At 45.8% G+C, this 57671-nt stretch carries 63 protein-coding genes and 1 pseudogene (1 of these 64 only partly in view); 52 read left to right on the forward strand and 12 right to left on the reverse strand.

Annotated elements, in window-relative coordinates:
- The 14 genes and pseudogenes from QE417_RS01455 to QE417_RS01520 all read left to right on the forward strand — a co-directional run.
- Positions 1–129, forward strand: the end of a protein-coding gene (locus tag QE417_RS01455) for a tyrosine-type recombinase/integrase (protein WP_311947087.1). Its footprint begins 858 nt before the window's first position; 129 of the gene's 987 nt are visible here — the last part of the coding sequence; its start codon lies off the left edge, out of view; it ends in the stop codon at positions 127–129.
- Positions 113–1129, forward strand: coding sequence for a site-specific integrase (locus tag QE417_RS01460; protein ID WP_311954565.1), 1017 nt, complete (start codon positions 113–115; stop codon positions 1127–1129). The genes QE417_RS01455 and QE417_RS01460 overlap by 17 nt, the downstream gene beginning before the upstream one ends.
- Before the next feature lie 68 nt (positions 1130–1197).
- Complete coding sequence (locus QE417_RS01465) at positions 1198–1605, forward strand: nuclear transport factor 2 family protein (protein ID WP_311947088.1); 408 nt, start codon at positions 1198–1200, stop codon at positions 1603–1605.
- 75 nt (positions 1606–1680) lie between these two features.
- On the forward strand, positions 1681–2244 hold the full coding sequence (locus QE417_RS01470) for a TetR/AcrR family transcriptional regulator (RefSeq protein ID WP_311947089.1): 564 nt from the start codon (positions 1681–1683) through the stop codon (positions 2242–2244).
- A 5-nt stretch (positions 2245–2249) separates the two neighbouring features.
- Complete coding sequence (locus QE417_RS01475; RefSeq protein WP_311947090.1) at positions 2250–2936, forward strand: NAD-dependent epimerase/dehydratase family protein; 687 nt, start codon at positions 2250–2252, stop codon at positions 2934–2936.
- A 346-nt stretch (positions 2937–3282) separates the two neighbouring features.
- A pseudogene (locus tag QE417_RS01480) lies at positions 3283–3948 on the forward strand (DUF932 domain-containing protein); the annotation flags it as partial.
- Positions 3949–4037: 89 nt separating this feature from the next.
- Positions 4038–4619 carry a PRTRC system protein E gene (locus QE417_RS01485; protein WP_311947091.1) on the forward strand — a complete coding sequence of 194 codons (582 nt, stop codon included), beginning with the start codon at positions 4038–4040 and terminating at the stop codon, positions 4617–4619.
- A 10-nt stretch (positions 4620–4629) separates the two neighbouring features.
- Positions 4630–4848 (forward strand): PRTRC system protein C, encoded by a 219-nt coding sequence (locus tag QE417_RS01490; protein WP_311947092.1) that lies wholly within the window; start codon positions 4630–4632, stop codon positions 4846–4848.
- Between the two features lie 4 nt (positions 4849–4852).
- Positions 4853–5026 (forward strand): hypothetical protein, encoded by a 174-nt coding sequence (locus QE417_RS01495; protein ID WP_311947093.1) that lies wholly within the window; start codon positions 4853–4855, stop codon positions 5024–5026.
- Positions 5027–5049: 23 nt separating this feature from the next.
- Entirely contained in the window at positions 5050–6030 is a 981-nt protein-coding gene (locus QE417_RS01500) for a hypothetical protein (protein ID WP_311947094.1), read from the forward strand.
- Positions 6027–6746 (forward strand): PRTRC system protein B, encoded by a 720-nt coding sequence (locus QE417_RS01505; RefSeq protein ID WP_311947095.1) that lies wholly within the window; start codon positions 6027–6029, stop codon positions 6744–6746. The genes QE417_RS01500 and QE417_RS01505 overlap by 4 nt, the downstream gene beginning before the upstream one ends.
- Before the next feature lie 4 nt (positions 6747–6750).
- Positions 6751–7548 (forward strand): PRTRC system ThiF family protein, encoded by a 798-nt coding sequence (locus QE417_RS01510; RefSeq protein WP_311947096.1) that lies wholly within the window; start codon positions 6751–6753, stop codon positions 7546–7548.
- 1 nt (position 7549) lies between these two features.
- The gene (locus QE417_RS01515) at positions 7550–7750 is read left to right on the forward strand and encodes a hypothetical protein (RefSeq protein ID WP_311947097.1); all 201 of its coding nucleotides are present in this window, start codon (positions 7550–7552) and stop codon (positions 7748–7750) included.
- A gap of 153 nt (positions 7751–7903) precedes the next feature.
- Complete coding sequence (locus QE417_RS01520) at positions 7904–8896, forward strand: hypothetical protein (RefSeq protein ID WP_311947098.1); 993 nt, start codon at positions 7904–7906, stop codon at positions 8894–8896.
- 467 nt (positions 8897–9363) lie between these two features.
- Here the strand turns inward: QE417_RS01520 and QE417_RS01525 are convergent, their stop codons facing one another.
- Both QE417_RS01525 and QE417_RS01530 read right to left on the reverse strand, forming a co-directional pair.
- The gene (locus tag QE417_RS01525) at positions 9364–11850 is read right to left on the reverse strand and encodes a S8 family peptidase (RefSeq protein ID WP_311947099.1); all 2487 of its coding nucleotides are present in this window, start codon (positions 11848–11850) and stop codon (positions 9364–9366) included.
- Positions 11851–11856: 6 nt separating this feature from the next.
- Positions 11857–13032, reverse strand: coding sequence for an ATP-binding protein (locus QE417_RS01530; protein ID WP_311947100.1), 1176 nt, complete (start codon positions 13030–13032; stop codon positions 11857–11859).
- 450 nt (positions 13033–13482) lie between these two features.
- On the opposite strand from QE417_RS01530, the gene QE417_RS01535 reads away from it, so the two are divergent.
- From QE417_RS01535 to QE417_RS01555, 5 genes are all read left to right on the forward strand, one after another.
- A complete protein-coding gene (locus QE417_RS01535) occupies positions 13483–13851 on the forward strand; it encodes an ApeA N-terminal domain 1-containing protein (RefSeq protein WP_311947101.1) in 369 nt (122 codons plus the stop codon).
- Positions 13782–14906, forward strand: a complete 1125-nt coding sequence (locus tag QE417_RS01540) for a hypothetical protein (RefSeq protein ID WP_311947102.1) — start codon at positions 13782–13784, stop codon at positions 14904–14906. Before QE417_RS01535 ends, QE417_RS01540 begins: the two co-directional genes overlap by 70 nt.
- A 6-nt stretch (positions 14907–14912) precedes the next feature.
- Positions 14913–16097 (forward strand): hypothetical protein, encoded by a 1185-nt coding sequence (locus QE417_RS01545; protein ID WP_311947103.1) that lies wholly within the window; start codon positions 14913–14915, stop codon positions 16095–16097.
- Between the two features lie 99 nt (positions 16098–16196).
- Positions 16197–17174 (forward strand): hypothetical protein, encoded by a 978-nt coding sequence (locus tag QE417_RS01550; RefSeq protein WP_311947104.1) that lies wholly within the window; start codon positions 16197–16199, stop codon positions 17172–17174.
- A gap of 30 nt (positions 17175–17204) precedes the next feature.
- Positions 17205–18236, forward strand: a complete 1032-nt coding sequence (locus QE417_RS01555) for an HNH endonuclease domain-containing protein (protein ID WP_311947105.1) — start codon at positions 17205–17207, stop codon at positions 18234–18236.
- Here QE417_RS01555 and QE417_RS01560 read toward each other — a convergent pair.
- The 3 genes from QE417_RS01560 to QE417_RS01570 form a co-directional block, all read right to left on the reverse strand.
- Positions 18228–19151, reverse strand: a complete 924-nt coding sequence (locus tag QE417_RS01560; RefSeq protein WP_311947106.1) for an SIR2 family protein — start codon at positions 19149–19151, stop codon at positions 18228–18230. The genes QE417_RS01555 and QE417_RS01560 overlap by 9 nt on opposite strands.
- Positions 19148–20188: a DUF3883 domain-containing protein gene (locus tag QE417_RS01565; protein WP_311947107.1), complete on the reverse strand. Its 1041-nt coding sequence runs from the start codon at positions 20186–20188 to the stop codon at positions 19148–19150. Before QE417_RS01565 ends, QE417_RS01560 begins: the two co-directional genes overlap by 4 nt.
- 72 nt (positions 20189–20260) lie before the next feature.
- The gene (locus QE417_RS01570; RefSeq protein WP_311947108.1) at positions 20261–20584 is read right to left on the reverse strand and encodes a hypothetical protein; all 324 of its coding nucleotides are present in this window, start codon (positions 20582–20584) and stop codon (positions 20261–20263) included.
- Between the two features lie 247 nt (positions 20585–20831).
- Between QE417_RS01570 and QE417_RS01575 the strand changes: the two genes are divergently transcribed.
- Positions 20832–23012: an AAA family ATPase gene (locus QE417_RS01575; protein WP_311947109.1), complete on the forward strand. Its 2181-nt coding sequence runs from the start codon at positions 20832–20834 to the stop codon at positions 23010–23012.
- Positions 23013–23014: 2 nt separating this feature from the next.
- Positions 23015–24238 (forward strand): hypothetical protein, encoded by a 1224-nt coding sequence (locus QE417_RS01580; RefSeq protein WP_311947110.1) that lies wholly within the window; start codon positions 23015–23017, stop codon positions 24236–24238.
- A 624-nt stretch (positions 24239–24862) separates the two neighbouring features.
- On the opposite strand, the gene QE417_RS23610 is transcribed toward QE417_RS01580, so the two are convergent.
- Positions 24863–25087 carry a helix-turn-helix domain-containing protein gene (locus QE417_RS23610; protein ID WP_376717519.1) on the reverse strand — a complete coding sequence of 75 codons (225 nt, stop codon included), beginning with the start codon at positions 25085–25087 and terminating at the stop codon, positions 24863–24865.
- Between the two features lie 302 nt (positions 25088–25389).
- On the opposite strand from QE417_RS23610, the gene QE417_RS01585 reads away from it, so the two are divergent.
- The 4 genes from QE417_RS01585 to QE417_RS01600 all read left to right on the forward strand — a co-directional run bounded on the left by QE417_RS01585 (position 25390) and on the right by QE417_RS01600 (position 31840).
- Positions 25390–25674 carry a hypothetical protein gene (locus tag QE417_RS01585; protein ID WP_311947111.1) on the forward strand — a complete coding sequence of 95 codons (285 nt, stop codon included), beginning with the start codon at positions 25390–25392 and terminating at the stop codon, positions 25672–25674.
- 257 nt (positions 25675–25931) lie between these two features.
- On the forward strand, positions 25932–27275 hold the full coding sequence (locus tag QE417_RS01590; RefSeq protein ID WP_311947112.1) for a TlpA family protein disulfide reductase: 1344 nt from the start codon (positions 25932–25934) through the stop codon (positions 27273–27275).
- A 35-nt stretch (positions 27276–27310) separates the two neighbouring features.
- Entirely contained in the window at positions 27311–30472 is a 3162-nt protein-coding gene (locus QE417_RS01595) for a SusC/RagA family TonB-linked outer membrane protein (RefSeq protein WP_311947113.1), read from the forward strand.
- A 9-nt stretch (positions 30473–30481) separates the two neighbouring features.
- Positions 30482–31840 carry a RagB/SusD family nutrient uptake outer membrane protein gene (locus tag QE417_RS01600; protein WP_311947114.1) on the forward strand — a complete coding sequence of 453 codons (1359 nt, stop codon included), beginning with the start codon at positions 30482–30484 and terminating at the stop codon, positions 31838–31840.
- A gap of 45 nt (positions 31841–31885) precedes the next feature.
- On the opposite strand, the gene QE417_RS01605 is transcribed toward QE417_RS01600, so the two are convergent.
- From QE417_RS01605 to QE417_RS01615, 4 genes are all read right to left on the reverse strand, one after another.
- On the reverse strand, positions 31886–32209 hold the full coding sequence (locus tag QE417_RS01605; protein WP_311947115.1) for a hypothetical protein: 324 nt from the start codon (positions 32207–32209) through the stop codon (positions 31886–31888).
- Positions 32210–32336: 127 nt separating this feature from the next.
- Complete coding sequence (locus QE417_RS01610) at positions 32337–32798, reverse strand: MauE/DoxX family redox-associated membrane protein (RefSeq protein WP_311947116.1); 462 nt, start codon at positions 32796–32798, stop codon at positions 32337–32339.
- Between the two features lie 36 nt (positions 32799–32834).
- Positions 32835–33041: an HTH domain-containing protein gene (locus QE417_RS23615; RefSeq protein ID WP_376717520.1), complete on the reverse strand. Its 207-nt coding sequence runs from the start codon at positions 33039–33041 to the stop codon at positions 32835–32837.
- Between the two features lie 79 nt (positions 33042–33120).
- Complete coding sequence (locus QE417_RS01615; protein ID WP_311947117.1) at positions 33121–33468, reverse strand: helix-turn-helix domain-containing protein; 348 nt, start codon at positions 33466–33468, stop codon at positions 33121–33123.
- A 128-nt stretch (positions 33469–33596) separates the two neighbouring features.
- Here QE417_RS01615 and QE417_RS01620 point away from each other — a divergent pair, with 128 nt between their 5' ends.
- On the forward strand, positions 33597–33767 hold the full coding sequence (locus tag QE417_RS01620) for a hypothetical protein (protein WP_311947118.1): 171 nt from the start codon (positions 33597–33599) through the stop codon (positions 33765–33767).
- A 33-nt stretch (positions 33768–33800) separates the two neighbouring features.
- Here the strand turns inward: QE417_RS01620 and QE417_RS23620 are convergent, their stop codons facing one another.
- Together QE417_RS23620 and QE417_RS01625 are read right to left on the reverse strand one after the other, a co-directional pair.
- Complete coding sequence (locus QE417_RS23620) at positions 33801–34082, reverse strand: hypothetical protein (RefSeq protein WP_376717540.1); 282 nt, start codon at positions 34080–34082, stop codon at positions 33801–33803.
- Entirely contained in the window at positions 33982–34410 is a 429-nt protein-coding gene (locus QE417_RS01625) for a rhomboid family intramembrane serine protease (RefSeq protein WP_311947119.1), read from the reverse strand. The genes QE417_RS23620 and QE417_RS01625 overlap by 101 nt, the downstream gene beginning before the upstream one ends.
- Positions 34411–34515: 105 nt before the next feature.
- On the opposite strand from QE417_RS01625, the gene QE417_RS01630 reads away from it, so the two are divergent.
- The 26 genes from QE417_RS01630 to QE417_RS01755 all read left to right on the forward strand — a co-directional run bounded on the left by QE417_RS01630 (position 34516) and on the right by QE417_RS01755 (position 56518).
- On the forward strand, positions 34516–35157 hold the full coding sequence (locus tag QE417_RS01630; protein WP_311947120.1) for a hypothetical protein: 642 nt from the start codon (positions 34516–34518) through the stop codon (positions 35155–35157).
- 34 nt (positions 35158–35191) lie between these two features.
- Positions 35192–36607 (forward strand): cysteine peptidase family C39 domain-containing protein, encoded by a 1416-nt coding sequence (locus QE417_RS01635; protein ID WP_311947121.1) that lies wholly within the window; start codon positions 35192–35194, stop codon positions 36605–36607.
- A gap of 88 nt (positions 36608–36695) precedes the next feature.
- A complete protein-coding gene (locus QE417_RS01640) occupies positions 36696–37532 on the forward strand; it encodes an RteC domain-containing protein (protein WP_311947122.1) in 837 nt (278 codons plus the stop codon).
- A gap of 843 nt (positions 37533–38375) precedes the next feature.
- On the forward strand, positions 38376–38663 hold the full coding sequence (locus QE417_RS01645; RefSeq protein ID WP_311947123.1) for a hypothetical protein: 288 nt from the start codon (positions 38376–38378) through the stop codon (positions 38661–38663).
- A gap of 50 nt (positions 38664–38713) precedes the next feature.
- Entirely contained in the window at positions 38714–39670 is a 957-nt protein-coding gene (locus tag QE417_RS01650; protein ID WP_311947124.1) for a toprim domain-containing protein, read from the forward strand.
- Positions 39671–39723: 53 nt separating this feature from the next.
- A complete protein-coding gene (locus QE417_RS01655) occupies positions 39724–40317 on the forward strand; it encodes a plasmid mobilization protein (RefSeq protein ID WP_311947125.1) in 594 nt (197 codons plus the stop codon).
- Positions 40318–40673: 356 nt separating this feature from the next.
- A complete protein-coding gene (locus QE417_RS01660; RefSeq protein ID WP_311947126.1) occupies positions 40674–41432 on the forward strand; it encodes a hypothetical protein in 759 nt (252 codons plus the stop codon).
- A gap of 95 nt (positions 41433–41527) precedes the next feature.
- Positions 41528–42382 (forward strand): relaxase/mobilization nuclease domain-containing protein, encoded by an 855-nt coding sequence (locus QE417_RS01665; protein WP_311947127.1) that lies wholly within the window; start codon positions 41528–41530, stop codon positions 42380–42382.
- 16 nt (positions 42383–42398) lie between these two features.
- Positions 42399–43025 (forward strand): ParA family protein, encoded by a 627-nt coding sequence (locus QE417_RS01670; protein WP_311947128.1) that lies wholly within the window; start codon positions 42399–42401, stop codon positions 43023–43025.
- On the forward strand, positions 43013–43372 hold the full coding sequence (locus QE417_RS01675; RefSeq protein ID WP_311947129.1) for a hypothetical protein: 360 nt from the start codon (positions 43013–43015) through the stop codon (positions 43370–43372). The genes QE417_RS01670 and QE417_RS01675 overlap by 13 nt, the downstream gene beginning before the upstream one ends.
- Positions 43369–43653, forward strand: coding sequence for a hypothetical protein (locus QE417_RS01680; RefSeq protein WP_311947130.1), 285 nt, complete (start codon positions 43369–43371; stop codon positions 43651–43653). Before QE417_RS01675 ends, QE417_RS01680 begins: the two co-directional genes overlap by 4 nt.
- A gap of 2 nt (positions 43654–43655) precedes the next feature.
- Complete coding sequence (locus QE417_RS01685) at positions 43656–43946, forward strand: DUF4134 family protein (protein WP_311947131.1); 291 nt, start codon at positions 43656–43658, stop codon at positions 43944–43946.
- 249 nt (positions 43947–44195) lie between these two features.
- Positions 44196–44501, forward strand: a complete 306-nt coding sequence (locus QE417_RS01690; protein WP_311947132.1) for a DUF4134 domain-containing protein — start codon at positions 44196–44198, stop codon at positions 44499–44501.
- Positions 44501–44788, forward strand: coding sequence for a plasmid transfer protein (locus QE417_RS01695; RefSeq protein ID WP_311947133.1), 288 nt, complete (start codon positions 44501–44503; stop codon positions 44786–44788). The genes QE417_RS01690 and QE417_RS01695 overlap by 1 nt, the downstream gene beginning before the upstream one ends.
- On the forward strand, positions 44766–47189 hold the full coding sequence (locus tag QE417_RS01700; RefSeq protein ID WP_311947134.1) for a TraG family conjugative transposon ATPase: 2424 nt from the start codon (positions 44766–44768) through the stop codon (positions 47187–47189). The genes QE417_RS01695 and QE417_RS01700 overlap by 23 nt, the downstream gene beginning before the upstream one ends.
- Complete coding sequence (locus QE417_RS01705) at positions 47186–47848, forward strand: hypothetical protein (RefSeq protein WP_311947135.1); 663 nt, start codon at positions 47186–47188, stop codon at positions 47846–47848. The genes QE417_RS01700 and QE417_RS01705 overlap by 4 nt, the downstream gene beginning before the upstream one ends.
- Before the next feature lie 47 nt (positions 47849–47895).
- Positions 47896–48519: a hypothetical protein gene (locus tag QE417_RS01710; RefSeq protein WP_311947136.1), complete on the forward strand. Its 624-nt coding sequence runs from the start codon at positions 47896–47898 to the stop codon at positions 48517–48519.
- Positions 48516–49178 carry a hypothetical protein gene (locus QE417_RS01715; RefSeq protein ID WP_311947137.1) on the forward strand — a complete coding sequence of 221 codons (663 nt, stop codon included), beginning with the start codon at positions 48516–48518 and terminating at the stop codon, positions 49176–49178. The genes QE417_RS01710 and QE417_RS01715 overlap by 4 nt, the downstream gene beginning before the upstream one ends.
- On the forward strand, positions 49175–49954 hold the full coding sequence (locus QE417_RS01720) for a hypothetical protein (protein ID WP_311947138.1): 780 nt from the start codon (positions 49175–49177) through the stop codon (positions 49952–49954). Before QE417_RS01715 ends, QE417_RS01720 begins: the two co-directional genes overlap by 4 nt.
- On the forward strand, positions 49951–51114 hold the full coding sequence (locus QE417_RS01725) for a plasmid transfer protein (protein WP_311947139.1): 1164 nt from the start codon (positions 49951–49953) through the stop codon (positions 51112–51114). Before QE417_RS01720 ends, QE417_RS01725 begins: the two co-directional genes overlap by 4 nt.
- A gap of 105 nt (positions 51115–51219) precedes the next feature.
- Entirely contained in the window at positions 51220–51834 is a 615-nt protein-coding gene (gene traK / locus QE417_RS01730) for a conjugative transposon protein TraK (RefSeq protein ID WP_311947140.1), read from the forward strand.
- Complete coding sequence (locus QE417_RS01735; protein ID WP_311947141.1) at positions 51812–52219, forward strand: hypothetical protein; 408 nt, start codon at positions 51812–51814, stop codon at positions 52217–52219. The genes traK and QE417_RS01735 overlap by 23 nt, the downstream gene beginning before the upstream one ends.
- A gap of 10 nt (positions 52220–52229) precedes the next feature.
- Positions 52230–53426 (forward strand): conjugative transposon protein TraM, encoded by a 1197-nt coding sequence (gene traM / locus QE417_RS01740; protein ID WP_311947142.1) that lies wholly within the window; start codon positions 52230–52232, stop codon positions 53424–53426.
- 1 nt (position 53427) lies between these two features.
- On the forward strand, positions 53428–54243 hold the full coding sequence (locus tag QE417_RS01745; RefSeq protein WP_311947143.1) for a DUF4138 domain-containing protein: 816 nt from the start codon (positions 53428–53430) through the stop codon (positions 54241–54243).
- 18 nt (positions 54244–54261) lie between these two features.
- Entirely contained in the window at positions 54262–54477 is a 216-nt protein-coding gene (locus QE417_RS01750) for a hypothetical protein (protein ID WP_311947144.1), read from the forward strand.
- 1 nt (position 54478) lies between these two features.
- Positions 54479–56518: an N-6 DNA methylase gene (locus QE417_RS01755; RefSeq protein ID WP_311947145.1), complete on the forward strand. Its 2040-nt coding sequence runs from the start codon at positions 54479–54481 to the stop codon at positions 56516–56518.
- Positions 56519–57671 lie beyond the last annotated feature (1153 nt).

Genomic DNA, 57671 nt, shown 5'->3' on the forward strand with positions numbered 1-57671 from the left:
CATAAATCCATCGCCAGCACGGACGGATATGTGCGACTTACCGCCGACATGTACCCATCCATCGTAACCAAGGTTAATAATGTTTGTCCTTTCTTATTCCCCGAGATCCATGATGAAGCAAGCCATTAAAACAGTAGACTTTCCCAAGAGTCTTGCGGACTTCCTGACCAAATATCTCCCTGCCGAAAGAGGGATGAGCAACAACACGATAGCATCATACAGGATGACATTCATCCTGCTTATCACTTTTATGGAAGAATATAAAGGTATAAAGCCTCAAAAGTTGGTGTTCAGTGATTTGACCAAAGCTTGTATTGTCGACTTCCTTAACCATCTGGAGCAGGTACGAAAATGCAGCGTCTCCACCCGCAACGTCAGGCTGGCAGCGTTGCATACCTTTTTCAAGTTTGTGCAATATGAGTGGCCAGAGCAATTGGAGGAATGCCGTAGCATACTTTCTATAAAAGTAAAAAAAGCCCAGCGTAGCACCATCAACTATCTTAGCGTTGATGGCATTCGGCTTTTACTGAACCAGCCCGACCTTGCTACAAGGCAGGGAATACGGGATCTGGCCTTACTTGCACTTATGTACGATACGGGCGCACGGGTACAGGAAATCATAGACCTGACCCCTGAAAACATCAGGTTAAACAAGCCCTGTACCATCAAGCTCATAGGGAAAGGTAACAAAGCCCGTATTGTTCCGCTCATGGATGCAGAGGTAGGCCACCTAAAAAACTACATGGCAAAAAATCGATTACTCGAAGCCCATGCAGGGACTTATCCATTGTTCTACAATACCCGAAGGGAAAAACTGACACGGGCGGGCGTTACCCATATCTTGCATAAATATGCAACAATAGCTCGAAATAGCAATAAGTTGCTGATACCCGAAAAGATCAGTTGCCATTCGCTTCGCCATTCAAAAGCAATGCACCTTTTACAAGCTGGTGTCAACCTTGTCTACATACGTGATATTCTTGGGCATACATCGGTTACAACAACCGAAGTGTATGCGAGAGTCGATTCCAAACAGAAACGGGAAGCAATAGAAAGCGCATATGTTAACGTTGTTGAGAAAGAAGTTCCCATATGGGTAGACAATGAAAGCCTGTTAAAGAACTTTTAGGCTTTTGAAGTCAAATAAATTATTTGTACATTTGGATGACTGACCAAACAGTCACTAATTTTTTAAATATGGAAACAAGAGAAATTGCAAAACAGTATTTCGACGCAATGGTAGTGGGAAAATTTGACGAAATGAACAAATTAAAAACGGCAGATTGTGTTTATTGGTTGAGTGGTGAGGGATCTTGGCCGTTTGGCGGGTACCAATCATCAGAAAATCAGGCAAAACTATGGGAAACAGTGGCGGAACGGTTTCCGGAAGGGATGAAAATGACGCTGCAATCTATTACGGCGGATCAAGAACGGGCAGCACTTTATGTTCATATTCGTGGAACGCGAAAGGACGGTCGTATTTACGAAAACAATGTGATATTGCTTCTAACATTCAAGGATAGCTTGATTAGTGGGCTTTACGAATATCTGGATACCATTATGGTTAATGAATTATTTTGTGGTAAAATGCATGGGGTAAAGTGATGGCAATAATTTAGAAATGCGATCGAAGTATAGGTTTTTTTATGCTTCGATTGTGTTTCCAAAAAAATATAACAGATGGATAAAAAGGAAATACTGCTTCAAACTGCCCTGAAATTATTCGTATCTCAAGGATTTAATGATACACCGACAAGTAAAATTGCAAAAGAAGCTGGCATAGCAACGGGAACTTTGTTTTATTTTTTCCCCACCAAGGATGACCTGATTGTCTCACTCTATTTAAGGTTAAAGGAGTTGGCTGCAGAAAATATAAATCCTGTCCTAGCAGAAGTAAAATCAACAAAGGAGATTATCAAAACCTATTATGAGGAGTCTCTTAAATGGTCACTCCGTAATCCAAACGAGTTCTTGTTTTTGGCTCAATTCTCCAATTCACCTTATCTTAAAAAGATTGGTAATAATGAGATTTCCACTCAAATAGCACCCGTATTACAGATTTTTAGTTCGGCTATCGAGGAGAAGCAGATTATCGATACTGATGTAAATTTACTCTACGCTTTGATCAGTAATCAGGTATTTGGTGTAAATCAATATCTTTTATCGAAAAAGTTCACCAAGAAAGCTCAACACAAGATAATCGACGATACATTCTCTATGTTTTGGAAAATGATTGAATGCTGATGAGCATGAAAAATAAGAGAATGAAGATAATAATTACAGGAGCAACAGGAATGATCGGGGAAGGCGTTCTATTGACCACTCTCTGTCATCCCGATATTACAGAGGTATTAATGGTAAATAGAAGAACATCTCCATTACGGCACCCCAAACTTTCGGAACTGATTGTAAAAGATTTTACAGATTTAGACGCTCATAGCGGCCAGTTGACCGGCTACGATGGCTGTTTCTATTGTGCTGGGATAAGTTCCTTTGGTATGAACGAGGAGAAATACAACCACATCACTTATTATACCACAATGATGTTTGCAAAGGCCCTTGCCTATTTGAATCCTGATATGGTTTTCTTTTACTTATCGGGCGTTTACGCCGATAGTTCTGAAAATGGAAAAATAATGTGGGCAAGGATAAAAGGAAAAACAGAGAACGCATTAAACACACTCCGTTTTAGGGCTGTCTACAGTTTCCGACCAGGTTTTATTATTCCATTAAAAGCACAGGACAATGTGAGGTTGATTTATAAAGGGCTTAATCTTATCTATCCTTTCATTTTTCCAAATCAAACCTTGACATATGATGACATTGTAACTGCACTAAATCGGATACTGGCACTCGGGTACAAGGAAAAAATTTTAGAAATAAAAGATTTAAAATTAATTGCCAAACAACATGGTAGCACTAAACAGAAACTATAAAAGGTTCTTTTAAGAAAAATCTGCTGATTACCTTTTCTTTCGGGCTATAAATGGTATAGCACAAGTGGATGTTACGTCACTGATGGCGCAGTACAACGACATAAACAGATTACCAGCCGGCAGAAATTAAGCAGTCATACTACCTTTACACATGGTTGATACAGTATGTCGATTCAGTAATTCGATACCACTATTTCCTAAGGGTACTACAACGCCTACATTTTCTATAAGCACAAATAATGTAAAGTTGGATTGCACTATTATGCCCTAATCGGCATAATAGTGCAATCCACTTTGCATAATCTTTTACTTTCCATAACCATTGTTATGTAAAGCTTTACATAACAAGGGGGAACGTATTTTCATTACCGCCAAACTGCCCGGCTATATCCGCGTGGGCAAGGACGATTTTATTGAAAAATATCTGTTGCTCACGACTTCCCATGATGGTTTGGGCAGCATCACCGCCGCCTTTACGCCGATTCGCGTTGTTTGTAACAATACCCTCAATGCCGCTTTGCGCAACCTGTCAGGTGCCATCAAGATACGCCATACGGTTTCCGCCAGCGACCGCCTTAAACAGGCGCACACCCTGATGGGCATTACGTCATGTTTAGGGAATGAACTGGAGCAGGTGTTCAACCAGTGGGCGAAAGTCCGTATCACCGACAGCGAGGTCAAAAAGCTGATACAGGTAGCCATGGCACCGAACAAGGAAACGCTCCAAAACCTCACCACAGGGAAGACCGACGAACTATCCAGCTATTATCTCAACACCGTAGACAAGGTGTACGAGTACGCCATGAGCAGCCCCACGCAGCAAATGGACACCACTGCAGGAACCGTTTTCGGTGCCTACAATGCCATCACGGGCTACTTCCAAAACGTCCGCAACTATAAGGACGGTGATGCGAGGTTCAAGTCTATCACCGAAGGCACAGCGAAACAACGCGCGCAGAAAGCCTTTGACCTGTGCCTCGATTTCTCCAAACATTTAGGGATAACCTGCTGATGTTCAATTGAAGCAATGGCGGCATGCAGGCCAAGCCCTCAAACCTGCACCACGGATAATTCAATTTATAACCGCAAAACAGCCCACCAATGACTACCGATTTTTTTAAGCACCTCACTCAGATAGCAGCCCCCGGCATTTGGAAATTCACCATGCAATCCGACGATAACATCCTTTTTACCGTTTCCGCGCTGTTCAGCACCGCCCACGGCGGGGACGCCGCCGCGCAACTCATCCCGCCCATGCTGCTGAAGGGTACTGCCGAGGAACTGGACGCAGGCTTTTTTAAGGCCATTACTGCACCCGTGCAGCAGACCTCAGCCCTGTTTGCCAACATGGAGCAGTATCAGAAACAGCAGGAGGCCGCACAGGCCGCCTCCAAAGAGGAAAGGGACAAGAAGCAGAAAGCCAAAGCAGAGGCGAATGCCCAAAAGAACTCATCCAGCAAAAGCACGGACATCGAACTCCCTGATAAGGCCGAAAAGAAAAAGGCCTATGATACCGCTATGAAAACCATCGGCGAACTCATCAGCGCCATGAAATACGAGGAAGCCTTAGCCATCCTGCCTGCTGTCAGCGATTATCCTGAAAAGGAAACCGAACTCAAAAACAAGCAGGCCGACCTGCTGCGCATGAAAGAACTGAAAGCACAACATTCCTTAAATCTTTAAAAATAACGTTATGCAACTGACCAAGCTATTACCCCGCGTATTCCTGCACACCGAGAAGGGGCATGAGATACCCCTTGCCGACCCGAACCCCGACTGGAGCGTCGAAACCGTCCTGAATTTTTATTCCGGTACCTATCCCATACTGGCCACAGCCAAAGTAGGGGAGATGGTCATCCGCAACGACCAGCTCACCTATGCTTTTGTCTCCACCATCGGCACCAAAGGATAAACCCATGAAAAAACGAACCAATCCCCAACAAATCATCAAACCCCACCACTGGCAATGGAAACTTCACTATCAACTCGCAAAATTCGCAAACGAACTCGACCGACTGCCCGATGCAGCGCAGGCCATCCGCGCACGGCCGCGCTCAGTCCCGGCAGACCTCCTGCCGATGGTTTTTTAAGACAGCGTTTTGCACCCATGTACATGGAAGCCCAAAAGCTGATGCCCGACAACGGCGTATCGGCATCGTTCTTCGACTCCCTCGGCATGCTCGTGGAAAAGTACGGTTTGCATTTGCCCATGCTAGCTGGCAAGCCCTATCCCTATAATATCCTGCTGGCCTACGAAAACGCAGAGAAGCAACTGGCAGCGATGAACCCCGACCTCGAACTGTTCATCGTGGAGGAGAACGGATGCGTGTTAATGGCGGTTAAGGAGACCGCATATCTCCAAACCGACCTGTGCTATATCCCCGTCATGCCCCTGTGCCGGATGATACGGAAGAACAACAGGAGGCAGTCCTGCGAACTACTGCTATCCGTATTCAGCTACCTGTACCACGTGGTGGGTATTCCTTATTACCGCGAGGAAGGCTCTTTCATGGCCTGCCATTACGAAATGATTAAGGATTGGCTCGAGGACGAAATTGGCGACATGGAGGAGAACGATGCCTGCTTTAGCCAAAGCGACCTCCATGCGCAGGAACACTATGGCGATAGCCTGTTTCGCAAAATGAACCATCCCGTCCACCTGAAGTGGTTCGAAAAACGCTTGGAGCAGGCGAACCCCACCGATACATGGGACAGAAAATGTCTTGAAATCTCACGCGAGGCTTATACGCTTTGGCAGGCCTTTCCCCACAGCACCCTGTACAGCCATGTGCCACATTGGAAAACGTTTGCTGAAACACAAATGGAGGGTTACCCGTGTGGCGAGGATGACGACGATAACCTCATTCGCCTGAACGAATACATCCATTTTGTAGCCGACCTCAATGGATATGCATGGAGAAGCATCTCCTCTAATATCAATGTTGAGTTCAACGAGCGTCCTTACTGGCAATACCCGACCCTGATGCGGGTATTTAATGAAATTGAATACCGAAATCAAGACACACTGGCGTATGAACACCGCTTGTTCCTGATGCTCAATGACCTGTGTGTCTTATTAACCACCATCCCATGAAAGACCTCACCCAATCCTTTGGAACCCTTTATCACCCGCAGAAAGCCCTCGTGCTGTTCGAAGCAGGTATCGGCCATAACCGCCAATATTATATCGAAGCGTATGACATGAACGAGCAGGGGCAAGCCTGTAATGCGCACCCGCTTTCCGTTACGGAGGCCAACGCCTTGGTCAAAGCCTTGCAAACGGCAGAAAAGGAAAAGAGCGGCTTGCTTGCCCTTTCCGGGCTGATGCCCTCAAACGTGCTGTACCTGAAGACCGACCGTAACCCCTTCGCTGTTTGGTATACACCCGCCCGCACCATGAGGCTGTTTTTCAAGGAAGACCTCGGCATTCCCTCAGGGGAATGCGCCATGCCTGCGCTCATCTGGAAAGCAGGAAAAAAGGAAATGGCCATTTACGCCTGCGCCGATGCTACGGAACTAACACCCGATACGCCGCTACTTCATGCACCCTTCTTTAATGTTTACAGTGATGGCAGGGTGTGCATGGGCAATACACAGGTCGATATTTCCAAAGACTGCCCCCTCGAAAAATTCATGGAAATATGGCAGGATGCATTTTACAACAGCTACTTCAGCCACCTGCTGAAAGGCCACCTGCCCGTTAACGGCAATATCGTCCAGCTTTGGAAAAGTCTGTCAGGCACCGGCAGGCCGTTTCCGAACGAAGTGCTGATTCCGCACAAAGCCGCCCTTAAACACCTTTTTAAATAGTCTTATGAAAGCCATCCATATCGCCGACGAATCCCTCATCAATCCTACCAACCCCATTTCGCTGAACCTTATTGGTGCAGGGGGCACCGGTAGCCACATGCTCATGGCCTTAGGCAAGATACATGCCTCCCTGTTAGCCCTCGGCCATCCCGGCCTGCACGTGCATCTTTACGACGACGACCTCGTGACGGAGTTAAATAAAGGCCGCCAGCTGTTTGCTGATGCAGAAGTCGGACTGCACAAGTCCGTCGCCCTCATCAACCGTGTCAACCGTTTTTGGGGGACAAACTGGAAAGCCGTCACCCGCAAGTTCAGGTCGGCAGAAGTTGCCGAGCTTCCCGGTGGCGGCAGGGCATGCATCTTCGTTACCTGCGTGGACAATGTTCCCGCGAGGTTCGATGTGGCCGAAGTCCTCAGACGAATGAGTGTAAAGAACAGGCATGACCGTGACAGGCCGTTGTACTGGCTTGATTGCGGGAACACCCAAATGACCGGGCAGGCACTATTGGGTACGGTTACGCCGATAGAACAACCACCACTGGAAGCTTACCGTACCGTTGCCTACATGCCCATGGTGACCGAAGAGTTTGGGCACATGCTCCGGGAGGCAGACACGGGCGACGACACACCAAGCTGTTCGGCTGCTGAAGCCCTCGAAAAGCAGGATTTGTTCATCAACCCCTCCGTTGCCAATGAAGCGGCGGACATCCTATGGAAATTGCTGAAAGACCATAACCTGTTCTACAAAGGCTTTTTCAAGAATTTGGAGACGTACCGTACCGAGGGCATCAAGGTAGGCTGATATGGAAGACCAAATCATCATTACCGACCTGAACGGCGAGGCCGTCACCGTCGAAAATTTGCAGCTGGCTTTGATGCAGGCAGATGATTACCGCCATTACCGCCAGCGGGGCAAGCAGCACCTTGCCTTGCAGGCGCAGCGGCAGGCCTACTGGGAAGACCTCTACCAAAAATTACTGAAACTGGCCGAAGGCCGGGCTTAATTAAATAATGCTATGGTTCAAATCAAGGAAGGCTATGTAATGACGCCGCGCGAGCAGGCTGAGTTCGACCGCATGAACGCGCTGCCGCGCCGCACCAGCGGGCGGGTGGATTATTATTTCAAGCCGCAGACCAAGTACCCGCCGCGCATTTACGTGTTTATGCATGCCGAAATATGGTGCGACCGCAACCGAAGGCCGATGGGTTTGTTCCACGCCCTGCCGTTCCTTTCCCGCTTCATGAACCGCGAGGAACTTGAATACCATCATTTCAATACCCGACTGTGTTACCACCAGTACGAGGATTGGGATAAACTCCTGTTCGCCGAACAACAGGAGGCTGACGAACTGGACAGGGAAAAGCCCGGCACGGGAACGGAATTTCTGAAGGCGTTGGCGGGGTTCAGGAGTAAATACCCTTTGGGGCAAAAGCCGGTATCGGAGGAAATGGACGTGCCCGTTTCCGAAGACAGTGGTTTAGGGTCGTTTTTAGATGGCCTGATGACCGGCGATAACCTCTCGGCTGCCGAAATATCGGCGTTAATGGAAAAGGAACGGGCAGGGGAGCAGCGGCCTGCCGTACTTGTCCTGTTACGCGAATTGTACAAGAATACGGTGTTGCCGCCCGACGAGCAGAAAGCGATTACCGGGGAGGTTATCGACCGTAAGGTATGGCTGTCGGAGGAGCGTTCCCGGAAAAACTTCGTCAGGCGCGTTTATACACGGAACAAGCTTTTTGCTTTAGCCGAGATTCGGGAGAAATACCCCGATTATTCCGAGGTTATGTTAATGGCTGACCTGAAAGTGAAGAAGGGTAAATTGAAGGCTAAAAAGCATAAACCTGTACTGGATTTGCGGCGGTGCCAGCTGGAAAAACTGGCGCAGCGGCTTCGCTCGGGCGTATTGGATGATGCCGCTTATCATGCCACCTGCTGCAAAATAGTGATGCTCCAGCAGGCACATGACCTGCGCTTGCCCATTCCGCTGACCGTTACCTTTTCAAAGCAATCACTGGTTTATTATTTCAACTGGCGGACACGCGAAAGCGTGGTTAAGGCATTTGTGGAGCTGGCCAACACGAAGGGGATGACGCATGAGGTTTTGAAAATTAAATACCAGGAGATGGTGGATTCTAACTATAGTTATTAGAGCATGGGCAAAATTGCGGGTGGCCCCGGCAAAGCCGGGGCGGGTGAGGGGCATAATTTTTGCTCGTTTGGAGGATTTGAAGCCATGTGGCGTTAATAAGTTTAAAGACCAATTTTTAAAAATCCTTTAGAGTAATTTCTACTATTAGCATACTGATCAAAAATCTGTTTCATCACAATACATTCAAGTTTTCTTAATTTTATTAAATAGAATTTAGAGTAATATTTCACGGTTTACCGATAGAAAACTTTCCTGCAAAAAAAAAAACTTCTTCATTAAGATAAGCAAACTTACCAAAGATTACTTTATTGAATTTAATTATGTGAATCATAGGCTTTCGTATATCAATCACCATATTTCGTATCGATTTTGCTTGTTTGATAATGATGAAATTGATTTAACGTAATTGTGTTAAACTTATCATATCTCAGCAATTTATAGTTTGACATATGATTGATTATTTGTTATTAAATTCTTTGTGTTACCCTCGCAGCAGTTTTTATATCCACGGTTTGAACGCCGATAGATTGTAATAACTGCCTCATATCGTTAAAAACAGGCCTCTCTTTGCTTGGATCAGAGATAGTTAATATAGCGGTGAAGGGCACACCATCTTTTGGAATAATCGCACCATCTCGTGCTAAATATTCAACGTCAAGCGTCCAGTTTGTTGTAGGCCCCACACCTTTTGGAAAATGCTTCTCGTAAACTTTTACGGGACTCCACTTAAAAGCATGTTCAATCTGATCTTTTTCATAAAGGCTGCCGTCTTTTTCATCAGGAGTATAAATTGCATTTAGCCTACCCTTATACTTACCATCATCCTGTTGCTGTCTTAATGCAGCATCAATATTTACTCTTACAAATTCAGCCCCGTAACGATAATCAAAGGCAGGTGTGCTTACAATTGTCAGTCTTGCATAACCAAAGCATTTTCCGTCTCGTACCAAACTTATCGGCCAAGAGAATTTGAAGCTCATTTTATGGCCATTTATGGCTCGGTTGGCGAAGACAAGTGTTATGGCAGATGGGGCCCCCTCCAAAATCTCCTCCGATCCTTTAGGTATGCCAAAACCAATCAAATGCTTTGTGATGTTTTGTAATTTCTTATCACTCAGTGAATCTGGGAGACTAGCATGATGGACACTTAGCCCGATCAATGTTTCTCTGGAAACAATCCCTTCAATCGCGTGATCAATGCTAGCAAGCGTTTTTGCCACGTTTGGCGCTGCATAGCTTGTGCCACATCCATCCACCACACGCCCACGTGGGTCGATAGACAATAAGCCATGGCCTTTAGTAGCATGTTTACTGCCCGAACCGCCGATGTGTGCTAGGTCGGGTTTTAGACCTACGCGTAGGCCAGGGCCGCGACAGCTGTAATTACTTAACGCATAAGGTACGATACCAGTCATGTCAGGTGGATTCAAAGCCGAAACGCTGATGTTGCGACAGCTTTCACCAGGTCTTTTAATCGTATCGTTACGGGATGCAGCCAGAATCTTTAACGCTTCGAAATGGTCAGATGGCCATTCTTTCCTTACATCTAGCGGTTTTGTATTACCCGCTGAAATCACAAAAACTATATCGTTGTCTTCCGCGATCTTATCCAAAATCTGCGCTGGTAAACTATAGCCACTGGTGGTAGCATGTTCTTCAATATTTAAACTGAAATTAAAGATTCGGACACCAGTCCTTGCTTTTAATTCCTGAACGGCTATCTCTAATTCGTTAAAAAACTCCAGCGGCTTTTGGAAATAGTTAAGATACTTATCTTCAGTAGGTAAGATGTCAAGGTCAATGATTCGGCAACCATCCGTTTCTTTACAGATAGCGTGACCGTTAAGCGATTGGCCGATAATGGCCAATCCGGCTATAAATGTCCCGTGATCCTCATTTTTATCCCCCGGCGCCACCAGCCCCCAGCGATCTTCTATCCAGTTGTCGTAAACAGACGAAACCCCACCATCAACTACGCATATCTTTGGGTAAGAACCACCATCAGCTGCTTTAGGTATTGTAAATACATCATCCTTTTTATAAGTAGTTGAAGTCGCACTTTGACTTACAATTGGTGGTAAAGTGATTTTTTTTACCAATGGATGCTGATCCAAAAATGCAATCAGTTGCTCATGTAATTGCGGGTTTAAATTAAGTTTGTTTTGATTTTCGCGTTTTGATGCGGATGTTGATGACTGGCTCAGTTGAATCCTGGCGGGGTTATCCGAATACTCTAGTTTAACGCCAAACAAGATAGCACTACCGCGTCCACTAGTCACTCTTGAAGCAACCAATCCCTGGCCTAAGCGTTGTAATCCGGTAATAAAACTATTAAACAAGTTAAGCCGTGGCTCATCTAATACATCCCAGTCTTTACGCGGCGGTGGAGCAGTAAATAGTTCAATTAAATAAGCGCCTCCTGTTTTCGGATTGGTGAACCATTCCAAAGCCTGTGCAATGGAAAACTTGCGCTTGTCGCTCGGCTTTACTGCCGAAATATTGGTAACTGCACCCAACTCACTACGAATCCTCGACGGATTGGGCACATTTTTTCCGTTTTTGTCCTCCTTATATTTGACCTTAGCTTCAGCTTGTGCTACCTTGGCAGTCACCTCATCAATGCTATTAGGCGTAAGCTCCACGTATAATTCGCCCAAGTCGCCGCCGCCAACGATAGGTGCCACATCTTTTTTAAACATCTGATTGGTTGGTCTGTGGGTCTTTGCTAACGCAGCCTGATTTAATGTTACTTTTGCGAATGATACGCTGGCATAGCTATTAGCAAGCTGCATACTCTTAATATCTTGAAGTTGCTTTTGTATGCTTTGTTGATGTTCAACAAACATTTCATCATTGCCAGCAAAAAAATCCTTTGCTGGGCCACCACCGCTACGATCCCATACCTCAATGAAATCGTTTGTGTTAAGAATGATTTGTATGGGACTGTTAGCCATGATTGATTAATTTTCTTTTGTACGTGATAATAATTTACTAATTGAAGAGGGTGCCATATTTAGTAGCGGCGCAATATCTTTCTGTTTGAAACCAAAAGTTTTGTCAGCAAGCAGTGCTTGAATTAGGGTTTCATCGCCACGAACCATAGCGTCTCGCCTTTCACCTGAAATCCTGCCAGCGTTAAGTAATACAAACTGCCTCATTACTGGGACTAATTCCGAATCAGGATTAATTACCTGCACCCTTTTAAGCCATTGAACAAGCATTTTCGCATCAGCGCCCGAGCTGTCTTCTAATGACCAAGCCAGAAACTTTAATTCTGTCTCGCTAAAATTCAGTGGTGCGGCCAACTTAGTTATTAGATGAAGGAGCACATCTGTTGACGGCTTGGGTACTTGCATTTGAATATCGAAACGCCGCCAGATAGCAGGATCTAACAAAGTTTCATGATTGGTAACACCGATGGTGAAACCACGTTCATGACGAGAATCCAAACTTTGCAATAACGTGTTTACAACACGCTTTACTTCCCCAACCTCTTGGGGGTCATTTCTAAGTTTGGCAATCGCATCAAATTCGTCCAGTAGCAGTACGCAATTGTAACGATTGGCAAATGCAAATAAGTTTCCAATATTTCTGGAGGTCGTACCTAAGAAGGACGACATTAACCCTTCTAATCTGGCTAAGACCACTGGTAAACCTATTTGCTTTGCAATCCATTTTGCAAGGTGGGTCTTCCCGGTACCAGGTGAGCCATATATCAAGCACGAGCTTGCGGGAATTGCCTGAAGCTGAATCAACTGCTCAAATTTCACCCATTCATTAATAATAGCTTCAATAGCAATTTGAATCTCATGTGAGAAAATCGGCGGCTCAGCAGGTAAATCATCGTCAAAAAACACTTCTACCAAAGCTGTTGAAGTCTCTTTATCAACAGGCAAAACGGTTTTGCGCGTTAGTGTTTCACCAGCTGATAAAACAAAAGATTTCTGGATTTTACTTGGTGCCATTTCCAAATTAGCCTGTGAGCTATTCAAGATTCCATTAAGGGAATTTACCTCTTTCGTTTGTCCATCTTTTTCGAGAGCCTCCTTTAGACGTTTAATTTGATGCACAATTGCATCGGTGGGATTGGCCAGTGCTGACCTACATAAAGCTTGTATAATATTAAAATGCTGCATTGAATTGTATGTGAATGCAATTGTATAAATTAAATTCCATATTTTAATATTAAAAGTGAATAATTAGAATATAAATTCCATTTGTTGTATAAAAAATTCCAAAAATTGTTTTTTTCTGATTTTTAATTAATTAAAAATCCATCAAAGTAGGTCACGATAGTTCAAGTTTTGTGATAAGCATATCTTCTTCATTTGAATAGCGCTAAAAACGAGATAATTGTTAAGGGGATTAGAGATTATCAGCTTACATTGGTAATCATTGCGCTAAAACAAGGTTTTTTTTGAACGATACTGAAAATCGGGCGCCAGTTAGGGATTGCTGCGGCATCCTGCACAGCTTTTATCGCATAAAGTCTGGCCGGAGGCAACTGCCTAAAGAGTGAATTCAAGCTTCATTGTTTATACATCTCGCAATCCTTACATTTACTTCTAAATCATATTTCTAGACTAATGGATACAACTACCGGGTATTTCTGGGACCCGAACGATACAGATAATCAAGTATTCGGAGAATTAACAGTCAGCGAAACAGGGGATCAATTTGATATAAAGTTATTTGGCATGATCCGCTGCGTGGAAGAACCCATGTGGCGCATCAATTACCACCCTGCCATACCGGTCATTCAAGGTTATACTTCCTCGAAAGATTGTTTATCATTATTTAGTTTGCGGGTTGAACACTATGAGAACATCAGTCATGATACCGATCCAAAATCGCTTAATAGAAAAAGCACTATCATCCGGTTACGATGCGAGAGTTATATCGTTTCAGACAATTATTTCTTCTTAGGCAACGAACATTTTCATGTTCTCATTTAAAATTCTTACCACAGTTTTCAGAAGAATTAGACGAGGGTGATAATTTCACCTCCAATTTTTGGGAAGTCACCCATAGTGATGATGATTACTTGGAAAAAAAAGGCGATATGCTCACTTACACGCTTCATGGTAAAGATTCTGTTCAAATCCCTTTTTCTGGCGGCAAGCTGGAATACACCGGCTCTTTTGGCAATCTGCCGCTCATGCCCAGAAATCAACTGCATATCGAAAAGACTTATTGTTTCAAATTCGCCTTTCAAACACCGCTAGCGTTGGTAGAAATGTATTCCTTTTTGAAAAAAAGCCGTGCATTTTTTACGTTGATGACAGGAACATATTTGGCCTTGGAACAAATCCGAATCAATGCTGGCCAGCGTAAGTGGCATACCTTTAACGCAAACTTTAATAAGCGGAATATTTATTACCCAGGCGGCTTTCCTCCCAGGCACCGTATGCTATATCTAAATGACCTGGTAACGCATGATTATTTCAATATCTTTTTATCAGTTCACGCTGATATTGAATTGCCCTTGCGCCACTATCTCAATTTTATTGAAAACGATAAGGATGACCCGGAACAGGACCTTTTGTCGCTTGTTGCCGCTATTGAGATCATGTTCAATAAAACTCACCAGGCCGTAAACTCACAGATCGGCGAATTATCAAAAGTGGCGGCAGAGATCATGGTTCTACCTGGGATAAAACAGCATCAAATAGATTTTTTAATGACATTCAGAAAGGGGACAAAACTAAAGGCATTCCGAATAAAGGACAAGCTGATCAAGCTAATTGATGATAGTGAAATCCTTACCAAACTTGTAAAAAACAGCGACAGTTTTACTGAACAAGTCCTAAGTGCGCGGCACTACCTTGTTCATGAAGCCGACATGGCCAGCAACGCGCTTATCAGTAATACTTTACTTTTAAGAAAAGCCAACATGAAACTAAAAATCATTTTAGAGTATTATCTGCTACTATATTTAAAAATACCAAAAGACATTATAGAAAAGAGAATCTATCTAATACTTCCTAACCATGTTCAATTTTCCGGTTAATTTATCATGGGCGTCATTAAACTTACTTTTGTTACACTCGGGAAAAGTTCGCATATCGCATTTCCCAATAAAGAAGTACCATACCATGTTTTCTTGTCATTATTCCAGAAAAACTATCGGGAGAAAGAAAGCATGTGGGTATTGGAGGCGATACAGCAGAACACGCCGGATTTTTTGAGCAGTTTGAGGGATTTCGTTCAGGCAAACGAGCGTGATCATCCACAATTCCACGAAGTACTGCGATTCTTTTCCGCTTTAACAGCCAATCATTATTTCATTATTCATAAAGGTATACTGACCGATACTGCGCTTATCCATCAATATTGGGATATTTTAGCCAAGCGGCATCAGTCAGAAGGCCTTGCTTATCAAAATTACGCCGGCGGATTATTACCCCCGGCAATTTTCTTAACCTATGATCTGAACATATACGGGAAGCAACCTTTGAAAATAGGTCAGCCCATTAAAGCCTTACGTGTATGCCGGTTTTGCCAGGGAAAGCAGGGCGACACAAATCATTTTGGCAAGATCGTGGCTTTTAAAAATAAAGCGCATGCAATCTCTGAAGCTTTGGGGAATAAAAGCACCATCCTTTTAGAAGAATGCGATGCTTGTAATGAGCGCTTTAGCGTAGGCATCGAACTATCGGTCATTCAGTTGTTGATTCCATACCGGTCATTTTTCGGTCTTGATGGCAAAGGAGGCAAGAAAAAATTAAAAGGTACCGACTTCAGCATACAGTCTACGGACGAAATGATCAGTATTCAATTGGAAAAAGACATACCAGAACTTTCTTCTATTTCATTTCCCCAACCTTTTAAAGTTGATCTTAATTTAAGAGAAGGATTTATTCCCCAGGACGTTTACAAATCGCTTTGTAAATTCGTTCTCAGTGTAATTCCGACCCACCTTTGTTCCACCTTTTCCGAAACCATTAACTGGATCAACGGTACCAGGATAGAAAAGAAGTTACCTAAGATCGCTATGTTAGAGGACAACCGTTTTTTTACGCAAATTCCTATGTTATTCACATATACCCGTAAAAATGATACTGACTTGATCCCTTACATGATTAGGAGAATTTCACTATGCGCAAAATATTTTCGTGTTTATCATACCATTCAGCGCAAAAGACAGTCGGACTTTTCTAAAAGCCAGCGATTACAAACACTATTGGTCGAACTTCAATAGCATGAGAAAACACAAGCGTTGGAAGTTTAGGGATTTCAGCCTCGCGGAAACTATTAGGTTACAGATAAATTTTGAGATCAAGCTCCCTAAAAAATAACAATGGCAAAACTACGCAAGAAAGACATCGAACATTTCTACCGGAATTACAAATTGATCGGTAAAGCCGAAAAACGCATCCATGCTTTTACCGGCACTCTTTCTTGTCGTTTCTGCGGAAAAAGCTCGCCGGAAGTAATATTTAAAAACGATGCACACCTGGTACCGGAATTGATGGGCAAGAATGATTTTTTATATTCAGAAGAATGTGATAGCTGTAACAGTTTGTTTAGCAAGTATGAATCCCATCTTGCCATTTATTTGCGTCCATACTTAACCATGCTCGGCGTCAAGGGAAAGAAAAAAGTCCCTTTTTTTCAGTCAAGATCGGCAGCAGATCACACCAACGGCAGAACGATCATCACAACCGGAGCCAATAATCAGAAAAACATCGTCTTAGGTTCGCTGGATGACTATAAAATCGACCATGAAAAAAAGGTCGCGACCTTCACCTTCAGAAACCCGCCTTATATCCCCTTAAATGTTTACAAAGCGTTTGTAAAAATAGGCTTGTCGCTTTTACCTAATGAAAAGGTCGCAAAATATCAAAACCTATGTCATTGGATCAGTGATCGGCCACACGGGCGGCTCGATTATTTTCCGATCACTATTAAAACCATGATGACGGAAAGCCAGTTTGTGGAACCGCGTGTAGAGCTTTCAGAAAGCAGCCGAACGATCAAAGAGAATGGCTTTATACCTAACCTGACCCTACATCTGTGCTTTGGCAATCTCATTTTTCAGGTCTATTTACCATTGGCAAAACGTTTCAATTATCATCGGTTAATAGTTAAAAAGCCGATATACATACTTAGCCACCATATTTTTCAAGGTATTGGAGATAAAGAAACGTCGAGGGTGGTTAAAGCCGTCCAACTAGGAAAAAGTGAACCCGTCCAACGGGATGAGCAAATTAATTTCAGCTTTACAAGCGGAGATTTTAATATCGGCGAATCTCAAACTTCAAACCCGGCCAAATGAAATTGGAGTTTTATATTTTATCTTAGCGTAGTGAACCTACCACATCAATCCGATTTACCGATAAATTTGCTGGCCGCCTGTTTCAACAATACGGTAGCTACTTATAAGTTCTATTGGTTTTTGGCTATTATCGGACGGGTAGAAAACGGAGAAATGACTATTGCAAAGCATAGTCTTTTTGCTGAAATGGTTGCACACTCCTGGTACACGGTCAATTATTTTCATCTTTCATTTGGCAAACAGGATAAATTACAACGCGCAATTGAGGAAATCAAAGTGATCGAACACCTAACAATTGATGCCAAAAGAGATCTGATCTTTAAACACCTCACCCAATCCTCAGAAAAGAACACGACAAAAATACTTCAACATTTTGATGCGGAAGTTCCGCACCGATTTCTAAGCCCTTGGTTCAAGGCAGGCGACAAGGTTCTGGCTTATCAGTATTCGCAGAATCTCACTAATAATTGTTTGTACAGTGTTTACAAGGATTACATTGAAATTAATCCCAACTGGCTGAACTACCTGAAACAGAATGCCGGTATCTTAAAGGACTTCTGCTATTGGAACTTAGCTGTTTATTTACAAACTAAAAACCCTAATGTACCAGACATTCCAAATAAGCTCAATAAAGTCCCTATGAGAAAAGCACTTGGCGAGCAACGCAAATTCTGGGACATCGTTATCAATGAATTGGGAAGTGTAGACTGTATTTATACCAACTCGAAGTTAACGGTAGGTCATTATGCTGTAGAGCACTTTTTACCCTATGCTTTTGTTTCACACGATCTCATGTGGAACTTAATTCCTGCCGACCCCTCATTCAACAGTTCCAAAAGCGACAAGTTAGTCCCACTGGAAAAATACTTTCGCCCTTACTTTGAGCTTCAGCAGACGGCTTTGCAAATCATACAGGATAAAGCACCTAAGCATAAATTCCTCGAAGATTATCTGACCATCGTGCCTGATATATCATTGTTTGAATATGACCGGGTATTTGACCAGCTACAACCAATGGCGACCATAGCCAAAAACAATGGATTTGAGTTCTTATTAACGTAAAGTATTGATAAAATTACGATAGAACTCCTCATAATCCTTTGCTTGTGTTGTAACATATAATACTTCAACTTCTAATGCCATAAGCAGATCTATCCTGTCTGTTTCTTTAACTCTGGAGAACGTTGGTATGATCCAACGAATCGTATTGGGTACATCTACACCCGCACGTTTGAGCCTTGCCCGAAAGTTTAGGATAAACCACAAATGCGCTTCTGTGTAGTCCAGACCAAAGCCTATGATGTCAATATCACGAATGAAAAACAAATGTATCCAGTTCAATTGACCCCGCTCGATCTCTTTTTGAATCAGATCATGCAATCCTTTTCCATCATTACTTTTTATAAAGTGATGAATTTTTTCGAGGTAATCAGAATAATGCTCAAAGCCGATCATAATGGAAGACTCCGGGTAATCTCTGACCTTTCCATTAAAACCGTTCTGACATTCACCATGTATGTGCCAGACCTGGCGCCCCCTAATCTGATTAAAGCGATACAGACTGTACTTGGGCCATTTTTCTTTCCTATCATTTAACGGGTCGAAATCGGGAGCCAGTGCCTTTTCAATACAGTAATCATAATTGGTAGTCAGGTAGTGTTTATAATAATTTCTTTCAGTTAGCTCCCGCAATAAGTGATGCGGCTGTAATTTCAACGCCTCCTGTCCGATATAGCTCTTTAGCGTTTTGATGTTCTCTTCAACCGGTTGATTACGATTCAGGCTATAAGAAATTTCTTCAAAAAATAATGGGAATGCTTTTTGGTTCCGTTGAATGACCAATCCCGTGGTACGGCACAGGTTTGCCAGTAAGTCATCCCAGGAAAACCGCGCGTTAAGCTGATTTGGGCCATTGCCGACGAATAAATATTTTTCATCAGCAAGAAAAAACCGCCTGATGTCACCTGCTTTTTTCATTTAGAATAATAGACTTTATAAACGATAGGTTGTAAGAGCAGCTTACTTAATGGATCAGCTAAAATGTAAAAATCAGCGGTATTTGACTCATCATCAAAATTATAAAGCCGATAAATAAAATAGCTGCCGGGATGTCTCTCACCAAAAATATATTCGTTGATGGTGTAGTAAAAAGGTGTTAAAGCCACACTGCTAGTAGTTTTTACTTCTATGTATAAATAATTGCCCTGTGTATCAAAAGAACGAACATCATAACCCAGTCCATCAGGAACGATGTTTACTTGTTCAGCAAGATCTGCCCGACCGGCCGCAGTCAATCTTTGTTTTTCATACTGTTTAACCAACTCTTCACCTGCATCGCCAATTTCTTTATGTTCGATGGCTTCCGCTATATAATCTGTATCCCTGGCGTTAAACGATGGATTCACAACGGGAAGCGAGGGTATGCCTTTAGCCGGAGGCGCTTGCTTTCGCAGGCTATTGCTAAAAACCTCTTCCGGCGTTGTTTCGCCCCAGGCCAAACGTATCAGCTTATCATATAATGCCGTATTCTCAGCAATAAAATCCCTTGTGAGGGTTATCAACCGCTGCCAATCATACTTGTCCAGATCACTGATAGGAATGGATCGCCAACGAAGGATTTTAGGAATATTTTTGTCGACAATGTCCTTTTGAGCCGCCGACAGGTGGGAGTTTTTCTCAAAATAATAATCCATCTTATAAACGAGCTCACGGCCATGACCATCTAACCCGACTGTAAAAAAGATGTCTTTATTCTCATCCCCAACCTTGTAAATCCGCGCCCAGGTATAGGTTTTAAAACGCGCAACGTGTTTTTTGCCCTCTCTTCCTTTCTGGCTCCACATTCGCCAATTAAAAGTTTCAAATCCCGGCAACAGTTTGATCAGCGCATTAGACCAGTAAACCGTTTTCGTACCCGGCCCTGCAATAATGAAATTTTTAGCTGCCACATGCTCTGCATTGTTTTTATCGTAAACCGTTCCACCCCAATCATGCAGAAAATCAGCTTCACGCACATTAAAAAACGGATGATTGTAAGTAACCAGAGGCGTTAACTGATAGAATGCTTTGTAATGCTCATTGTCCTTCTAGAATTGTGCACAACGCTTCATTTCCGCAAATCCGAATAGCTCGTCCGCCAGTTTTCTTTTAGGGCCAAAACCAAAATCTTCTGCCAATTCGTAAAAACCAGGGCCATGATCGGTCAGGTCGGCATACATTGCCATGGAACTTAACAATGGGCGCTTATGATTATGTTCAAACTTAGATATTTCATAAAGTTCTTTGCTTAAGATACTGCGATCACCAGGACTATCGTGATCTAACCCTAAACGTTTCATGATGTCTCCGTAAGTTACCGGGGTATGTTTTCTTGCTTGGTCTATAAGCAAAGTTCTGATCTGCTGATTCATTAGTGATAAGTGAAGTTTAGGGAAGTAATATTAATCAATATAGATTAGTTATAAAATATTATTTCCTCAGCATAGTCAAGCTGTTTTTATTTTCAGCCAAGAAGAAGTTAAAATCTACCACAGAGAATTGAAACATAGATTTATAAGTAGTTTGTTTATTGATTAGTGGTACATGTAATTGGACTTTATGATAATTTATAAAAAAGTCGTAAAATGCGCAATCTAAGTTTTATCACGCTCAACACAAATGGACTTTAAACTTCTAGCAGTTCGACCCAGAACCGGTTGCAATAAACGATTTCTTAAAAATCTTCAAGCGGGAAGAGTATACAGTTTCTATACTCCAATCGAATATTTGAATGATGGGGGCAACCAAGTCAGCTTAACTGATGAAGTTGAAAGTTTGAACATTAAAGCTTTTCAAAGCCCCGATTTATATAGTCAAAAATTACTGCGAGGTGGCATGATCGACGTCAATATTTCGGCTGTGGTTGGAAAAAACGGTTCGGGCAAAAGTTCACTTATCGAATTTTTTTTTGCTGCGGTATACCTTTTTTCTGTTAGTCAAGGATTATTAAAACCCAATGATGATAGTTTGGCTGAAGACACCTTACAGACCGATCGCGACTTGCAAAGCGCAAGAGAGCGACAAGATGTGTTGCAAACAAAAAAGCAAAATATTAGCGATCAATTGGCTGGGATGGCTGGGAAGAGGGTTTCAATGAAAGCTATTGATAAGCTAAATATCGAGCTAGCTACGATTAGCGCAGAGCAGCAAGAACTTGAAACATTAAAGCAAGAGATAATTAATAAAAGAAAGTATAACAGTCGGCAAATGCGCGAACTAAGAAGCTTTCAGGTGCAGTTTAAAGGTGAAATGTTTTTCCAAATTGGTAGCAAAATTTATCAACTCCGATTAGCCGGATTTAACAAGAAAGAACTGAACGGGCTTTTTGAAATGAATCAGGCAGGGCCGTTGTCCAAACGTATCATCTCTGATTTAACTGAAATAACGCAGCTTGCCGATCACTTCTTTTATACCATTGCAGTCAATTATTCGCATTATGCGATGAATGCTAACCATTTGGGTGAATGGGTTAATTTTCTATTTCATAAAAACGATGGTTATACTACTCCTCTCGTGATTAACCCGATGCGAAAAAACGGAAATTTCGACATCAATGATGAAGCTAACTTTGCCCGATACCGATTACTATCCAACGTTTTACTCGCGCGGTATGAAAATAAAGATGATCCTAAAGTGTTCATTTCTGACAATCACCATATACGTGTTGCAAAGTTTACCCTAAACCGAAACAAAGTAATCGGATTAAATCGGCCTTTATTCACCGGGAACGACGGTCTTGATGGCGATAGACGTTATCTTGACTTATTTAAACGCTTTATTTCCGATTACTTAGAAGATTACAGTTATGAACAATTATCGGAAACTGAATTTGTCCTAAAAGATATACTAGTCAATTATATTCTGCAAAAAATTACGCGCATCTCTCAACGTTATCCTGGGTTTGCAATCGACAACCTTTCAACGGATAGCCCTGCCATAAATGATCTGTTCACACTATTAAAGAACGACGGTAGCCACATTACTTATAAACTAAAGCAAGCCGTAAACTTATTGATTCGTTGTCTTAATCCGAGACGTCGACGCCCCTTCGGCATCACAGCGGAACAACTTAAAGGAAAATCAAAATTTGAAGTAACTTTCACATTAACCGGGCTCATGCGATGGATGGGTAATCCTAAGCCGGAATATTTAATCGAAAGACTGCCGCCATCACTTTTCGAAATAGATTTTGAAGTTTCAAATCACAAAGGAGATAAATCAAGCTTCAATGCGTTAAGCTCTGGCGAACAGCAGCTCATCCATTCTATTCAAGCTGTCACCTATCACTTGAACAACTTACAATCGGCTCACTTGAGCAGTACGCCGAGATTTAAATACACGGCCATTAACATAATTTATGATGAGATTGAACTCTATTTTCACCCGGATTACCAACGTCGATTTATTTCAGAATTACTAAGTAATATTTCAAGACTGCCGAGGCGTCGCCAACGAAGTATCCGCGGTATTAATATAATTTTTCTGACACACTCGCCATTCATCTTATCAGACATACCTCAAGAGAATATACTGTTGTTAGAAGTTGACAAGAGCAATGGTAAATCAATTCCCAGTGTTGTAAAGACTCAGACATTTGCTTCAAATATTAATGAGCTACTGGCGAATAGTTTCTTCCTCAAAGGCACCCTTATGGGTACTTTGGCCGAAAAGCGTTTGAAAAACATTGTCCAGCAAGCCAAAGAAGGACAAGAGATAAGTAAAGAAGATAACGATTTGATAAAAATCATTGGAGATTCATTTTTAAAGTTCAGCATGGAGGAACTAACTAAACGGAATTAAAGATGATAAAACTTACAATCGCCGAACCGGATAACTTTCGCAATGATTACATGGCCGCAGTGGAAAATTTGATTTTAAAAGAACTCAAAATTCTAAGAAGGTCTGTAGATCATGCTCGAGGGAATGGCCTGGATGATTTGAGTGATATTCGCTCATTTCAATTTACCACTCGCGACGTTATAGCAATCATTTGTGACCAGGAAAAAAACAAGGATGATTTCCTAAAAAAGAACTATGAAACTACACTTAACACGTTTCGTCAAGGTGCAATTATCACACCTCATGATCTAAGTCCTATATACGATTTAATTGATGCCTTAATTGACCCTGCGACAAGTAAATTACGGGAGTTACTGCTATGTGAACCTAGTGAACTGGAAAATAAGAGCGATGAATTATATAATGAATTTGGCATAACTACGGTTGAGGAAAAGAAGATTATAAAAATTGTCTTCAATTACAAAACACAAACCGATATAACGAATGCGATTAAGGGCTTTTTCCAAATTAAAAATATAGCACCATTCTGCCCATATTGCAACTTTCATAAAACAAGATACATTCGAGGCACACATGGTAGAGGGGCCGAAGGGTTTCAATTAGATCATTTCTTTGATAAAGCTACGCACCCGTTGATCAGCTTTTCAGTTTTTAACCTAGTCCCGTGTGATTGGCCATGTAATGGAACAAATAAACTCTCTACTGATTTCTCAGACGAATACCATTTAAACCCTTACACAGATGGCTTTAATCAGACAATGGTATTTAAAGCCAAGATCGATCCAACAGAGCTGACTGTATCAAAAATCCTGTTTAAAATAAATGAGAATTTCCCATCGGATCGATACAAGCAATTAACAGGCAATGATCCTTCAGTTGACGTAGATACACTACATGGCAATCTCAATGTCTTTCAGTTTAATAGCAGGTATAATGATGTCGATATTTTAGAGAGAGCAGGGTATGTGATCGAAAACCTTAACCATACCATAAATAATCACCGGATTTTCAAAGAAGTGCTGGGTGACACAGCTGATTCATATACAAATTATAAAAACTGGTATCAAAGAAATACAGCCGGTCGATTTGACCCTCTTGAATTTATACACCTGCCATTATCAAAGCTATGGCGTGATTTACATGATGACATTTACTTAAAAAAGGCAACTGAACTACCAGAGGGGGCAAAAGACATAATAAATAGACATTACACGGTCATACCTTAACTACAAACGTAAAATTTGTTAAAATGCATCCCCGGCATTGCGGCTTAACCTATCCCCTTTGGTAACTTAAACAAAGTCCCAACATCCCCTCTTTTTGTTTAATTCAATTAGTAGCTTTTGCCATGCAAAACGCTGGAAAATCCTAAACCGAAGAAACGTAAAGGATAGGTAAAGTCATTAAGAGGAACTTTTACATAAGTTACCTTTTCTGTTTGATAATTGGCTAATAATTTAGTTATAAGGCTTTTAAGTTTGCAGTAAAAACTATATTACCCAATCATAATATTAAATGGATTACTTACGCTTTTTGATTGATTATTCGTTTTAATAATTTCGTGGTACCCCGAAAAACTGCATTTTGATGGGAAGCAACATCGAACCACGAGAGTCAATGAAATTGCTTTTGCCATATACTGTATTTCCAGTAACTGAGAGGCAAAAGGAGAAGATCAACCGATGAAAATCACGCTTGCCCAATATAGGCACCTACTTGGGTTCGAACCAGAATTATATTGTTAAAAAAATTTGCAGGTCTGTAATCAAACGGTTCGACTTTGGTGCTATTAAGGGTATCTGTGGCTGGTAGCCCCAACGAGACTCGAATCTGAAGATTCGGTTATAAAATTAAAAATCCAATAATTCTTTGGGATGTACATCTAATCCTTTCGCGAGTTTAAAAATCGTGGATAATTGAATGTCCTTTTGACCTCTTTCAACGCTTAGAATATACGCGCTGCTTGATAACTCGCTGCTTATAGCCAAATCTCCTGACGATAGAGATTTTAACTTCCTTATTGATCTCAATTTTTTTCCGAAATCAATTCTAAAGTTATTAAAGTTTGGTTCCAAAGTTTTAGTTATAAAAGTTTAACCTAATATGTGAGAATAAAAAAAATATTAATAGATACGTACGTGTCTGTTTTGCTAATTTTTTTTATATTTGTTTTGCGATACTTATTCATTTGTTATAAGCATTCGCTTTAGTCTCGACTCAAAAACGTGAGAAATTTTTAGCCGTGAGACGAAGAGTGAAATGCCCACGCCATAGGCGTGGGCTCTCTTATCGTCGGCTAGGCTTCTCACGTGCCTTGAGTCGGTAAGTTGGGCCTGCGCCTATGGCGTTTTATGCGACCAACTTTAGTTCTTGAAGTATGGAAGCGATATTAAATAAAAACAACTTTTCTTCAGGACCACCCCTTCGAGAGGTGATGGCTATGTTTTTCAGGAGGCACTCACCTGACTCTGCGAAATTTGTATTTTGGAAAGTCTTTCAATGCTGGGCATTGAAGGATTGTTCAGCAAAGGCAAGAATTTCAGACCAGGAATTGGCGTTATTCTTCGATCAGTTAAACGATTTGCTCAATGCAGCGTATGTTGAACATCAAGCCAACAATTTAGACCAAAAAGCCACGGAGGACTCAGGAAATGAATCTTAGACTTGGCCTTTCCTGGCAATTGCTGATTTCTCCACCCGAGTAATTTAAAAAAGGTGTTCTTACTCACAAAGTCTTCTTGACCAGCTGAACGATCTGGTCGAGGCTACTTATCATTCCCATCAACATGGGAACCGATCGCTACCTATCGTTTAGGACGGGTGAGCATTTTCACTTTTCCTCTATTTCCTCCGTTCCGAAACAGTTAAGGGGAATGTATACAGGCTGTTTCAGTTAAACTATTAACGACTTCATTACTCATGAAAAAAATAACGATGTTAATCGTCCTGGCATTGCTATGCCGAAATTTTTATCTGTTCGCACAGCCTAATGTGCCGACAGCTGCGCTAAAACCGGGCGCTAAGATACCTGACCTTTTATTTTCCGAGCTAATTAATTACCCGCCCAAATCAATCCAAGTATCTTCGTTTAAGGGAAAACTTCTCATACTGGATTTCTGGGCCACCTGGTGTTCTTCCTGCCTGAGCTATTTTCCCAAGACAGAAAGGCTGCAAAAACAATTTAAGGGTAAACTGCAGATACTCGGTGTTACCAACCAAAGTCAAGCCAAGATTCAGGCTTTTTTTAACTCACCTTCCGGTAAGCGGTATCATTTTCCGACAGTTGTCAATGACACGCAGCTTGAAAAACTCTTTCCCCACCAGTATCTCCCTCATTATGTCTGGATCGCACCTGACGGGACTTTTCTCTTATCTACCTCTGGAGCTATAATAGATAGCGCTGCCATTGCGCGTTATTTAGAGCAAGGCATATTACCGGGTAAGGCGAAGAACGACCTTGATACCAAGCTACCCTTGTTTTTGACCACTCAGTATCCCGCCGATAATCAACTTCAATACTATTCCGTGCTTTCGAAAGGCCATTATTATGGATTACCGACCGGCAATAAGTTCCGTCGAACGAAAAAGGTTTTACATGGTCGTGCAGTCACCAATTCGACGTTGTTCACCATTTATAAAGCAGCCGCCTTTGGATTATTTGAAAAAATCGGCGAGAGCTTAATCGAAAAAAGGATACTACTTGAGGTCAGGGATCTTCACGCGTTGAAAGGGGACAAGGTGAAGGTTACGGAACATGACCACGATTACAATTTTGATATCGTGTTACCGGTGGAACAAGCTGACTCTCTGTTTCATTCGATGCTTCGGACCTTGAATCAATACTCCCCATACGAAGGCCGGGTCGAAACACGCGAGGTCGAGTGTCTCGCACTAGTGCGTTCAGGTGAAGGCGCAGATTTTGCAACGAAAGGAGGGAAGGTTCACACTTTTCAACCCGAAAAAGATTCGTCTTTAGTTAACAATTTATTGATAAGCGATTTTCTCGCTAAGGCTAATACTATACCCGGAATAAAGCCTTACCTCATAGACTCAACCGGTTACACCGGAAAAGTTGATTTTCGCCTCAATGGGCCTATCCGTGACCTTGAAAAATTAAGGGCCAATCTTCGGCCGTACGGACTTGACCTTGTGCCCGCCAAAAGGGCTTTGAAAGTTTTTACCCTGCGTGACAAGATCACGCCAGGTGGCGAAACCAATCAATCCTCTGAACAATCACAATTAATCTCACCCCGGAACAAATGAAAAGAATTTTTCTTACCCTGCTACTTTTTATTGGCTTGGTCCATTGCAGGGCTCAAAATGCCGTTAAAGGCATAATTCTGTCTTCAACAGACAGCACACCAGTGGCCGGTGCCACCGTGCAAATTCCAAGCACCGTTTTCAGAACCACGACCAACGAGCGGGGCCGGTTTACACTCGTTTATCGCGGGCTTAAAAGATTTAAGCTTTCGGTAAGTTCGATCGGGTTTGAGCCCGTTAATTTGCCGGTTGAGGCGCTACGCGACACATTGCTGTTTATCAGTTTACAGCCGGCGCTTAACCAGCTGGAAAAAGTAGTTGTTTCTACCGGTTACCAGCAACTACCCAAGGAAAGAGCGACAGGCTCATTCAGTGTAGTGGATCAGAAAGTCTTTAATCAGCAAGTCGGCACCGATGTGCTCAGCAGACTTGAAGCCACTGTGAACGGCTTGACCGTAGATCGCACGACCAGTGCTGAACCTAAAATTACTATCCGTGGGCTAAGTACGATCAGGGGCCCGCGCGATCCGCTTATCGTGCTCGATAATTTCCCTTACGACGGTGATATAAATAATATCAACCCTAATGATATTGAGTCGGTAAACGTATTGAAAGATGCCGCAGCTTCCTCTATTTGGGGGGCCAGGGCAGGCAACGGCGTTATTGTTATCAACACACGAAAAGCGAGGTTTAACCAGCCTATCAGTATCGAGTTCAATAGTAATCTAACCATTGGCAATAAGCCTGACCTGTCTTATGTCCGGCAAATGAGCTCCTCTGATTTTATCGATGTGGAACAGCTGCTTTACAGCAAAGGGTATTACACGAATTGGATAAATTCTACCGGTAAGCGGTTGTTATCCAACGTAGTTGAGCTTCTGACCCAACGTGATAATGGCTTGATTACCCCCGCAGCAGCAGAGTCTCAGATCAATTTACTTCGTACCAAGGATATAAGGGACGACTTTAACCGTTTTATCTATCAGAAATCCCTTAATCAACAATATGCGCTGAATATCAAAGGAGGCGAAGCCAAAATGAATTGGAGCGTAGCAGGTGGGTATGATCACAACACGAGCAATCTTAAGGCAACCTATGAGCGGTTCAGCCTTCGGACCAATCAGAATTACCTGCCCTTTAAAAACTTTCAGTTAACCACGGGGGCTGTTTTTACCCAAAGTTTATCCAGTTCCGGCAGACCAGGGTATGGCAATATCACCCAATACGGGAATGGGTTCTTACCTTATACCTCTTTGGCTGATGAAAACGGTAACGTAGTAGCCGTGCCCAAAAATGTCAGGCCTTCGTACTTGCAGGCGGCAGGAGGAGGAAAGCTGCTGGACTGGCTTTATTATCCTTTGGAAGATTACAAGCATAATACCAGCCGAAATTCGATACAGGATGTCGTGCTGAATGCCGGGCTCAATTATAAACTACCCCTCGGTATTAGCGCAGATGTCAAGTATCAGTATGAACGCCAGCAATCTACTGAAAGAGGTTTACAGGATGAAAATAGCTACTATGCGAGGAACCTGGTCAACTCGTTCACGCAGATCAATTCAGCCGGTACCGTTAACTACATCATCCCAAGGGGAGGTATTCTCGATCTTAGTACGTCATTGTTACAAGCTCATAATTTAAGGGGACAACTGAATTATAACAGGAGCTGGAAAAAAAATGAAATTAACGCATTGATCGGCACTGAGATCAGACGTGTAGGCAGATCGGGGAATGATAGTCGCCTGTATGGGTATGATGATAATATATTGAGTTTCGGAAATGTCGATTACCGGAACCCTTACCCGAACTTTATAAGCGGAAATACTTCTTACATCGAAAATCGATCAGGAATTAACGAAACGCAGACCAATTTCGTGTCATCCTATGTGAATGCCGCTTATAGTTATGACCAGAAGTATATCATCTCGGGAAGTGCAAGACGGGACGCATCGAACCTTTTCGGTTTAAAAACCAACGACCAGTGGAACCCATTTGCTTCCATCGGGCTCGCCTGGGTGATATCTAACGAAAAGTTTTACCACGGTTCATCAATACCTTATCTGAAGATCAGGGGCACCTACGGGTTCAGCGGAAATATCAACCCGGCGATGAGCGCGGTGACCACTGTCGAATACCACACCACCTCTCCATTTACCAATAGTCCGATTGCCCGGTTCATCAATTACTATAATCCTGAACTGCGCTGGGAGACCTCCAAAATGCTGAATTTAGGAATTGATTTTAAAGCTTTTGGAAACAGGCTGAACGGCTCTTTTGAATATTATACAAAAAACGGAACAAACCTTTTCGGCACCGCCGTTATCGATTACACCACGGGCATTGGCAGGACCGTCATCAAGAACGTGGCAAGTATGAAGGGTAAGGGCTTCGACCTGGAGTTAAGAGGCGTCATCCTTCAGCGGAAATTTAATTGGCAGAGTGCTTTAAATTTAAGCTACTACAAGGACCAGGTAACTGATTATTATCTAAGCTCTCAACAAGGCAGTAATTTCGTCGGAAACATTGCTATCTCAGGTATAGTAGGAAAGCCGGTCTATTCTTTATTGGCCTATCAGTGGGCGGGTCTTGATCCCGCTAACGGCGACCCTCGCGGCTATGTAAATGGGGAGATCAGTAAGGATTACGTGGCATTGACCGGGAGTGGCACTACCCAAAATGACCTTGCCTATTTCGGCTCTGCTATTCCAACTGTTTTTGGCTCCTTTTTACATTCCTTTTCCTTTAAAAAAGTAACATTGAATGTGAATGCGGTTTATAAATTAGGCTATTACTTCAGGCGTTCCACTATTGACTATGATGGCCTTTTCTCATCCTGGACGGGTGGGCATTCGGATTTTTCATTAAGATGGCAAAAGCCGGGAGACGAGGCGCATACTGATATTCCGTCGCTTGTCTTCCCATCCTCAATTCCCCGAAGTTCATTTTATCAGAATGCATCCCCATTTGTTGAAAAAGCAGATCATATCCGCATTCAATATGTAAACCTGAGCTATGAACTGGACGGGCAGATAATCAGACGACTCCCGGTAAAGAGACTTCAGCTTTATTTCAACATTAACAACCTTGGAATCATATGGCGCGCCAATAAACTGGGACTTGATCCTGATTATGCAAGTTCACTCAGCTATTTAGTTCCTCCTAAAAGTTATTCCTTCGGCCTTAGGGCTACATTCAATTAACTCATCGTTATGAAAAAGAATATTATCATCATTGTTATTACCGCTACAGTCGCATTTTGCATGTCTTGCAGCAAGTATCTCGACGAAAAATCAGATAAAAAATTGGTCGTTCCGGTTACACTGGCTGACTTTCAGGCTTTATTAGATAATCATACTCAAAACGTAAATAGAGAGCCGGCCGACGGGGAGATCAGTGCGGATGACTATTATTTAACTGATGCCAGCTTTAATTCACTTACGACTGAAGGGCACAAAAGAACCTACACATGGCAGAAAGATTATCTGATTGACGGAACCAATTATTGGATGTATAGTTATTTTACCGTTTATTCCGCTAATTCTGTTTTGGAAGGAACAGAGAATATTGTCAGGGACCCTGCGAACCGGGAAGAGTGGGGCAGTGTGACAGGACATGCCTATTTCCTTCGCGCCAAAAGCTTTCTAAACTTAGCGAATATATGGGTAAATGCTTATGATGGACAAAGTCCGGGTGAGAATCAGGGATTACCTTTGCGGCTCAATAGCGATTTTAATGAGCGGTCTGTGAGGTCGACTATTCACCAGACCTATGCGCAGATCTTATCCGATCTCAAAATGGCGGCCACGCTGCTACCCATTACGCCCAAATACTTTACCCGACCGGGAAAACCTGCGGCGTTTGCTTTGCTGGCGCGCACTTACCTATATATGGGAAATTATCAGGAGGCAGCAGTATACGCAGATTCATGCCTGCAAATGACAGCAACGAGGTTGATAGATTTTAATTCACTATCGGCCTCAGCAAACTTTCCAATCTCACAAAATAACGTTGAAACTATTTTATATTCGGTAACAGGAACACCTGCGCCGATTAGCCAAAGCCGTGCACTCATTGTTCCTGAATTGTATAATCAGTATGAGAATAATGATCTGCGTAAATCCATATACTTCAGGAATAACAACAATGGGACATTTAGCTTTAAAGGAAATTATTCGGGCAGCGGAACTATTTTCGGCGGAATAGTTAATGACGAAGTTTATCTGATGCGTGCGGAGGCAAATGCTCGCTTAGGTAATGTTTCCCAAGCGATGAACGATCTCAATACCTTGATGATCAAACGGTGGAGAACCGGAACTTTTGTACCTTTTACCGCAAATAATTCTGAGGATGCGGTTAAGATTATATTGAGGGAAAGGCGCAAGGAATTGCTGATGCGTACATTACGGTGGCCGGATCTGAAACGATTAAATAAAAGCGGAGCAGGTATTTCGCTAAGTAGAACGGTAAATGGAACAACTTATACACTTCCCCCTAATGATCTGCGATATGCACTCCCTATTCCCGAAGATGTTATACAGCTTTCGGGCATGCCCCAAAATCCGAGGTAAACAAAAAGAGGAGGCAAAAAGCCTCCTCTTTTTTTAAGAACGTTACTAAATGGCATTTCTTTGCGTATCGGCATAGATATCACGGATGTCTTCGTCTGATTTGCCGTTTAAGAAGTTTCCTAATTCAGTTTCGTCGTCTGCATCGACATCCATTGTGCAGGGGAGGGCATCGCCGTCACAGCTATGACCGTCTGGTTCTTCCAGCGTCCAGGCTGAGGCTTCATTGGCATCAGCCAGCGCATTGCTGTCAAAGTACCATGTTCTCACAACGCGGTTGCTTTTTGTTTTTTGTGTTTTGGTTAACACAGTGAATGAACTGGCCAAAACTGCGATAGCTACAGCTACCATTGTAATTACGCTTCTTTTCATAAGGATTATTGCTTTATTAGATCAAAAAGCAATTGAAAAACTTTGATTATGATTTGGTTATGCCTCTTTTCTCGGGTTAAGGCTACACCCGGGAACTGACCGTATGAACTCCCTCACAGGCACAGTATTAGTTTTTATTTGATTCACTCTGTATTGCCTGGCCTCCTTTCTTTTGAATTAGTATGGTGGTGATTGTTAAGGCAAGAAAAAATAAGTTGAAAAATAAGTGGCTGGTCCAGCCCATCTTCCCAAGTATACCTCCGCATGAACACGGCACCTTAGGAAAAAGGTGTGTTACACCCATGCCGATATAAACAGTGAAGACTGATAACAGGGAGAGCGATGCGTATAGGCCCAGCATGAAAGTCCTGCTTATCATGAGTAGGAGTACCGTCAGCAGTTCGAATCCGGGAATTATATAGATCAATACTTGTGAAATGATCTCTGGAAAAACCTGTTTACCCATCTCTCTTTTGAATTGAGCGAAGTCAGCAAGTTTACTCAGTGCTGCATAAAGCCAAAGAATGATGAGGAATCCATAAGTGAGACTTATAATTACTTCGCGCCAGCTTTTTTTGTCTTTAACCATAAGTTAAAGGTAGGGCGATGTTAAAGACAGAAAATGTCACTCATCTTTTTCGATGAAATATTTTTTTTTGCGACGGTCGTACCTGATGTCATGACCCTTCTCCCGAAGGATATTGATCATCCGCTTGACCGTTCGGGAACTGCAGTCGAAGCGCCTGGCGGCAGCTTCCATTGACCCGAACCGACCCTTTTCGATCAGTTCCAGAACATAGTTCAGTCGTTTTTCATAAGATAGGAAATCCATAGCCAACCCATTTGATCCGATGTTTATCAGATAAATTTGATGCTTCGGAAGGGTTTAAACTATAACCTGTGATTGTAAATTAGTGGCTTTCCGTATTTGATTTGTCCCTGTAAGATGTATCCGGCTTTTCCCCAGCTTGTTTCTTCTGTTTGACGCCGCTTACCCAAAGACGCTTTAGCTTGTCAAATGTAGCGTAGATGAAATGGATATTTATTCCTGTGCCGTATTTGGGTTTAGGCATTAACACGAAGGGGGAGATTTGCAGGATTTCGGCAATGGCATAAATTCTTGGCAACGACATCGTTGTTTCGCACCTTTCGATTTTTGAGTACGCCGCCTGTGATATGTCCAGCATAAATGCCATATATTCCTGGCTGTAATTTTTCTCGAGTCTCTGTATTCTGATTTTCTCGCCGATCTTATCCATGCAATATTCGCTTGGTTATTCCTATAAGCAAAAGTAATAAATTAAAGGTTAAGGTTTTAGCTTGCCGTTAAGCCAAGAGGGAACTTTGATTCAATTTCCAATGGAGGGAAGGACTAAAAGTTTAACTCATGAAAAATCTTACTGATGAAAAAGCAAAAGAACTTCAGGGTGGGTCAGCTCATGGCTGCGGCTACAACATCGTTTTTTCCGCTGCCGTAGGCGGGCTCTTTGGCGGACCGGGTGCGGTGATCGGCGCATTGGCCGCTGCAACGGGGCCTTCCTGCCTCGCGATCTGGTAAAAATAGGACCGGGACTTGTTCCCGGTTTTTTATTCACCATCCGTTTAACAACCAGGTAGCAAAAATTCCCCCTACGCCACCGAAGAAGTGCACTTCATGGTTGATATAATTACTTTTCGACCTGAACTGGTGGATCAATAAACCTACAATACAGATCAATCCCCCGTAAATGTTTTTGACTTCACCGATCACAGGCAGGTAAAACGCAACGATCTCAGGTTGTATCATCACATAACCCAGCATACAACCGACGATACTTCCTGATGCACCAGCATTTGAATAAAAACTTTCCTTCCAATGCCTGATCGTTAAGATAAGGCCTCCCGTAAGACAACTGCAGGCATAAATAGCTGTAAATATGATCGTGCCATGTTCCGTTGTCGATCAGGTACTCTTCCAGCCTCGTCCCGAACGTGAAAAGCATCATCTGGTTGATCGCTAAATGGGCAAGGTCATTATGCACAAAGTCCCCGGTCACCAACCTGTAATGTTCCTTTAGCCCGACAATACTGCCCGGGTGAAGTAGTAAGTGAAAGAATACCTGCTTGTTTTTAATTCCCCAAATGGTGATGATCGTGATCAGCGCCATTAGAAAATAGCAAGCCGGGGCTAAGAGAAAAGCCTGTTTGATAGTCCTTATCATAATCAAATTGTTTAACTTATACAATAACCGGAACGTATATTTTACAACTACCGGTGATTGTGCATGACCCGCTGCCAGCTGAAATTTACCTAAAATTTTTAGGCCATGAATTTTATAAAAAAGTCCGCTGTAATAAGCCTGGGTGCCGTTTTGGGACTTACACTGGCAATCGTTAGTACCTCGAACCGGCTAATCCTTACAAGAAATTTTTTCGCTGAAAATGGCCAACATTTGGCGGCATTACCGGGGCAGGACATGCTGCTCTTCGCAGGACTTCAGAAATGGATATATGTCCTGACCGCCCTCTATTTATTATTCAAGTTGTGCCTCATCAGCCTGATCCTATATACCGCACTTTATATCGCGGATCACTTGCTGTCGTACTGGCACATACTTTTAATCGTTTCCCTTTGTGAAGGTATATTTTTAGTAGCAGCTGCGGTCAAGATGTGGTGGTTTCACTACTATTATCCCCACGGCACCCTATTGCAATGGCACCAGTTGTATATATTATCCTCGCTTTCCCTATTCCCGGCCATTCCCGCCGCCTGGTATTATCCCTTGCAGACATTAAATGCATTTGAGGTGGCTTATTGGTTTTTACTGGCTTTTGGTGTATACAGGTTCTCCGGCCTTGATTACCGGACCTCCTTTAAGATCATTCTGCTAAGCTATCTGCCCGCATTATTCATCTGGACGGTTGTCGTCTGTTTTTGTACGATCATGTATTTCCCGGGTCAGGGCTGATCATTTTATTCCTTTTCAAATTATTTATCTACCGATGTATAACACAAATCTGATCAAACGATCTTTCATCCGGCAGTCGGATGAGCATACCTGCGGGATAGCCTGCCTTGGCATGATATTTAACTATTCCGGCAACGCCCGGCTTGTTAACCAGCTTAATGATGTTGCTGTGGGACCGGAGGGTTTGTCCATGTACGACATGATGACGATCGCTAACTGGTATGGCTATTCAGCCAAGTGCGTAGAAATGGAACTGCCTTTTCTGCGCACCATCGACAAACCCTGTATTTTACATGCGCAAAATGAACTCGGGGAGTACCATTACCACGTTTGCTATGGTAGCCGAAAATCGGGCGATTCGTTTCAATATCTGATGGCTGATCCCGCCCGTCACGTTCACTGGATATCAGAACAGGAACTCGACAAGCTGTGGTTCAGTAAAGCGGCCCTATATTTTGACGATCTGAAAGAGGACCTGAGCGCTTTCCGTGATGCGTCATGGGCCTGGATCTTAAGGCTGGGTGCTTTTCCGCAAGGCCTCTACATCATAATCCCTGCGCTCACCCTGTGTGCTGCTTCCTTTGGGATCGCGATGTCATGGGTTTTACAAAAGGGCATAATGAACAGTTATTTTATGAAATCAACTGTGATCATCCCCGTAGTCATTTTATTATTGCTGATCAGCCTGTTCAGAAGTGCCTTCGCGTTTCTTCGGCAATACCTGATGATCCGGCTGAATATTGCGGTCAATCGAAAGCTCATGTCTACATTTATTCGTAGCCTATTCAACGAAAGGACGACTGTAAGGCGCGACATTACATCATATAGTCTCAAGCATTTGTACCGGGATGTGCAGAAGATCCAGAATGCAGTTTCAGAGATGATCGGGACCGTGCTTTCGGAAGGCTCCCTAATCATTGTTTTAATGTCCATGATGACTTTCTTCCTTCCCTGGACGGCCTTCGTCAATGCTGTATATTTCCTGCTCATCGGGATCATTACCGCTAACAACCTTGACGGTAATAGCTATCATATCGCACAACTGACGGGGCTGTCGGCTTCAACGGAAAAGCTGCTCATCAAGGATATTGGGCAATTGCGGTATACAGGCTATGCCCGGGGGCAAACGTTTCACATTTCCAACCAAGATCTGCTTACTAAACAAACACAAACGGTGGCGGTCAAGGTCAGTGCCAGAACCTTTACGAATGAGGCGCTTGGAGCCGTTAATGTGATCATCGTTCTCGTAATCTCCCTATGGCAAATGCAGCAAGAGAATATCGACTATCCCACCTTCATGCTGGTCGTGATTTTGAGTTATCTGTGCAGTTCGATCGTACCCAAAATCTGCAACTCCGTAACGGCCATAGCGGACGGAATCAATTCAGGTACTCAATACCGCTCCATGCTTGCATCTGTCGGGGAAGGGCAATCAGACACGACACCCTGATTTCTGCCTTGCTTCGTATCGCTGAATGCCGCTGACCCAACCTTTTCACTTTGATTTTCAACCTGCCACTCATACCCATCTATATACCATGAAAACACAATTTGAAAATTTATTGAATGATCTCAGAGAGGAGTTATCGGCAAATGCATACACCAAGTCTCCGCTCAAAAGATTTAACGGGGCGGTCAAACAAACTGACAAGGCATTGCTGGCCCTGAAGAACTACCTGGAAAGTGAAACGCTGACCGAGCAGGACGAGATTTCCATCTTCAAGGATGTTAAACCCCAGATCGACGCTCATCGGATCGAAGAGGGATTACGCTTCAGTGTACTTAACTATAAGCCCATGGGAACGGTCAAAGCCCAGATCAAGTATTTGGACGAAGAATTGGTTGCCTTACAAAGTGTGTTCCGGCGAAACGCGTTTTATTACCAGTACTACAAAAACGGGTTCGACGAGCTGGACCACCTTTTTTTCCTGCGTGGCGCGGGGAATCTCGCCCTGCCAATACCTGAAATTTTTGATGTCGAGCGCGATTTCTCAACGCCGGTCTCTTGCCTGTACTCCAAGTTCATGGGCTTCGAGCGGGTCCAGATGTTTATCCTGAAAGAGATCGATAAGCTGAAGCCTGCCAGTGTACCGGGCAGCCATAACGACAAAGATGTGGACAAACTAAAATGGACTGGGGAAGTTATCAATATCATCGAGGTCGCTTATGGCATTTGGCTTACCGGCCAGTTAAATAATGGTAATGCGACGTTGAGCCAGATCGTCCGATGGTTAGAGAGCCAGCTGGACGTTGATCTGGGAAACGTTCAGAAAAGGTTTACAGAAATGGAAAGACGGAAAAGGATCAGCACGACCAAATACCTTGATCAGATGAGCGTTGCCGTAAAGCAGAAACTTGAACAAGGCAACCAATAAGGTAATAGATTCTGTCAGCTTCTTTTTAAAAAATGTTTAAGATCAGGCGGTTATTCCGCCTTTTTTTGTGCCCTGATTTCTCCGGTGTCCAATATAATTCCCAATTACTGCTTTTCGGTAGTACCGTCGTACTAACGAAAACAGGCCTTTTCGGCTTCATTTCCTTTCTTCCGTTCGATTATCGATTTCCCGGGGCCTCACTTAGCAATTGCAGTTCATAGAAGTTTTGATTTTGCAAAAGCCCTTTCCTGCGCAGCATTCGCGTGCTTTTCGTCGATCCGGTAAATCATAATACCATTTTTTCTTCCCCGTCAAATTTATTCATCGGTACTACCGGAAACCTACCGATAAACCCTTTTTCGAATGCCCCAACTTTGATTCCATGAGAATCAGGGAGTTATCGGCGATGTTGACCAGGGCTTCGAAGAATGGTGTTACAAACGCCATGACTCAGGTCCATACAGCTACAGATAGTTACTCCAAAGCCAGGGCTTATCACCTCTATGGTCGCAGTAATGTGGACCGGTGGATAAGCGAAGGGCTCCTGAAAATTTCTCATCACAAAATCAAGAGGCTTGATCTGGAAGCAGTCGCTGCTGCCAGTAACCGGCACACTTATCTGCCCGCGGCGGAAAGGTAGTGCAGGCAGCCGGAGTTCTTTGACATCGGGGGATGAAGCATTATCCTGTTAACCGCAGGAAATATTGCGAAGGGGAGACGTAGTTCGAACTGAAAACGCATAGGCAGGCGAGAGCCCGGCATGTAGATGCCGACGTGAGTAGTCCCGATCATATAAATACCGGCAGAAGCGGATTACACGGGTTCGTTGCCCGCTGCCGGTACATGGAATTACCGGATTTTCAATTCGAAGAGATCCTGGCCCTTGCCGCCGAATTGGGCGCGGTCAACGCACTGGTGCAAAGCGGCCAGATCAAACCTTACCTGAAGAAGTCTGACGCTTATAAGCGCTACGGCAGGAAGAACATCGAACACTGGCTGGAGAGCGGGCAGATCACCCCCCGTAAGGATGGTGATGCATCAGCGGCCTGGCGGCTCAGCCGGATAGAGATCGAAACACTGGTAAAGACCTTAAAACTCGAGGCGATCCTGGCGGGAATGCCCGCAGACTGAATTATGCCGGCTTATCACAACCCGTATTCGCACTATCAAATTTTATAAATATGTCCGTTTTAAATGCACAAGAGTTGAAGCAGCAGGCTTCAATTGTCACCTTGCTCCACCATTTGGGGTACAATCCGGTCCCGCACCGTGGGCGGGAAAACATGTACCACAGTATGCTCAGGGAGGGCGACAGCATCCCTTCCTTTGCTGTTAATGACGACCTCGGTGTCTGGTTCGACCACGGCACGGGAAAAGGTGGTAACATCATCGATTTCGGCATGGCCTACTGGCCAGATCTGGAATTTAAGGAGGTAGTTGCCAAGATCCAGCAGGTATTATCTATCAAGCCGTCCGAACCCAAAGCTGTAGGGAGCAACTCCGGGAGGCAACGCCGCCCCGTGAAGATCCCGAATTACGTCGTCGAAGAGATCAAGGCCATCGGGACGCATCCCGCCGTGACTGGTTATCTGAAAAGCCGGGGCATTTGGGATGTCGCCAAAAGATGCCTGTCTGAAGTTTACTATTATGTGGAAGATAATAAAGGGATGCGTAAACATTTCTTTGCTGCAGGCTGGCAAAACGAAATGTCAGGCTGGGAGGTCCGTAACAAATATTTTAAAGGGTGCCTCGGTCACAAAGCGATAACCTTCATTCCTGGCGACGAAAAGAGGGCCGTGCTCTTCGAAGGGTTTATCAATTACCTGAGCTGGAAGCTGGAAAATCCAACCTCCGTTGAAAGCGTGATCGTGCTGAATTCACTGTCAATGCTGAAAGCGGGGATCGGCAAGGCCAAAGCCTTTTCCACCCTTGATCTCTTTTTTGACCGGGATAACCAGGGACTTGCTGCAACCCGCGACTTCATCAAAGCCTTACCTTACGCTACGGACAGGTCCGCGCGCTATCATGGCTTTAATGACTACAATGACAAAATTACCGCAGCGTTATGCCTGCCGGTTTACAATGCCAGTCAGACTACGGGGGTATTGGCTCCGCAGGCTCCGAAGTTCAGGCGCTGAAGGCGCCGTAACTTTGTTCAGCACTTTCATAATGGCCATTTTACTATTCCGGCATGCAAACCCTTCGGGTTTTTATTGTTCCAATATTGACATATTGGTATCTCCAACGCCCTTGTTTTTTCAACGGCAAGATGTCTTTTTGTCGGACAAAATTCCGCTTCGCAGAAATTTTTTCCATCCAAAAAGAATCTTGCCCCTCCGGGGAGGAGATGAAAAATTCGCAACTCATTTTTCTAATGGCTGAATTTAAAAACTTGACCGGGAGGCCGAAGAAGGAAGGCGAACGGCGCAGTAAGAAGATCGATGCCCGCTTCACGCAAACGGAGTATGAGTTGGTGCTCGCTATGGAGAAGTCCCTCGGGATCACGAAAACGGAATTGGTTCGTTTGCGCGTTTTGAACGGTTCCAGGCGAATGTTGATGAACACGAAGGAATTGATCAGCCAAATGGACGCGTTAGGGGCGGAGATGGGCCGTATCGGCAATAATATCAATCAGTTTGCCAAACATGCCAATATTATGCGGATGAGCGGTGATGTTCCCGTTTATGTTTTAGAGAAATTCAATTCGCTTTTCGGGCAATATCTCGATGTGCAGCAGCGCCTCGAGACCGTTTTCAGAAAGGTGATCCGGCTCGCCGGCAAATAATAATCATGCCGATCTCTTGATCTCGCAGATCGCGATTCGGATATGCCGATATAAAGCTCCTTCGTTATAAAGAAAGGCCGATCATCTGTTACACTGGCACAGCGGTATGAATTACAGCCGTTAGGTTGATATAATGTCTTATAGTAATGGGGATTGGTTGATACAAAGTTATTGTGCTATTGGTATACGCAGCCCCTTGACTATATAGATAGGCTGCTAAGCCGATACCCCGGTATTTCGATATAGCGCTATTTGGTGGTGCCTTAACTGGTTATAACGATAAGCTGATATAGCGTTCTCTGTATACGAAGTTATGGCGAGACATCGGTATACTTTAACACTGATACACGTTTAGCGTGACCGGGAGATATAATGTTCTTAGGTTAGAGCGATACGCTGTTAACCTGATAGCGGGTTACAAAGCTATTTTCCTTATTGATCGTCATCACTGCGGCTATGCTTTCATTCAACTGCTGATCGATGAAGGGCTGTCTCGCCTCTTATTTAAACCTGCTAATCTCACGGGATTTAATTCCGGGCAGGTCTTACTTCGCAGATACCTGTATCCGTCATGCCTGATTTTTTACATGATCATTTTTGACCATATCCGTTGCCCTTTGCACCGCTACACGTTCAGGTTAAAACCCATCCGTAATTGGGTAGAACGGACTTGTGAAGGGCGCGTGTTAAACTTATTTGCTGGCTACACCCTTTTAAATGTTGATGAAACCCGGAACGACCTTGACCCGGAAGCGCCGGCAGGCCTGCATCTCGATGCTTTAGAGTTGCTGAGAACATGGAAAGGAGCCAAGTTCAATACGATACTGCTTGATCCGCCTTATGCTTACCGGAAAAGCATGGAATTATATAAAGGCATCGTTTGCAGCCCATTTAAACAACTGAAAGATACATTGGCCGATTGCCTCGAGCCGGGCGGGATCGTCATCACCTTCGGTTATCATTCCATCGTGATGGGCAGAACCAGGAATTTTACTTTAGAGCGGCTGGCGCTTTTCAGTCATGGTGGTGCCATTCATGATACGATTGCCAGTGTGGAACGTTTGGCTGTCGACGGGATGGATGACAAGGCTGCCAGATCGAACTTCTTACCATGATCGTCAAGATTCTGAAGAATGTTCCTCGCTTTCGCTTTCCTGCCATTCGTTACAATACCGATAAGATTGACCTCGGAAAGGCGCTACTGACCAAAGTGTGCGGTTTCAGTGCACTGCAAGGCCTCGGGAACCTGCGGCCTCAGGATTACATCAACTATCTCAAACTGGTTTCTTCTACGAACGGACGGGTCGAGAAAGCCCAGTTCCACGCCGTCATTTCCGGCAAAGGAAGAATGTACGGGCAGGATGATTTGACGGCCGTTGCAAAGCTTTGGATGGAAAAGATGGGCTATGGGTCACAACCGTACCTTGCTGTTTTTCATGGCGATACCGACAATAACCATATCCACCTGATCTCTACCCGAATAGGCAAGGACGGTAAAAAGATCAGCAGCGCCTTTGAGAACAGGAGAGCCGTTCATGCCTTGCAGGAAGTTCTGGGCTACCACTTTGCACTTCAATATAACCTGAGTACCAAAGCGCAGTTTTACCTATTGCTGGAAAGCCGGGGTTATTTAGGCAGAAATTATAACCCTTCGAAGCTGGATGCGCATATAGCCGGTTACAAACCCGATAAGGTCAGAATGGGCCAACTCAGGGAGTTGCTCATTCTGCACAAGGACGATCCGGCTTTTACGGATATTCTGAAAACACGGTACCAGGTCGAATTGATATTTCACGCTGCCGATGGCAAAGCGCCTTACGGATACACCATTTTAGATCATGGTACGCAACAGGTTTTTAAAGGCAGCGAAGTGTTGTCGCTGAAATACCTCGGGGAGGGCGTTCGGGAAAAGGTCGCTACGCCAACAGCTACTATGCCAGTAAATGAAACATCGCTCCCTGCTTCTTATGTGGGGCCGGTGTGGATCGCTGATGACGTGGACGATGAAGCCGTACTGGGCATGAAGCGCCGCCGTAAAGGCAAGGCCAGAAAAAACACCCGTTAAAGTTTTATTTGAATTTATGATCACCATCATTGGAAACCAGAAAGGAGGGGTCGGCAAAAGCACCCTGGCCGTACTGGCCGCAAACTACCTTACCATCGAACGGGGGGCGACCGCCACGATCATTGACATGGACTACCAGCAGTCTGTCTCCCAGAAATATGAGAAAGCCAAAGTGTTGGAAAACGACGAACCCTACGAGGTTTTTCCTGCCACACTGGAAAGTTATCCCATCCTGAGCAGCGTCCTGCACCGGAATGCGTCACACGCGATATTGATCGACCTGCCCGGCAAACTGGATGACGACGGCCTCTTACCTGTTTTTGAATCTGCCGACCTGGTGATCTGCCCATTCGCGTATGACGAGTTTACTTACCAGTCTACGGTACTGTTTACCGTTGTCCTCAAAAAGATTAACCCGAAGATCGAGATCGTCTTCGTACCTAACCGGATCAAGGCCAATGCCAAATTCGAGATCATGACGGAAGTCAACGCGCAGCTGCAGAAGCTGGGGCAGATTACCGCACCCATTCCTGACCGGGTGGATTTCCAGCGGATCACTACCGTTTATACGCCCGTATCCCTGGTACCGGTGGTGTACCCTGTTTTTGAACAGATTTTTGAAGCACGTTTATGGAAAAAATGAAATCACTTGCCGACCAGATACGGGAAGAGCTGGGAAAACCGAAGAATACGGCCGCTGAAGTCCCGCCTAAAGCACGGGCACCATCACCGGGGACGTCCAAAGGGAAAAAGACAGTAAAGGAACTACCGCAGATCGTAAGGGCTATCATAGACTATGATACGTCGCCCAACAAGAAAATGCTCCATGTCCGGTTTGACCAGAATACGGTCGATATCCTCAACAGGTTCAAGATCGCGACGGGCACCGACATCACCAAATTCGTTGCCTTTTGTGTCAGCCGCATGCTGGAACAACACCCGGAGATCAGGACCACCATCAAACACTTCATTCAAAACACAGATTTATGACCTGGATAAAATTTGCCTTATGGCTATTGGGCATTTACGCCGTTTATTATACGTTCCTGATTTTATGGGATATGCTGCAGAGGGGCCGCACGGTTGCCGGCGACGCCCCGGAAGAACTGGCATTCGTGGATGTTTCTGAGCCGGTGAGACAGGTGGCAGATGACCCGGTCGAGCCGCTCGCCGAGTCTCCCGTAGTCTCATCGGGAGGGGTTTCCCTTAAACAAACCTTTAACCTCGCCCGTGAGGATGCCATCGCCTACATCAGGGCGGTAAGCTTTTAAGCATGAGAGCGATCATTGCCTTTTGCTTATGGGTAACCGGTATGCCCGCCCTCGCACAGCCCGGTATCGCGGAAATGCAGCAGGCACGGCACGAGCTCGTGAATACTTATTTTTCGGCCTTTGACTGTGCCCTGGTGCTGGCCACCCTGTTCGGGCTATTCGGTGCGGTTACCATTTACAAGAACTGGCAGGATGGAAAACATCATATTGATGCCGCCGTTTCCGGCTGGTTCTATGCTGCTATTTTCGTTTTATTATCCGGTATTTTCTTGAGGGCGTTGTTCGGTATCTGAACGCCTTTCGCCGCTTGCTCAGGTCGCCTCCCTGGTGACCGCTAAAAGATTCCTGTCTATTAACTTCTGCTTTATTTAGTATTTAAGGCTTTTTAATGCCTTTGCCTTTTGAATTTTCCGGCGTAGTCCGGAATGATCCCCTCGGGTACCGCTGTCAGCGTGATCGTGATCTGCATGCTGTTTCAACATACCACACTGCCGCCCGGCAGTGCTAAAAGATCTCCGCCTTTATTATTTCTCCATTTTTTAATGTTTACCAAAACCAAAAAAATCTGGGCATCACTTGCCTTACTTGCCCTTGCTTTTCCTGCCCTTGCCCAAAGCGGCGTCGCCGGTCTGAATACCGCGACCTCTACCTTAAAGACCTACGTTGACCCGGTAACCAATATCACGCTGGTGATCGGTGGCATCGTCGGTATCGTCGGCGCCATCCGCGTGTATTCCAAATGGAACTCCGGCGACCAGGATATCAATAAGGAACTGATGGGCTGGGGTGGTTCCTGCGTGTTCCTCGTCGTGTCCGCGCTGGTCATCAAATCCTTCTTCGGCCTGTAATGCCCGGAACCTATGCTGTTTACAAGGGGCTTCAAAAGCCCCTTGTCTTCAAAGGATTCCAGGGTAAGTACATCTATTGGGGCCTGGCGTCCCTGTTATGCGGCCTTGTTTCAGGGGCGCTCCTCATGTCGCTGGTCAGCATGTGGCTCGGTGCCTTTGCCCTGGTGGCTTGCATCACCGGCGGCCTGCTGTTCACCTCGCAACGGCAAAAAGGCGGGCTTCATTCCAAGCGCCGCGACACGCAGATCCTCATTCTCAACCGCTATGGCCGCAAAAAAATTATTTAATATCCCGTATGCCGGGATCGACAAGGGTGCGGATTTCGACCTGCTCATCGGCGATGCCGGGGAGCTTTCCGTGATCATTGAGATGACCAACCCGGTCACCCGTTATGCAGCTCATGCCGCAGGATACGATGAGTTTCATCACCTGCTGAACAACGTGGTGAAAATACTTGGGGATGGCTACCTGCTGCAAAAGCATGATGTGATCAGCCGCTCAGCCTATCATCCGGGGAATGCCCGTGAATACCTGCAAAAACAGTACAACGCACATTTTGGCGGCAGGGAACAGCTCCGCATTTCGACCTATCTGACCATCACCAAACAGGTTAAGAAGGGGGCTTTTTATGTGTATGACTTCCGGGCCATACAGGAGTTTCGTCAAACGGTATCCAAAGTGCTGGAGATCCTGCCCGACGGGAAAGACCTGAAAGAAGCCGGCATCAACCAGCTTGTCCTGCTCATGCTGAGCATGGGATTCGGTCAGGAGGTACTCTCCCTGAATAACCTTTCTCCATCTGCCACGGAGATTGGCATGGGGGACAGGGCGGTCCGCTGTATCAGCATCGTCAATACCGACCAGGTCGATCTGCCGCCGGCCGTCAGCACTTTTAAAGAATTGAACGATAAGGACAGTATCCGCGGCTTTCCGGTGGATTTTTTGTCGTTTCTTTTCGAGGTGCCGGGCTGCGATGCCCTGGTATTTCATCAGTTGATGGAAATACCTAACCAGACGGTGACGCTTCGGAAACTGGAGCAGAAAAAGAAACGGCATGCCGGTATTCCCGACCCTGCCAACCAGTTGTGCGTCGAGGATATTGACCTCCTGCTGACCGATGTCGCCCGGGAAAACCAATTGCTGGTCAATTGCCATTTCGGCGTTCTTGTCGCTGCTACACCGGCGATGATGCCGAAGGCCACCAATTTTATCGAAAGTTCACTCTTTCAGCTGGGCATTATCCCCAGCAGGAATGCCTATAATCAACTGGAGCTTTTCCGCAGTGCTTTGCCCGGGAATGGTGTGGAACTAAAAGACTATGACTGGTTCCTGACCACCTGTGATGCCGCACTCTGTTTCTTCTTCAAGGAGTCACTACCGGTAGACGAAGCGTCTGACTTCTTGGTTCGTTTTACCGACCGCCAGGGAATACCATTGGGGATCGACCCCGCCGACCTGCCGATGAGGACCGGGAGGATCAACAACCGCAATAAGTTCGTATTGGGCCCCAGCGGTTCCGGTAAAAGCTTTTTTATGAACGCGCTGATCGAACAGTACATGCTGTACAACATGGATATGGTCATCGTCGATACCGGCCATTCCTATTCCGGTATCTGTTCCTATTATGACGGCAAGTATATCACCTATACGGACCAGACGCCCATCACGATGAATCCCTTCAAAATATCGGAAGCGGAATATAATATCGAAAAGAAAGATTTTCTCTGCACCATGATCGGCGTGGCCTGGAAAGGGGCCGAGGGGAACTTCAGTACCGTGGAACGGGATGTGATCGCCCAGGTGATCTCTGCCTATTACAGCGAGTACTTTACCAAAAACGGGGAACTGAAATTCAATACATTCTATGAATTCGCCCTCGTGAAAATTCCCGAGATCAAAGCCCAGGAAAAGATACCTTTCGATTTTGATGAGTTCCGGTATGTGCTCAAGAAATTCTATAAGGGAGGGGAGTTCGGTGAAATTCTGAACAAGGATGCCGACCAGTCCCTGTTTACCGAGCCGTTTATCGTTTTCGAGATCGACTCCATCAAAAATCATAAGATCCTCTTCCCGATGGTCACGCTGATCATTATGGACGTATTCCTGCAAAAGATGCGCTACCGCTCGGACCGCAGGAAGACACTCGTGGTAGAAGAAGCATGGAAAGCCATAGCCAGCCCCCTAATGGCGGATTACCTGCTGTTTATGTACAAAACGGTACGTAAGTTTTGGGGCGAGGCCATCGTGGTGACCCAGGAACTCGGGGACATTATCGGCAACGCGGTCGTCAAAGACAGTATCATCAATAACTCAGACACGATATGCCTGCTCGACCAGACCAAATTCAAGGATAATTACCAGGAGATAGCGGCGCTTTTATCGATCAATGAAACGGAACGCCGTAAAATATTTACCATCAATCAACTGGACAATACCGAAGGGCGCGGCCGCTTTAAAGAGGTGTACATACGCCGCGGCGCGGTCGGGGAAGTGTACGGGGTAGAGGTTTCCCTTGCCCAGTACCTCAGTTACACGACGGAAAAGCCGGAAAAGCGCGCGGTTGAATCTTACACCAGCCGCTACGGTTCTTACCCGGAAGGCCTCGATGCCTTTATCGCGGATCTCCGGTCAAGCGGCAAATCATTACCGGATTTTATCAGTTACGTCAACCAAAATATGGCTTCATGAAAATTATCTTCACTTTGCTCCTGACCTGTGCTGCGCGGCTGTTACTCGCGCAAACACTCGTCATCGACCCGGCCGTTTCATCAGCGATCGCGGTGAACTCCTCGACGATCAACGGTCAGCTCAATACGACCAATAACCGGCTGGACCTGATCCAGCGCGGGCAACTGGCCGTTAGCGGGCAACTGGTGGTCGTCAATAATTTGCAGGACCGCATCTACCAGGGCCTTAGCCAGGTGGCCTCGGTCATTAATAACCTTAACACGGTGAAGGAGATTGGGGATTGCGGCATAGACATTGTCAAAGACGTTGAATCCGCTGTAGCCCTCGCGCGCTCGAACCCTGTCCTGCTATTGTTTGCCGAGCGGGGAGCCCGCGATTTCCAGACTCGTGCGACCATGCTGGCGGCCGATGTTGCCGCTTTCGTCCTCAAGGGGGGTAACGGAAACCTCATGGATTCCGGTGAACGCGGCAAATTGCTTAACCATATCGTCAACCAGATGCGCATACTCCGGGGCATTGCCTATGGTATGAACCGGGCCATGTACTGGGCCAAGATCAACGGCGTGTTTCGCTCACTGAACCCCTGGGCGACCTGGGTTAATCAGGATGTGAGGATCGCCAACGAAGTGCTTAACAACGCCAAATATCTGAAACCATGAGAATTCTCAGTTGTACGGTTATCACTTTGTCCATGCTTTGCCTGGGTATGACCGGTTCGTATGCCCAGAAAAGCCACCTCGATATACCGTCCCTGCACCAGTTGGTCAATCAGTCTCAATCGGAATATGAATTGCAGGTCCAGGCGAGGGGACGACAGGCCGTTAATACGGCTAATGAGCAGGCCAATCTCACCCTGTTGGAAAGGGTGAAGCAACGATACCGGCAGTTGCAGGAACGTTATCAAACATTGGGTTCCCTGGTCAGCGCTGCCAACATCGGCATTTATGCCGCACCGATGGTCAGCCGTATCGTTAACAACCAGGCGATGGTGCTGGAAATGGTGCGGAAAAACCCCGCGCTCATCGCCATCGGTTATGAATCCCAGTTGCAGTTTGCCGCGCAGGCACAAAGCCTGATCGCTTACGTTACCGCCTTATCGATCTCTTTCGGTGACGTTAACCAGATGAGGGCTTCTGACCGCAAAGTGCTGTTCGATTTCGTGCTCGCCGAATTAAGCCGCATTCAGGACCTGTCCGGTAATATGCTGCGCACGATGCAGTATGCTGATGCTGCAGGTGTGATCAGGGCGGTGAACCCGTTCCGGGATTTTATCGATGCCGACATCTCCATCGGAAAGGAGATCATTCAAAACGCAAAATATCTAAAATGAAATATGGCTTGAGCTGTTTGCTCGTCTTTACAGCAATGACGGCGAGCGCACAAAGGGTCGTCCTGGACATTAGGCATCTGACGGCCGTTACCGAAAATACGGCCGTACGAAGCAGGGCGGAGGCCACGCACGCCAGCTACCTGAATAATATCAATAATAACCTGAACTCACTCAACACAAATGTAGGGTCGGTGGTGATCGCCCAAACGATGATCTACCAGGCATTGTCCAATGTCAATTCAGCTTTGAAAAATGGTTTAGCCGTCCGCAACATGGCCGCGATTATTGCCGATATGACCGGCTACATCAACCGTGCGGTTGACATGGCGCGTGAAGAGCCTTACCTGCTCATGTTTGCGAACCAGATGGCCGCAGAAATGCGTACCCGCTCCACTGCGCTGGTTACCGACGTCTCCGGTTTTATCCTCAAGGAAGGTGGACAGGTGCTGGCCGATTACAATGCCCGCGATCAGTTGCTCCGGCGGGTAACACAGCAATTACAGATACTTGACAGTCTGGCCTACGGTGCGTGGAAAGCCATGTATTGGGCACGGCAACGAGGCGTCATCGCAACGTTGAATCCCTTTGCCGGCTTCATTAACCGCGACCGCGCCATGGTCGAACAGATCATCCGAAACGCTAAATACTTAAAACCATGAGAAATCATTTCAATTTACTGCTTATCCTGTTATTGTTGCAACAAGTCGCTCATGCACAGCAAATGGTAAAGGACGATGCCATGATCTACCAGCAGCAACGCATGGTATTTCAGCAATGGGATCAGAACAAATTTACACCGAAGCCCGGCTTTCTCAGCCTGAATCCTTATTACTGGCTGACCTGGGGTTTGTTCCACCCGAATTATCACAAAACGGACAGGCGGCCGCTCAGCGCCACAGGGCCGCAAACCCAGCGGCTGGCACTGGTCGGTACCATGAACAGCATTGACGGCCGTTACAAGCTGCAGTCCGACACCGTCAGGAATACGGCCCTGTCCGAAATTGCCAACCATTCAGAAATGATCACCGCCGCTGATCCGTTATGGCAATTATATTACAGTCAGCAGCTCCGCCCCGTATTGAACTTCTCCGTTGCCTCGATTCTTGCAGGCCTGCCACCCGCTGTCAGCGCTAAAGTGTCTGAGGAAGGGCTGCTGAACTGGTATATCAGCGAACTGGAAATGCTTCGCGAAAGGGTACAGGCGGCCCATTCGACGGACATGGACCGGGGTGCAAGGATCATGTCCTATCACCGCTTACTCCTCGAGTACAGGAAGCTGGCTGCCGTATGGGCCATAAGAACATCTTCAGCTCAGGCCACCATAGAGATGACCCGGCAGCAAAAGCGGTTGAAGGATGGCGTGAGTACATTGACCGGCTGGACACCACAGACCGATGTGCAGATCGCCCGTAACGTTTTAACCCGCGTACAATGAAAAATTTAATCTTAGTAACCGCATTGTTTCTTTGCGGTATGGGCGGTGCCGTTGCGCAGACCGATGGCGGTGTGCCCGCAGCCGATACCAAAACCCTCGAGTTCCTGCAGGGCGACGGTGTTTATGAAAGCGGGGTCATGGTCTTCCTGAACGGTTTAAAGGAATCGGTCTGGTCTCATTTCGACCTGTTCATCACCGATGCCAAGGCGCTGGCCGCCATTTTTATGATCATCTTCTTTGCGATAAAGTCCTACGAAATGATGGTCGGCGATAAACAGCTGGAGGTAATGCCTTTATTACGGCCGTTCGGCCTCGCGATGATCATTCTCTGGTGGGGGCCTTTCGTGAAGATGGTAGCCTTTCCGACCGACCTGGTCGCCAACCAGACGGAGCAGATGTTCATGAGCGAACAGACCATCGTCAATAACCTGCGATTGAACAGGGCTGACCTCATGTTGAAAGTGGCGAACTCCTTGTATACCTTTCAGGCGCAGACGGAAGTGGCCGAAAAGGAAAGCGATACCTGGTATGGCCAGGCCTGGGATTCGGTGACCAGTACGGTCAAGGAAGGGATCAGTACGGTAGTGACACCCTTGCTGGAATTGAAGGCAAGACTGACCGTCGGTTTGCAGCTGCTGATCACGCAGCTGCTTGAACTTGCGGGGATATGGATTTTGCGGCTGGCCGTCTACATCGTCTTTATGATCCAGATCATTTACTCGACCATTCTCATCATCCTTGGTCCCTTCGCTGTAGCGGTCAGCATCCTGCCTGCGTTCCGGGACAGCTTCAGCACCTGGGTCGCGCGGTTCATTTCCGTCAACCTTTATTCCGGCATTGCCTATCTCATCATGTACCTCTGCGGTCTGATGCAGGAATATGCCATGACCTCTGAGATCAGCAAATACAAAGAACTGGTCGGCGAAAACGGTTTGAATGCGAGCATCGAAAAGATGGCGGTATTCGCCGGAAACGGGTTGCTTTCCTTCGGGACCGTCATCATCGTTTTCCTGATCGGTGCGATCTGCATGTTCACCGTGCCCAGCATCTCTACCTGGATCATTTCCACATCGGGCATCAGTTCGGCCAGTTCTACTTTCGGCAGAAGTGCCGGAACGGTTTACAGTTCGGTCAAAAAGGTAGCGGGTAAGGTTATATAATCTTTAACTGCATATTGGTTGTTTTAACATATTGTTATTGTGTCTGTTATATTATAAACCTGGATGCTGCAAACCCGTACATCCATTTTAATCAAATTATTTTTTATGATCATCAAAAACATTGAGGCCAAGGTTCGCCTGGCTACCCTCGTTTCCGTCGGTAGCCTGATCATGGCCGTTCTCATTGTCGGGATCAATAGTATTTATGCTTACCGGGTAGTTGCCAACGCCCGGAAAAGCATCTATATCCTTGACGGCGACCTACCCGTTCTGGCCAGGCAGACCGATGCCCAATTGAACAGGCCCGCCGAATACCGGGCGCATGTGAACCTCTATCATAGCCTGTTCTTTTCCCTGACCCCTGACGATAAATTCATGGAGTACCAGATGAAAAAGGCCATGTATCTTGTTGATGAGTCCGGTATGAAGCAGTATAACGACCTCAAAGAGAATGGCTTTTTCAATTCTATCTTATCTTCAAGTTCAGTACTGACACTGCAAACCGATTCGGTTATGCTGGATGCAAAGCGTGCTTATTTCCGCTATTACGGTAAATTGAAAATAGACCGGCGAAGCTCGACGGTCATCAGGTCGCTGATCACGGAAGGGTATCTTAAGGACATACCCCGCAGCGATAATAACCCCCACGGGGTCCTCATCGTTAACTGGAAGACCCTCGAAAACAAAGACCTGCAGGATGTGGCCAAAAATTCACTCTAACCGCGATCCCGGCGATACGTTGTTTGCCGGTATTCAAAAGGAATTCGGGCAGTATTTCAAACTGGCCGGTGACCGGGGAAAGGCGCTGCTGAAGGATTATCCGAAAACCGCCTTTTACAGCATGGTCGTTCTAATGGCCGTCTCCTTGATTTTGTCATTTACCCTTTTCCGTGAGCGCGAAAAGGAAAGCGACCTGAAGGCCGGTCAGCTCGCACCAGTGTCTGACGGCTTTGGCCAGCTCTTGGAGACGACGGGCAAGATCAGGGAAACGATCTCGCTCAGGCAGGTGATCGATAGCTTAAGCGCCAAAAGTTCCCTGGCCGCACGGGATAGTCTGCGGCTGAACGCTGCCCTCGACCGCCTGCGGAAGCTATCCCAACACTAATCTCACTATTATGAAAATTAACTTTAAACAGCCCAAATATGTGCTGCCGGTCATTCTATTGCCCTTCCTGTGCTTTTTCTTTTACGTCTGGAAAAGTGGTTTTGAAAAGCCCGAGGCAGAGGTCAAGGCTAACAGCGGTTTGAACAGTTCTGTCGGTAATGTCTCCGCAGATGTTCAGCAAAAACAACTTGCGGACAAGCTGGAAACCTACCGAAACGCCTACCGGGAAGCCGGTGGCAACAGTGCCGTCGGAGCCATACCAGGCGAAGTGTCTTCCGAGCCGCATTTTGATAGCCCGCAGGCACAGGTAAGTGTTTCAGCGCGCTCGCTTGATTCGATAGACCGGGCGATGAAGCATAAATTCCGCGTGCCTGCCGGAAACGTGGTCGCAGGGGATGCCGATCACAGCAGGATGAATACTGACCCGCAGCTTGCCGGTGCCATCGCCGAATTGAACCGGCAGCGAACGGTGCGAAGCGAATTGCCTGCGGATGAGAGTGTGGTTCGTGAAAAAGATCCCATGGAGGTATTCAAACAGCAAATGGCTTACATGGACAGTATCGGCAAGGCGAATGATCCGGAGGTGAAAGCCGCTCAGCAAAAGAAAGCAGACCGGGAGAAAATTGAAGCGCTTAATGCGCAGGCGGTCAAACTGCCGGTTTCCAAAGGCGGAGGTGTTGCTGCCGGTTTCAATACCGTTTTACCTGAAAAGCAGGATATGTTCATCAGCGCGGTGATCGATGAGAACGTGACCGGTTATGCGGGATCCCGCATCCGGCTGAAATTGCTGGAGGACATTCATGCAGGGGAGACGCTTGTTCCTAAAGGCACTTACCTCTATGCCCGGATCACCGGTTTTAACGAGCAGCGCGTGGCGCTGACCGTATCCTCGATCATGCTGGATGGCAGGATTTTGCCCGTCAAATTACAGGCTTATGACCTCGATGGTATGGCCGGGCTATTCGTCCCGTCTTCCGCGTTCCGCGAGTTCACCAAAGACCTCGGCAGCAGCTCGGTTCAGGGTGTGACCCTCGATGGAGGCTCCGGCAATAATCAGTTCATCATGAGCACGGCCGGTAAGTTCTTTCAGTCTACTTCCTCCGCCATAGCGGAACTGATCCGGAAAAATAAAGCCCGGCTCAAATACCATTCTTACCTCTATCTGATCGACAACGAGGCGTTGCAGAACGCACAAAAAAAATACTGATATGAAAAATATACCATCGTTTTTGCCTTGCTTTTTGAGTTTGGCTATGTTGTTCTTCTTTTTCGGAGCCTCCGCCCAGTCCGGTTTAAGGACAGTACAGCTGCCCGGGCATGCGACCTTGCATTTTGTATCGCCCGAACCTATACAATACGTAGATATCTCGACGAAGCATTTACAGGGTGACCTGCCGATAAAAAATGTCCTGCGTCTTCGCGTTCGGGACAGCGTCCCGGTATTTGAGGAGGCCGTCATCACTATCGCCGGTGAAAAATTCATGGCCCAGTTCCGGGTAGTGAAAGGGGATGGCACTGCACCTGCACAGGTCTGCATCGAACCAGTCGATATGAAACCGCTGGATATCTCGGGCATAGGATTATCTCAGAACCAGCTCCGCAGGATCGCGCTTGACCTCATATCCCGCAGACCTTCTGGCGCTGTTGAAAGGGCAGGAGCATTTAGTTTGAAAGGAAAGGTCAATAGCATTTACGCATTTGATGACTACATCTTTCTTGACCTCTCTTACCGGAACAAAACCAACCTGCGATATGCCGTCGAAGACCTCCGGTTTAAAATCGACGATCAAAAGGTGACCAAAGCATCCAACGTCCAGTCCCTCGAACTTAAGCCTGTTTTTACCTTGCTGCAGGTGCCGGCTTTTGAAAAGTCGTACAGGAATATCATCGTTTTGAAAAAAATGTCATTTCCCGGAAACAAGGTGCTCCACATCGAACTGAGCGAGCAGCAACCATCCGGCCGCACGCTCAGTTTAGGTATATCCTACCAGGAAATACTGCATGCGGACCCGCTGCCGAACTAAGCACAAGTACTGACTTCTATGACCGATACCATCGCTTACGACTATGTAAAACTACTGTTGGAGGAAGAGTTTCCGGAGATTTACCTGCGCTTTTTCAACAACGGCATTCTGCATTATGAACTCACCAATATCCTCGAACTATGCCGGCCCTTGATGACCGGCCTCGACGAGGATGACCGGTTCCTCAGGTACGAGGTGACCGGTACCATAGCTGACTATTTACAGGAGGACTGATATGGCTTTCAAACCGGCAAAGCAGATGGCAGATAATATTGCGGCCATCCGTATTGCGCTGGACATTAATGGCCGGAAACCTGATGATAACGAGCTTCTTATCCTGAAGAATTATGCGGGTTTCGGCGGATTAAAGGCGATTCTACTGCCATTCGGTGACCGGTCGCATTGGGTCAATAAAAATGCCTCCGAAAGTGACCTCGCGCTTTACCTGCAGGTCATGGAATTGCATAATTTGCTGCAGGAAAAACTTCCTTCCAGGGAATATAAGGCAGTTGTGGACTCTATCAGGAATAGTGTGAATACTTCGTTCTACACGCCTGCATTTGTACCACGGACGATTTATTCTGCACTTTCGGACCAGGGCATACTTCCCCGCCGGGTCTATGAACCCAGTGCCGGGGCCGGGGTATTCATCGAAGAGGCGGTTAACGGATTGGAAGGGCTGCAGCAGGTCATGGCGGTAGAAAAAGACCTGATCGCCGGAAAGATACTCACCGCTATCTGTTCTGCTTATACAGTACCGGTTACCGTACAGGTCAAAAAGCTGGAGGAAACCACACCGCTTGAAAAAGGCACGGCGGACCTCGTGATCAGCAATATCCCCTTCGGTAATTTTGCCGTTCATGATCCGGCCTACCATAAGAGCGGGATTACAGCTAAAATTCACAATTACTTTTTTGCCAAAGGGCTTGACAAGCTCGCCGACGGCGGCATCCTCGCCTTTTTGGTTACCGACGGATTCCTGAACAGCCCTTCCAATGAAACCGCCCGGAAATATGTCTTCACCTCTGCCGACCTGCTGAGCGTTGCCGCCCTGCCGGCCAACCTCATGAAGGACAATGCCAATGTCGAGGTTGGCACGCACCTCATTATGGTCCAAAAGAACGACCGCAAGGAAACACTTACGGCGGCGGAATCACAATTGATCAATACGGTAGAACGGGAAAATAAGCTGGGCGGGTACCATCTCAATGCTTACCTCGACGCACATCCCCTGCTTTCCGTCGGCAATGAGATACGGGAAGGTACCAACGCCTACGGTGAGGCCATGCGGATGGTTTGGCAAACCGGGGAAATGACGGATATAACCGAGCACCTGCAGAGTGTGCTGGTCGATGGCCTCGTCCATTTCAATATGGAAAAGTGGCAGGCGATCCGGTTCGACGATCGGCAGGAGGTTGGCCGACAGCTGACGTTCTTGCCCGTGCCCGTTGTGCACAAGGAGGCGGGGCCTGTCGGGCAACTGGGTTTGTTCGATGCCGTACCGGCCGGGGGGAACCCTGCTTTGGCTTACTTGACCGATCTGGACAAAAGCCTGATGAGTGCCGAAACCGCCAAGGTGATCAGCACCATCCGCACCACGGCCCGGCTTTCACACGACAGTATTTTACTGCTTACCGCCCGCGCCAAGACCAATGATCGGTATATGTACAAACTGGTCAGCAACCTGGCGGAGATCAACCTGACGGAAAAATGGCTCAGCGGGCAAACCCTCGGACAGGAACTGAACCGCCTGTCTGCCAGGCTCCGGCAATTTGCCTATGACTACCGGTATGAAGGTGATGGGACACTGGAACCTGCCTTTAAGTTAATGGCGGACCGTCCGAAAGCATTTACTGATATACGGCCATTTTATATTAAGGACACTCTTGTCGTTTTTGATGGCAAAGCCGGCCTGATCGGTACCCCTTCCGGTCGGGAAGCAGAGTTTAAAGCGCTGGACGGCGATACGGACCTGCGGTTCTATGAGTCTTATATACGGATTCGGGACGCTTACCTTGACCTCTTCGCCCTCGAAAATGAACACCAGGTGCAGTACCCCGAACTGCGCAGGGAACTGAATGCCGGTTACGATGCTTTCGTGTTTGCCTACGGGCTGCTGAATGATCGCGCCAACAGGAACCGGATACTGGCGGATGCGGCCTTTGGGTTCCAGTTGCTTTCCTCCGCAGAGGTCAGGGAAGGCGGAACCTTCGTACGGTCCGATATTTTTCACGGGCCCTGTCTTTGCTGCCCGCGAAGTTTTCCAAACGGATGATCCGCTGGAAGCGCTGGCGGTTTGCTTAAATGACACCGGGATGGTCGATATAGCGGTCATCGGCGCTGCAACAGGCCTGTCCGAAAATGAGGTGGTCAATGCGCTGGAAAAGCAGATTTTGCTGGACCCCGCCACGGGCACCTGGAAGACCACCGATGATTACCTGTCCGGGAATGTCGTCGCCAAGCTTGCTGTTGCCGAAGAGGTCGCCAAAGGGGAACCGGAAAACTTACAGCTGGCCCGAAGCCTGGCCGCGATCAGGCGGGTACAGCCCGAACGTATTCCCTTCGACCCCGAGGACTTCAACCTGGGTGAACGCTGGGTGCCCGTGGCTTACTATGAACGTTTCGCCAGCCACTTGTTTCAGCTGGAAACCCATATCAATTACTTCCGGTCTGTGGATTCATTTAAAGTGACCTATCGTTTGGGGAACACGATCACCAATGAGGAATTTGCGGTTACGCCCCGGGAAAGTGATAAGATCAGGGGAAACGCACTGCTGGAACACGCGCTGGAGAATACCACACCGCACATCACCTACCCGGTTAAGAATGGGGACTCGACGGTCCGGGTACCGGATACCGAAGCGATCCAGACCGCTCACCGGAAGATCGAAATGATACGGGAACGGTACCAGGAATGGCTGAGAGAGCTGCCCAATGCGGATAAACTGGCGCTGGAAAAGATATATAACGATACTTTCAACTGCTATGTGCTCCGGGAATTTGATGGAAGTCACCTGACCTTCCCCGGGCTGGACCTCAAGGCCTTAAAAATTGACGACCTCTACGATTCGCAGAAAAACGCGGCCTGGCGCGTCATACAAAACCGCGGGGCGCTGATCGATCATGAGGTCGGCCTGGGCAAAACGCTGACCATGTTCATAGCGGCCATGGAAATGGTGCGCCTGGGCATCTGCCAAAAACCGATGATCCTTGCACTTAAAGCCAATATCGCGCAGATCACGGAAACGTTCAGGCTCGCTTACCCGAAAGCGAAAATACTGGCGCCTTCGGAAGCGGACTTTGAACCGGCCAGGCGCGAGCGTATTTTCCACGAGGTGAAGAACAACCACTGGGACTGCATCATCATTACCCATGATCAGTTTGGCAAGATACCGCAGTCCCCGGCCATTCAAAAGCAAATACTGCAG

Source organism: Mucilaginibacter terrae, assembly GCF_031951985.1.
Lineage (GTDB): Bacteria > Bacteroidota > Bacteroidia > Sphingobacteriales > Sphingobacteriaceae > Mucilaginibacter > Mucilaginibacter terrae_A.

Excerpts from the sequence above, each read along its gene's own strand:
- QE417_RS01615 (WP_311947117.1), bottom strand. The coding sequence starts at position 33,468 with ATGGATAAGATCGGCGAGAAAATCAGAATACAGAGACTCGAGAAAAAT.
- QE417_RS01580 (WP_311947110.1), top strand. The coding sequence starts at position 23,015 with ATGATAAAACTTACAATCGCCGAACCGGATAACTTTCGCAATGATTAC.
- QE417_RS01715 (WP_311947137.1), top strand. The coding sequence starts at position 48,516 with ATGAAATATGGCTTGAGCTGTTTGCTCGTCTTTACAGCAATGACGGCG.
- QE417_RS01645 (WP_311947123.1), top strand. The coding sequence starts at position 38,376 with ATGGAATTACCGGATTTTCAATTCGAAGAGATCCTGGCCCTTGCCGCC.
- QE417_RS01630 (WP_311947120.1), top strand. The coding sequence starts at position 34,516 with ATGAATTTTATAAAAAAGTCCGCTGTAATAAGCCTGGGTGCCGTTTTG.
- QE417_RS01490 (WP_311947092.1), top strand. The coding sequence starts at position 4,630 with ATGCAACTGACCAAGCTATTACCCCGCGTATTCCTGCACACCGAGAAG.
- QE417_RS01590 (WP_311947112.1), top strand. The coding sequence starts at position 25,932 with ATGAAAAAAATAACGATGTTAATCGTCCTGGCATTGCTATGCCGAAAT.
- QE417_RS01600 (WP_311947114.1), top strand. The coding sequence starts at position 30,482 with ATGAAAAAGAATATTATCATCATTGTTATTACCGCTACAGTCGCATTT.
- QE417_RS01510 (WP_311947096.1), top strand. The coding sequence starts at position 6,751 with ATGAAAGCCATCCATATCGCCGACGAATCCCTCATCAATCCTACCAAC.
- QE417_RS01690 (WP_311947132.1), top strand. The coding sequence starts at position 44,196 with ATGTTTACCAAAACCAAAAAAATCTGGGCATCACTTGCCTTACTTGCC.
- QE417_RS01640 (WP_311947122.1), top strand. The coding sequence starts at position 36,696 with ATGAAAACACAATTTGAAAATTTATTGAATGATCTCAGAGAGGAGTTA.
- QE417_RS01465 (WP_311947088.1), top strand. The coding sequence starts at position 1,198 with ATGGAAACAAGAGAAATTGCAAAACAGTATTTCGACGCAATGGTAGTG.
- traM (WP_311947142.1), top strand. The coding sequence starts at position 52,230 with ATGAAAATTAACTTTAAACAGCCCAAATATGTGCTGCCGGTCATTCTA.
- QE417_RS01625 (WP_311947119.1), bottom strand. The coding sequence starts at position 34,410 with ATGATAAGGACTATCAAACAGGCTTTTCTCTTAGCCCCGGCTTGCTAT.
- QE417_RS01495 (WP_311947093.1), top strand. The coding sequence starts at position 4,853 with ATGAAAAAACGAACCAATCCCCAACAAATCATCAAACCCCACCACTGG.
- QE417_RS01500 (WP_311947094.1), top strand. The coding sequence starts at position 5,050 with ATGGAAGCCCAAAAGCTGATGCCCGACAACGGCGTATCGGCATCGTTC.
- QE417_RS01735 (WP_311947141.1), top strand. The coding sequence starts at position 51,812 with ATGTGGCCAAAAATTCACTCTAACCGCGATCCCGGCGATACGTTGTTT.
- QE417_RS01585 (WP_311947111.1), top strand. The coding sequence starts at position 25,390 with ATGGAAGCGATATTAAATAAAAACAACTTTTCTTCAGGACCACCCCTT.
- QE417_RS01540 (WP_311947102.1), top strand. The coding sequence starts at position 13,782 with ATGCGAGAGTTATATCGTTTCAGACAATTATTTCTTCTTAGGCAACGA.
- QE417_RS01750 (WP_311947144.1), top strand. The coding sequence starts at position 54,262 with ATGACCGATACCATCGCTTACGACTATGTAAAACTACTGTTGGAGGAA.
- QE417_RS01700 (WP_311947134.1), top strand. The coding sequence starts at position 44,766 with ATGGCCGCAAAAAAATTATTTAATATCCCGTATGCCGGGATCGACAAG.
- QE417_RS01705 (WP_311947135.1), top strand. The coding sequence starts at position 47,186 with ATGAAAATTATCTTCACTTTGCTCCTGACCTGTGCTGCGCGGCTGTTA.
- QE417_RS01460 (WP_311954565.1), top strand. The coding sequence starts at position 113 with ATGAAGCAAGCCATTAAAACAGTAGACTTTCCCAAGAGTCTTGCGGAC.
- QE417_RS01635 (WP_311947121.1), top strand. The coding sequence starts at position 35,192 with ATGTATAACACAAATCTGATCAAACGATCTTTCATCCGGCAGTCGGAT.
- QE417_RS01605 (WP_311947115.1), bottom strand. The coding sequence starts at position 32,209 with ATGAAAAGAAGCGTAATTACAATGGTAGCTGTAGCTATCGCAGTTTTG.
- QE417_RS01560 (WP_311947106.1), bottom strand. The coding sequence starts at position 19,151 with ATGAAAAAAGCAGGTGACATCAGGCGGTTTTTTCTTGCTGATGAAAAA.
- QE417_RS01720 (WP_311947138.1), top strand. The coding sequence starts at position 49,175 with ATGAGAAATCATTTCAATTTACTGCTTATCCTGTTATTGTTGCAACAA.
- QE417_RS01505 (WP_311947095.1), top strand. The coding sequence starts at position 6,027 with ATGAAAGACCTCACCCAATCCTTTGGAACCCTTTATCACCCGCAGAAA.
- QE417_RS01695 (WP_311947133.1), top strand. The coding sequence starts at position 44,501 with ATGCCCGGAACCTATGCTGTTTACAAGGGGCTTCAAAAGCCCCTTGTC.
- QE417_RS01710 (WP_311947136.1), top strand. The coding sequence starts at position 47,896 with ATGACCGGTTCGTATGCCCAGAAAAGCCACCTCGATATACCGTCCCTG.
- QE417_RS01525 (WP_311947099.1), bottom strand. The coding sequence starts at position 11,850 with ATGGCTAACAGTCCCATACAAATCATTCTTAACACAAACGATTTCATT.
- QE417_RS01680 (WP_311947130.1), top strand. The coding sequence starts at position 43,369 with ATGACCTGGATAAAATTTGCCTTATGGCTATTGGGCATTTACGCCGTT.
- QE417_RS01575 (WP_311947109.1), top strand. The coding sequence starts at position 20,832 with ATGGACTTTAAACTTCTAGCAGTTCGACCCAGAACCGGTTGCAATAAA.
- QE417_RS01535 (WP_311947101.1), top strand. The coding sequence starts at position 13,483 with ATGGATACAACTACCGGGTATTTCTGGGACCCGAACGATACAGATAAT.
- QE417_RS01570 (WP_311947108.1), bottom strand. The coding sequence starts at position 20,584 with ATGAATCAGCAGATCAGAACTTTGCTTATAGACCAAGCAAGAAAACAT.
- QE417_RS01670 (WP_311947128.1), top strand. The coding sequence starts at position 42,399 with ATGATCACCATCATTGGAAACCAGAAAGGAGGGGTCGGCAAAAGCACC.
- QE417_RS01530 (WP_311947100.1), bottom strand. The coding sequence starts at position 13,032 with ATGCAGCATTTTAATATTATACAAGCTTTATGTAGGTCAGCACTGGCC.
- QE417_RS01470 (WP_311947089.1), top strand. The coding sequence starts at position 1,681 with ATGGATAAAAAGGAAATACTGCTTCAAACTGCCCTGAAATTATTCGTA.
- QE417_RS01675 (WP_311947129.1), top strand. The coding sequence starts at position 43,013 with ATGGAAAAAATGAAATCACTTGCCGACCAGATACGGGAAGAGCTGGGA.
- traK (WP_311947140.1), top strand. The coding sequence starts at position 51,220 with ATGATCATCAAAAACATTGAGGCCAAGGTTCGCCTGGCTACCCTCGTT.
- QE417_RS23615 (WP_376717520.1), bottom strand. The coding sequence starts at position 33,041 with ATGGATTTCCTATCTTATGAAAAACGACTGAACTATGTTCTGGAACTG.
- QE417_RS01685 (WP_311947131.1), top strand. The coding sequence starts at position 43,656 with ATGAGAGCGATCATTGCCTTTTGCTTATGGGTAACCGGTATGCCCGCC.
- QE417_RS01550 (WP_311947104.1), top strand. The coding sequence starts at position 16,197 with ATGGCAAAACTACGCAAGAAAGACATCGAACATTTCTACCGGAATTAC.
- QE417_RS01755 (WP_311947145.1), top strand. The coding sequence starts at position 54,479 with ATGGCTTTCAAACCGGCAAAGCAGATGGCAGATAATATTGCGGCCATC.
- QE417_RS01485 (WP_311947091.1), top strand. The coding sequence starts at position 4,038 with ATGACTACCGATTTTTTTAAGCACCTCACTCAGATAGCAGCCCCCGGC.
- QE417_RS01545 (WP_311947103.1), top strand. The coding sequence starts at position 14,913 with ATGGGCGTCATTAAACTTACTTTTGTTACACTCGGGAAAAGTTCGCAT.
- QE417_RS01620 (WP_311947118.1), top strand. The coding sequence starts at position 33,597 with ATGAAAAATCTTACTGATGAAAAAGCAAAAGAACTTCAGGGTGGGTCA.
- QE417_RS01745 (WP_311947143.1), top strand. The coding sequence starts at position 53,428 with ATGAAAAATATACCATCGTTTTTGCCTTGCTTTTTGAGTTTGGCTATG.
- QE417_RS01725 (WP_311947139.1), top strand. The coding sequence starts at position 49,951 with ATGAAAAATTTAATCTTAGTAACCGCATTGTTTCTTTGCGGTATGGGC.
- QE417_RS01650 (WP_311947124.1), top strand. The coding sequence starts at position 38,714 with ATGTCCGTTTTAAATGCACAAGAGTTGAAGCAGCAGGCTTCAATTGTC.
- QE417_RS01610 (WP_311947116.1), bottom strand. The coding sequence starts at position 32,798 with ATGGTTAAAGACAAAAAAAGCTGGCGCGAAGTAATTATAAGTCTCACT.
- QE417_RS01655 (WP_311947125.1), top strand. The coding sequence starts at position 39,724 with ATGCAAACCCTTCGGGTTTTTATTGTTCCAATATTGACATATTGGTAT.
- QE417_RS01475 (WP_311947090.1), top strand. The coding sequence starts at position 2,250 with ATGAAAAATAAGAGAATGAAGATAATAATTACAGGAGCAACAGGAATG.
- QE417_RS01515 (WP_311947097.1), top strand. The coding sequence starts at position 7,550 with ATGGAAGACCAAATCATCATTACCGACCTGAACGGCGAGGCCGTCACC.